Source organism: Nocardia sp. NPDC058519 (assembly GCF_042719755.1).
Lineage (GTDB): Bacteria > Actinomycetota > Actinomycetes > Mycobacteriales > Mycobacteriaceae > Nocardia.
In genome coordinates this window covers 107,624-154,721 of the sequence record NZ_JBHXNK010000017.1, presented here as the reverse complement: position 1 = coordinate 154,721, position 47,098 = coordinate 107,624, and the positions used below count along the sequence as shown (strand labels likewise).

At 65.9% G+C, this 47,098-nt stretch carries 41 protein-coding genes and 3 pseudogenes; 22 read left to right on the top strand and 22 right to left on the bottom strand.

What is annotated here, in order from left to right:
* Together ACFWPK_RS20090 and ACFWPK_RS20085 are read left to right on the top strand one after the other, a co-directional pair.
* A pseudogene (locus ACFWPK_RS20090) lies at nucleotides 1–300 on the top strand (IS5/IS1182 family transposase); the annotation flags it as partial.
* Nucleotides 270–2,702, top strand: a complete 2,433-nt coding sequence (locus ACFWPK_RS20085) for a hypothetical protein (protein WP_378917852.1) — start codon at nucleotides 270–272, stop codon at nucleotides 2,700–2,702. The pseudogene ACFWPK_RS20090 and the gene ACFWPK_RS20085, both read left to right, overlap by 31 nt.
* Before the next feature lie 102 nt (nucleotides 2,703–2,804).
* On the opposite strand, the gene ACFWPK_RS20080 is transcribed toward ACFWPK_RS20085, so the two are convergent.
* The 3 genes and pseudogenes from ACFWPK_RS20080 to ACFWPK_RS20070 all read right to left on the bottom strand — a co-directional run bounded on the left by ACFWPK_RS20080 (nucleotide 2,805) and on the right by ACFWPK_RS20070 (nucleotide 5,535).
* The gene (locus ACFWPK_RS20080; protein WP_378917850.1) at nucleotides 2,805–3,818 is read right to left on the bottom strand and encodes a restriction endonuclease; all 1,014 of its coding nucleotides are present in this window, start codon (nucleotides 3,816–3,818) and stop codon (nucleotides 2,805–2,807) included.
* Nucleotides 3,819–4,027: 209 nt separating this feature from the next.
* A pseudogene (locus ACFWPK_RS20075) lies at nucleotides 4,028–5,011 on the bottom strand (Wadjet anti-phage system protein JetD domain-containing protein).
* 308 nt (nucleotides 5,012–5,319) lie between these two features.
* Nucleotides 5,320–5,535, bottom strand: coding sequence for a hypothetical protein (locus ACFWPK_RS20070; protein WP_378917848.1), 216 nt, complete (start codon nucleotides 5,533–5,535; stop codon nucleotides 5,320–5,322).
* A gap of 204 nt (nucleotides 5,536–5,739) precedes the next feature.
* Here ACFWPK_RS20070 and ACFWPK_RS20065 point away from each other — a divergent pair, with 204 nt between their 5' ends.
* The 5 genes from ACFWPK_RS20065 to ACFWPK_RS20045 all read left to right on the top strand — a co-directional run bounded on the left by ACFWPK_RS20065 (nucleotide 5,740) and on the right by ACFWPK_RS20045 (nucleotide 11,274).
* A complete protein-coding gene (locus ACFWPK_RS20065) occupies nucleotides 5,740–6,771 on the top strand; it encodes a tetratricopeptide repeat protein (RefSeq protein ID WP_378917846.1) in 1,032 nt (343 codons plus the stop codon).
* 70 nt (nucleotides 6,772–6,841) lie between these two features.
* The gene (locus ACFWPK_RS20060) at nucleotides 6,842–7,372 is read left to right on the top strand and encodes a GNAT family N-acetyltransferase (RefSeq protein WP_378917844.1); all 531 of its coding nucleotides are present in this window, start codon (nucleotides 6,842–6,844) and stop codon (nucleotides 7,370–7,372) included.
* A 330-nt stretch (nucleotides 7,373–7,702) separates the two neighbouring features.
* Entirely contained in the window at nucleotides 7,703–8,770 is a 1,068-nt protein-coding gene (locus ACFWPK_RS20055) for a TIGR03857 family LLM class F420-dependent oxidoreductase (protein ID WP_378917842.1), read from the top strand.
* Nucleotides 8,767–9,858 (top strand): phosphotransferase family protein, encoded by a 1,092-nt coding sequence (locus ACFWPK_RS20050; RefSeq protein ID WP_378917840.1) that lies wholly within the window; start codon nucleotides 8,767–8,769, stop codon nucleotides 9,856–9,858. Before ACFWPK_RS20055 ends, ACFWPK_RS20050 begins: the two co-directional genes overlap by 4 nt.
* A 195-nt stretch (nucleotides 9,859–10,053) precedes the next feature.
* Entirely contained in the window at nucleotides 10,054–11,274 is a 1,221-nt protein-coding gene (locus ACFWPK_RS20045; RefSeq protein WP_378917838.1) for an amidohydrolase family protein, read from the top strand.
* A 96-nt stretch (nucleotides 11,275–11,370) separates the two neighbouring features.
* On the opposite strand, the gene ACFWPK_RS20040 is transcribed toward ACFWPK_RS20045, so the two are convergent.
* Nucleotides 11,371–11,763, bottom strand: a complete 393-nt coding sequence (locus ACFWPK_RS20040) for a pyridoxamine 5'-phosphate oxidase family protein (protein ID WP_378917835.1) — start codon at nucleotides 11,761–11,763, stop codon at nucleotides 11,371–11,373.
* Between the two features lie 172 nt (nucleotides 11,764–11,935).
* Nucleotides 11,936–12,850 carry a TIGR03619 family F420-dependent LLM class oxidoreductase gene (locus tag ACFWPK_RS20035; protein ID WP_378917833.1) on the bottom strand — a complete coding sequence of 305 codons (915 nt, stop codon included), beginning with the start codon at nucleotides 12,848–12,850 and terminating at the stop codon, nucleotides 11,936–11,938.
* A 258-nt stretch (nucleotides 12,851–13,108) separates the two neighbouring features.
* Between ACFWPK_RS20035 and ACFWPK_RS20030 the strand changes: the two genes are divergently transcribed.
* From ACFWPK_RS20030 to ACFWPK_RS20000, 7 genes and pseudogenes are all read left to right on the top strand, one after another.
* Nucleotides 13,109–14,305: a CaiB/BaiF CoA transferase family protein gene (locus tag ACFWPK_RS20030; RefSeq protein WP_378917876.1), complete on the top strand. Its 1,197-nt coding sequence runs from the start codon at nucleotides 13,109–13,111 to the stop codon at nucleotides 14,303–14,305.
* A 4-nt stretch (nucleotides 14,306–14,309) separates the two neighbouring features.
* Nucleotides 14,310–15,113 carry an enoyl-CoA hydratase/isomerase family protein gene (locus tag ACFWPK_RS20025; RefSeq protein WP_378917831.1) on the top strand — a complete coding sequence of 268 codons (804 nt, stop codon included), beginning with the start codon at nucleotides 14,310–14,312 and terminating at the stop codon, nucleotides 15,111–15,113.
* Nucleotides 15,110–15,823, top strand: coding sequence for a TetR/AcrR family transcriptional regulator (locus tag ACFWPK_RS20020; RefSeq protein ID WP_378917829.1), 714 nt, complete (start codon nucleotides 15,110–15,112; stop codon nucleotides 15,821–15,823). Before ACFWPK_RS20025 ends, ACFWPK_RS20020 begins: the two co-directional genes overlap by 4 nt.
* A gap of 40 nt (nucleotides 15,824–15,863) precedes the next feature.
* Nucleotides 15,864–16,790 (top strand): alpha/beta hydrolase, encoded by a 927-nt coding sequence (locus ACFWPK_RS20015; protein WP_378917826.1) that lies wholly within the window; start codon nucleotides 15,864–15,866, stop codon nucleotides 16,788–16,790.
* Nucleotides 16,791–16,829: 39 nt separating this feature from the next.
* Nucleotides 16,830–17,945 (top strand): annotated as a pseudogene (locus tag ACFWPK_RS20010) (AMP-binding protein); the annotation flags it as partial.
* Between the two features lie 156 nt (nucleotides 17,946–18,101).
* Nucleotides 18,102–19,649, top strand: coding sequence for an AMP-binding protein (locus tag ACFWPK_RS20005; RefSeq protein WP_378917874.1), 1,548 nt, complete (start codon nucleotides 18,102–18,104; stop codon nucleotides 19,647–19,649).
* Nucleotides 19,646–20,875, top strand: a complete 1,230-nt coding sequence (locus ACFWPK_RS20000; protein ID WP_378917824.1) for a CoA transferase — start codon at nucleotides 19,646–19,648, stop codon at nucleotides 20,873–20,875. Before ACFWPK_RS20005 ends, ACFWPK_RS20000 begins: the two co-directional genes overlap by 4 nt.
* A gap of 63 nt (nucleotides 20,876–20,938) precedes the next feature.
* Here ACFWPK_RS20000 and ACFWPK_RS19995 read toward each other — a convergent pair whose 3' ends face one another.
* A complete protein-coding gene (locus tag ACFWPK_RS19995) occupies nucleotides 20,939–21,835 on the bottom strand; it encodes an HpcH/HpaI aldolase/citrate lyase family protein (protein WP_378917822.1) in 897 nt (298 codons plus the stop codon).
* 235 nt (nucleotides 21,836–22,070) lie between these two features.
* Between ACFWPK_RS19995 and ACFWPK_RS19990 the strand changes: the two genes are divergently transcribed.
* Nucleotides 22,071–22,934: a TetR/AcrR family transcriptional regulator gene (locus ACFWPK_RS19990; RefSeq protein WP_378917872.1), complete on the top strand. Its 864-nt coding sequence runs from the start codon at nucleotides 22,071–22,073 to the stop codon at nucleotides 22,932–22,934.
* Nucleotides 22,935–22,942: 8 nt separating this feature from the next.
* Here the strand turns inward: ACFWPK_RS19990 and ACFWPK_RS19985 are convergent, their stop codons facing one another.
* Both ACFWPK_RS19985 and ACFWPK_RS19980 read right to left on the bottom strand, forming a co-directional pair.
* Entirely contained in the window at nucleotides 22,943–23,749 is an 807-nt protein-coding gene (locus ACFWPK_RS19985; RefSeq protein WP_378917820.1) for an enoyl-CoA hydratase/isomerase family protein, read from the bottom strand.
* A gap of 18 nt (nucleotides 23,750–23,767) precedes the next feature.
* Entirely contained in the window at nucleotides 23,768–24,616 is an 849-nt protein-coding gene (locus tag ACFWPK_RS19980) for an SDR family oxidoreductase (protein ID WP_378917818.1), read from the bottom strand.
* A 175-nt stretch (nucleotides 24,617–24,791) separates the two neighbouring features.
* On the opposite strand from ACFWPK_RS19980, the gene ACFWPK_RS19975 reads away from it, so the two are divergent.
* Nucleotides 24,792–26,477 (top strand): FAD-dependent oxidoreductase, encoded by a 1,686-nt coding sequence (locus tag ACFWPK_RS19975; protein WP_378917816.1) that lies wholly within the window; start codon nucleotides 24,792–24,794, stop codon nucleotides 26,475–26,477.
* A 60-nt stretch (nucleotides 26,478–26,537) separates the two neighbouring features.
* Here the strand turns inward: ACFWPK_RS19975 and ACFWPK_RS19970 are convergent, their stop codons facing one another.
* From ACFWPK_RS19970 to ACFWPK_RS19955, 4 genes are read right to left on the bottom strand one after another with little or no spacing between them, the layout of a single operon-like run.
* Complete coding sequence (locus ACFWPK_RS19970; RefSeq protein ID WP_378917870.1) at nucleotides 26,538–27,806, bottom strand: NAD(P)/FAD-dependent oxidoreductase; 1,269 nt, start codon at nucleotides 27,804–27,806, stop codon at nucleotides 26,538–26,540.
* A gap of 2 nt (nucleotides 27,807–27,808) precedes the next feature.
* Nucleotides 27,809–28,000, bottom strand: coding sequence for a rubredoxin (locus ACFWPK_RS19965; RefSeq protein WP_378917814.1), 192 nt, complete (start codon nucleotides 27,998–28,000; stop codon nucleotides 27,809–27,811).
* Between the two features lie 3 nt (nucleotides 28,001–28,003).
* Complete coding sequence (locus ACFWPK_RS19960; RefSeq protein WP_378917813.1) at nucleotides 28,004–28,852, bottom strand: mycofactocin-coupled SDR family oxidoreductase; 849 nt, start codon at nucleotides 28,850–28,852, stop codon at nucleotides 28,004–28,006.
* A 53-nt stretch (nucleotides 28,853–28,905) separates the two neighbouring features.
* On the bottom strand, nucleotides 28,906–30,447 hold the full coding sequence (locus tag ACFWPK_RS19955) for an aldehyde dehydrogenase family protein (RefSeq protein ID WP_378917811.1): 1,542 nt from the start codon (nucleotides 30,445–30,447) through the stop codon (nucleotides 28,906–28,908).
* A 91-nt stretch (nucleotides 30,448–30,538) separates the two neighbouring features.
* Between ACFWPK_RS19955 and ACFWPK_RS19950 the strand changes: the two genes are divergently transcribed.
* The 5 genes from ACFWPK_RS19950 (at nucleotide 30,539) to ACFWPK_RS19930 (ending at nucleotide 35,182) form a co-directional block, all read left to right on the top strand.
* Nucleotides 30,539–31,759: a CaiB/BaiF CoA transferase family protein gene (locus ACFWPK_RS19950; RefSeq protein ID WP_378917809.1), complete on the top strand. Its 1,221-nt coding sequence runs from the start codon at nucleotides 30,539–30,541 to the stop codon at nucleotides 31,757–31,759.
* Between the two features lie 25 nt (nucleotides 31,760–31,784).
* Nucleotides 31,785–31,931, top strand: coding sequence for a DUF1059 domain-containing protein (locus tag ACFWPK_RS19945; protein WP_378917807.1), 147 nt, complete (start codon nucleotides 31,785–31,787; stop codon nucleotides 31,929–31,931).
* 54 nt (nucleotides 31,932–31,985) lie between these two features.
* On the top strand, nucleotides 31,986–33,284 hold the full coding sequence (locus tag ACFWPK_RS19940; protein WP_378917805.1) for an amidohydrolase family protein: 1,299 nt from the start codon (nucleotides 31,986–31,988) through the stop codon (nucleotides 33,282–33,284).
* A gap of 78 nt (nucleotides 33,285–33,362) precedes the next feature.
* Entirely contained in the window at nucleotides 33,363–34,883 is a 1,521-nt protein-coding gene (locus ACFWPK_RS19935) for a class I adenylate-forming enzyme family protein (RefSeq protein WP_378917803.1), read from the top strand.
* Complete coding sequence (locus tag ACFWPK_RS19930; RefSeq protein WP_378917801.1) at nucleotides 34,880–35,182, top strand: hypothetical protein; 303 nt, start codon at nucleotides 34,880–34,882, stop codon at nucleotides 35,180–35,182. The genes ACFWPK_RS19935 and ACFWPK_RS19930 overlap by 4 nt, the downstream gene beginning before the upstream one ends.
* A gap of 83 nt (nucleotides 35,183–35,265) precedes the next feature.
* Here ACFWPK_RS19930 and ACFWPK_RS19925 read toward each other — a convergent pair whose 3' ends face one another.
* The 10 genes from ACFWPK_RS19925 to ACFWPK_RS19880 form a co-directional block, all read right to left on the bottom strand.
* The gene (locus ACFWPK_RS19925) at nucleotides 35,266–35,883 is read right to left on the bottom strand and encodes a cysteine hydrolase (protein WP_378917799.1); all 618 of its coding nucleotides are present in this window, start codon (nucleotides 35,881–35,883) and stop codon (nucleotides 35,266–35,268) included.
* A gap of 37 nt (nucleotides 35,884–35,920) precedes the next feature.
* Nucleotides 35,921–36,934, bottom strand: a complete 1,014-nt coding sequence (locus ACFWPK_RS19920; RefSeq protein ID WP_378917797.1) for an aromatic ring-hydroxylating dioxygenase subunit alpha — start codon at nucleotides 36,932–36,934, stop codon at nucleotides 35,921–35,923.
* A gap of 63 nt (nucleotides 36,935–36,997) precedes the next feature.
* Nucleotides 36,998–38,146 (bottom strand): thiolase family protein, encoded by a 1,149-nt coding sequence (locus ACFWPK_RS19915; RefSeq protein ID WP_378917795.1) that lies wholly within the window; start codon nucleotides 38,144–38,146, stop codon nucleotides 36,998–37,000.
* Nucleotides 38,147–38,163: 17 nt separating this feature from the next.
* Nucleotides 38,164–38,580 carry a Zn-ribbon domain-containing OB-fold protein gene (locus tag ACFWPK_RS19910; RefSeq protein ID WP_378917793.1) on the bottom strand — a complete coding sequence of 139 codons (417 nt, stop codon included), beginning with the start codon at nucleotides 38,578–38,580 and terminating at the stop codon, nucleotides 38,164–38,166.
* A 9-nt stretch (nucleotides 38,581–38,589) separates the two neighbouring features.
* Nucleotides 38,590–39,510, bottom strand: coding sequence for an alpha/beta hydrolase (locus ACFWPK_RS19905; RefSeq protein ID WP_378917791.1), 921 nt, complete (start codon nucleotides 39,508–39,510; stop codon nucleotides 38,590–38,592).
* On the bottom strand, nucleotides 39,507–41,165 hold the full coding sequence (locus ACFWPK_RS19900; protein ID WP_378917789.1) for an OB-fold domain-containing protein: 1,659 nt from the start codon (nucleotides 41,163–41,165) through the stop codon (nucleotides 39,507–39,509). Before ACFWPK_RS19900 ends, ACFWPK_RS19905 begins: the two co-directional genes overlap by 4 nt.
* 20 nt (nucleotides 41,166–41,185) lie before the next feature.
* Nucleotides 41,186–42,388 carry an acyl-CoA dehydrogenase family protein gene (locus ACFWPK_RS19895; RefSeq protein ID WP_378917787.1) on the bottom strand — a complete coding sequence of 401 codons (1,203 nt, stop codon included), beginning with the start codon at nucleotides 42,386–42,388 and terminating at the stop codon, nucleotides 41,186–41,188.
* A 13-nt stretch (nucleotides 42,389–42,401) separates the two neighbouring features.
* The gene (locus ACFWPK_RS19890; RefSeq protein ID WP_378917868.1) at nucleotides 42,402–43,454 is read right to left on the bottom strand and encodes an acyl-CoA dehydrogenase family protein; all 1,053 of its coding nucleotides are present in this window, start codon (nucleotides 43,452–43,454) and stop codon (nucleotides 42,402–42,404) included.
* A gap of 27 nt (nucleotides 43,455–43,481) precedes the next feature.
* Nucleotides 43,482–44,321, bottom strand: coding sequence for an amidohydrolase family protein (locus ACFWPK_RS19885; RefSeq protein ID WP_378917785.1), 840 nt, complete (start codon nucleotides 44,319–44,321; stop codon nucleotides 43,482–43,484).
* Complete coding sequence (locus ACFWPK_RS19880) at nucleotides 44,318–45,973, bottom strand: AMP-binding protein (protein ID WP_378917783.1); 1,656 nt, start codon at nucleotides 45,971–45,973, stop codon at nucleotides 44,318–44,320. Before ACFWPK_RS19880 ends, ACFWPK_RS19885 begins: the two co-directional genes overlap by 4 nt.
* 302 nt (nucleotides 45,974–46,275) lie before the next feature.
* On the opposite strand from ACFWPK_RS19880, the gene ACFWPK_RS19875 reads away from it, so the two are divergent.
* Entirely contained in the window at nucleotides 46,276–47,094 is an 819-nt protein-coding gene (locus ACFWPK_RS19875; RefSeq protein ID WP_378917781.1) for an enoyl-CoA hydratase/isomerase family protein, read from the top strand.
* Nucleotides 47,095–47,098: the final 4 nt, after the last annotated feature.

The window sequence follows — 47,098 nt, the reverse complement described above, 5'->3', positions numbered from 1 at the left end:
AAGGCATATTCCTCGGCTGCGAATCGGAAACTGTTGCGGAGCAAGAGGACCGTGGCGGTGATCCCGCAACGGTCTGATCAGGTTGCCAACCGGAAACGCCGAGGTCGTGCTGGTGGACGTCCGCCCCGGTTCGACTCGGAGGCTTACAAGGGTCGAAATGTGGTCGAGCGGGCGTTCAACAAGGTCAAACACTGGCGTGGTGTTGCAACTCGCTATGACAAGCTGGCCTGCACTTACCGGGCCGGGTTCGTCATGGCCCTCACGGTCGAATGGCTGAAGCTATTGGGAGACATGACCTAGACGAATGCGGCTCTCGTGCACCATGGATCGCCCAGCAACTCTCCGACCTCCTCGAGGCGCTTCCCTCGACCACAGGCTTCGTTCTAGCGACCCGTGCCAATGCAGAGCGTGCTGCTGCCCGCCTGGAACTGCCACGCGCCGAACTCGCTCCCCCGGACGATCTCAGTGCGACAGTAGATGCGGTCCTCGGTGCCTGCGCCGAAGCGCGGGCACCGGAAACCAACAGAAGGACGTGGCTGGCGGCCCGTCGTGGCTGGATCAAGGGCGCGAGTGAACAACACGATCATCTGCTCCAGGTACCGCTCCTGGCTATACTCCTCGCGCTGATCTGCGCCGACACACCGGATGCAGAGTTGCCGAGAGGTCGGGCAAAGCTGTTGCACCGAGCGGTCGAGCAATCGGTCGAACGCTGGGAACAGAGTCGGCACGCACCCGACCGACTCCGGCCGTGGGCTCATGAACTGAGCTCACAGATGCTGCTCGACGGCTTCGTCGAACTCGGGAGAATGCTGGACGGTGGGCTGAGTGTCCCCCGGTCGGACGCAACCGAAGCGCTGACTTCGCTGCTGCGAGATCCGGACCGATGGGCGCTCGCGCCAGCCAGGGCGCGCGAAGTAGCCGAGCACGTACTGCGCTTCTGGGACGAGCACGTCGCCGTGTTCGTCATCGACGCCACCGACCAGCTCACCACGCGCAGCAAAGTCTTCGTCGAGATCGCCACCGCTATGTGGGCCAAGGACTCTGATGAAGTAGCGCTCACGACATGGCTCAACGACGCGCTGACCTACACCGACTCCGACGGTGCCATCGGACTGGCAGCCGACCTGGACAACCGCACCGTCACTGCACTGCTCGACCTCGGTGACTGCGACAAGCCGCACATCTCCCTGCTCGTCGCGGAACTGGCTGACCGCGGCATCGTTACGCTCACCCGGGAGGAGCAAGATCGCACACTGGCTCAGCTCGCAACCGGCATCACCGCCATAGGCGAAGGCGAGCCTCCGGTCGTGCGTGCTCGCCGAACTCTCCCAGAATCGCACAGCTCGGGAACCGATACAGCTGACGCCGACCCCTGGGCTTTCGTCGAAGCAGCGTGTCTGCTCGCCCTCTCCGCAGATGCACGTGCCCAGCGTGCAGAATTGATTGCCCGTGCTGAGCTCGATGAACGTGCCTCGTTGATCGCTGCAGCACTATGTGTTCTTACCGACACCAGCACCGACGAACAACGGCTCGGCTCAACGGCGGCCGAGACCGTCATGACCGCGCTCAATATCGCCATGCCAACCCGACCGGACGTGGTGGAGACGCACCGTCGCCGGTTCACAATCGTGTCCGGTGAGCCTCTGGCACCGGGACTGGACCGCGTCGCCCTCGCTGCAGCACACCGCCTCGACGAATTGCCAGAACACGGTGGCAAGCGATCCGCCCTCATCGCTAATCACAGTGCAGCAGAAATAGCGATTCGAATTGCCACCGTTCTCGAACACGCAGGCGTCGACACGGACATCGGCGAAAGCCTCTCGGGAATCAGAGAAACGGCAAGGAACTGGCTCGACACCTACCGAAGGAATCGAACTGCCCTTCTCGACGATCTGAGCGCGTTCGCACCTCCCCCGAAACAACCACCACCCTGTGACGGGTCGTGGCCTCTGGCCGACCTCGGATCTTTCCTCCAAGTGACCGATTATGACGACCACCGTGGCAGTTCGGGTGGATGGACCGACTCCGCGGCCATACGGCACGACACGCTGGCTGCTCTCGCCGACGCCTATGATCTGGACAAGTTCGCGATCGCGCAGCAAGCGAAGCATATCCGGGAAGTTGGCGCAGCGGACGGCGAGCGCGCAGAAATGGGCGAATGGTTCGTAGCTGGGACCAGCGCACTCGATGAGCCCGCACTCTCCGAGGATCTGAATGCGGCGCTGACCTCCGATCAGTTGCTCCTATTAGCTTCATGCTTAGACTCCGGGCCTGACTGGATTGCGTGGGCCGCCGCAGAGGTGCTCGGTAATGTCAAGAACCCCCCGTGGAACAGTGAGGACATGCTCAAGAGAGACATGTCGAGTCGGCCACGTGACCGGGCGATTTTGCTCTACCTTGTAGCAATCGCAACTGCCGCTGAGAAAAGCCAAGACCTACTCGATTGGGCGGCCGCAGCCGAATCTGCAGATTACCGGATTGCTGCACGTATCGCGGCACAGGCGGAAGGCCTGGACCCTGACGGCTCGATAGCCGATTCGCTGCGCCATGACCCAGACTTGTCGGTCCACCCACCCGAGACGAGGCACGACACAGCGTCGGCGACGCACTGGTCATGCGACAGGTGCCGAGCGATAAATGACTTGGATGCCGAAGACTGTACAAGTTGCGCAAGCGGTTCACGCCCAGAGTGCCTGAGCTGACGACTACGGGCCCCCGACGAACGCTAACGCAGGCTGATCGATCTGGCCGCCGAGGGCACCATTCCACAAGCAAAGATCAGGGCCACATACATGACCTAGCGCCTAAATGCTTAACGTTCGAAAGAAGTCGGTGAGTTGGCTTTCAATGATGATAAAGGGATCTGCTTTTTCGTCCACGATTTGTGCCATGGAGATCAGATCATCATCACTCAGGAAGACAATAACCTTGTCATGTTCAAGCCACGCCCGCCGTCGTGCTCGCAATGCCGGATCACCTGGAGTCTGCCGCGATACGAGCAGCCCGAGCATGCGAAATGCTTTTGGTAGCAAGTACTGGGCTATCGATTCAACCTCGCACTGACCGACGGGATGGGTGTAGTTTTTAAACTCGGCAACAACGAATCGTGTCCGGAACTCATTGCGCAAAGCCGACCAGGGCGAACCGGAATATGGTATAGGAAATATCGCGTCCATAATATCCAGCGTGTCGTCGGTACGGTTTTGCATGTCCGGTGGCTCAAGCTGATGGATGAAAATCTCTGCGAGCACCTGAGTCGCGGTCGACTCGAAGGCTCTCCACCCTTCTTTCCCTTTTCGTACCCGAGCAAGTTGATCGACGACCCGATCGGTGACACTCTTCATTTGAGGAGCAACATCGTCGACCAAGAGCGGACTCAAGTCACGATTTATGGAAGCCTTCTCGATTAGGAAACTTATGTCAGAATTTTCAGCCAAATATTGCCCAATCTCAGCGCGGTCCCAGATATCTATCCCGTTCCCGCGGAAGCGATCCGCCAAAGAGGCCGACATTTTCCCAGAGTAGACGAACAGGAATGCCGAGTGGGGAAACAATTTCTGGAGCCTGATCGCCCGGTCGACCACCTGCCTCATCATAGAAGGGTTCGGGCGAACACGCGGATTACGAGTGTGCTTTACCTCAACAAAGGTAAGCTGGCCGCTGGGGCCGAGCGCAGTAAAATCGACCTCCACGCCACCTGCATTTTTCGCCCGAGTCCCCGGTGGGGCAGGATGGGTTGTGATTCCGTAATTCGCGCGGCGGAGAAGTAGCGCAACGAGCGCCTCGAAAGTTTCATAATCGAGGCTTTCCAGCTCCACGTGTATACCCTCTCCGTTGTCTCATCGCCCGGGTCCAACGATATCAGCACTGCTGGTGGCGTCCGCAGTCAATCATCAAGGCGGGCAACGATGGTTGCCGATCCAACTTCAGGCAGTGATGCCGATCGCTTGCACGGAGTCGGAGACGAAGAGGGGGCGACAACTCCGCAAACCCTAGGGGAGGCTCTGGGATCCACTAACGGCCGTACTCACAGTCGGTGCGCCGTACCCGAAGGCCGCGAGCGACCAGGGGACAGCGACGAAACCGTCAGCGCGTTGATCAATGACTTGAGGCGTTCCGCAGCATGGGCGAGCGGAATGGCTTCCTGCTCGATTCGCCGGAATGGGGCGGGACCGGCTGTGGCGACCGCGTCGTAGGCCGTCGCTTCGGCGTGGGTTAGGCGGGTGAGCGTCATCGCCGAGTGCTTGATCGGGCGTCCGTCCTTGTCGTGGTTCACGCCGTGGTCGGCGTAATAGTTTAGATCAGTCGAGTCCATGAGGATGGTGTGGACGGTTTTGGCTGGCAGTCCGTCGGGCGTGGCCTTGACCATTGCGGCGCGGAGTCAATCGAGGATCGCGTAGCCGTCGGCGTCGATATCGCCCCAGTAGACGACGTATTCACACACACGAATCCACGCGATGTCGGCCAAAAGAGCCGCGGCGGCTTTGCCGCTTCCTTCGACGACAATGGTGTCAGCGGCGGGTGGGAACCAGAGGCGGCAGTCACGGTTTTCGACTATGAGGACAACGCGCGGTACATAGGCGAGGTCGTGTGTGTCGCCTGTGGTCCAGGCATCGTGACTTCGTCCGCCCGAGGCTATGTAGTCAGGGTCGACGTCGGTCAGGTGAACCACTGCGAGCCGTGGCCGGACTTCAGCGCGCACATCGCGGCCGGCGACCGCTTGCAGTAGGGCACCATAGATTTCCAGCCATTTGGAGTGCATGCCGGGCACCGGGAGTTGTCGTGCGGTCCAGGTGCTCACGTCGGGATGATTGCGTTGCCAGGCCACGGCCTCGAACAAGACCGCCGTGTCAGGATCAGCCAACCGATAGGTCGCCTTCAACGTGGCCCGGGTAAGCAGGGCGCCGGCAGCGTCGAGTGACACAGCAATTGAACGAGCGCGATCGATATCGACGGCCAGCGGTTCGATCTGGACCCGGGAGACGAGTTCGACTGCGGCAGTGAGGTTCATTGCCATCAGTGCGGCCGGGAAGTCATCGGCCACACCACGAATGACCACCGATCTACGGATGATCTCCGTGCCTGGGACGCTGCCAACCTATTGCGCGTCGAACGTGCGCCACGTCATATGCCATGTATGCCAGGAGCCATACCCGATCTCCTCGACTGCTCTCCCGCTAGACACTCCGGGACGAAGCGGAACCGAAAAGACCACAGCGTCACCAACACCGTGGTCCGCGCAGATCGCGTCAGCCCACTTCTGACCGATCTTGCGTCGGATCGTCTCGACTGCATCGGTCGGCGTAACGAGCCTGGAAGTCACTTGTCCTCTTGGGGCATGCCGAGGATGGGTTTGGCCCACGAGCGATTCTGGGCATTCTTGAGCACCAAATATTCGGCTTCGACGTGTGGCTCGATGGTGCTGTTTTTGTCGTTGGGGGGACCCTGGCGCGCAAGCTTGTTGAATACGCCGCTCTGCACGGGCGACGCGAGCACGTTCACGAGAAGACGCCCTACAAATGGCTGGCCGGTCACCGCCCCCGGGCTCCATGGCCACAGCTGATCGCGGCTCTGCTCAGCGCCGAACTCGCCCGCCCAATCAGCCCGGCAACGTTGGGCTGGGCCCCGAACGGCAAGACCGATCAGCAGCCGTTGCTGCCCGCGTACAGCGGACTGGCGCTACCGTGGACCGTCGAAGGGGCCATGCATGCAATGCGGGCAGTGACGGAGGCTGATCCTATGGACCGGCGAGTATTTCTCACCACGATGGGCGCCGCGATGAGCGCGCCTGCCCACGAACGGCTGCTGGCCGAGCCGGTCGCACACCTCACCCGCACAGGCAAGTCTCGCCGCGTGAATGTCAGCACCGTCGACGAGCTCGACCTCATGAACGCCAGCTTGCGCCGCCTCGATGACGGCGGTGGGGGTGACGCGCTGCTGCTGATGGTTCGCGCGCACCTGCGCCAGGTCGTGGCACTGATCGGTAAAGGCAGCTACAACGACCTTGTCGGACGACGTCTTTTCAGCAACGCCGGTGAATTGTCGCGTCTGGCAGGATGGCTGGCGTTCGACGCCGGACAACATGCCCGCGCACAACGTTTTTGGCTGGCCGCGCTTCGCGCCGCACACACCGCGGGTGATCGCGCTCTGGCCGCCAACACCCTCGGCTTCATGAGCTGCCAGGCAAAAGACATCCGGCAGCCACATGAAGCCGTCACCCTCGCCGAAACCGCCCGCCGTGGCTACCTCGGTGCCAGCCCGCGCGTGTCAGCGATTCTGGCGCTGCGCGCCGCGGAAGCACACGCCACCAACGGATCGACGACCCAATGCCGTCGCGCTATCGACGACGCCTTCGCCCATCTGGACTCCCCGACCACGACCGCGCCGGACTGGAGCTACTGGCTCAACCCCGGCCACGCCCACGGCCAAGCCGGCTTCTGTTATCTGAAACTCGGCGACCACTCCGCCGCCCGCCGACACTTCCGTCAAGCGCTACGACTGCAGGACCCCAACGCCTCACGCGAAGGCGCTCTCCGCCACACATTGCTGGCCACGACCTACGTTCGGCAGGCCGACCCCGACCTCGACCAAGCACTTGCACTGGCCGGTCAAGCCGTCGAGGTCCTCGCCGACGACGTCAGCTCGAACCGGTGTATCGGGCACCTCGACACGCTCCTGCGCGACCTCACCCCCCACAATCGCCGGCCAGCGGTCCGCCACCTCGCCGACCAAGTCCAATCACTTCGGGCGACGCCCTCGACTGTGGGATAAAAACATCGATATGACGTCGCACCCGAGCCCGATACCCGGGGCCTCGCCTCGGAATTCCTCCGCTGCACCCGTGAAGCACGCTCGGCAAGTCACCGAGGCCTCCAGAACTACTACGCTCATCCCACATCGGTTCGACCACCCGGTCTCCGTCCAGCTGATGGCGGAGTACGCCAAGGAGCGTCGGTCGATGGTCGGCTTCGACGATCCCCCGAATCTCGATCGACCAGCGCAGTACGAACCCCATCAAGGGCTGTTCATCGTCGCGTACACCGCAGGCGAGCCGGTCGCCTGCGGTGGACTCCGCACGTCATCGCTTACCGAGCGGACAGCCGAGATCCGGAAGATGTTCGTGGTGCCGAACCATCGCAAACGCGGGGTGGCCCGGCTCGTCCTCTCGGGGCTCGAGCGATTCGCGTTCGAGCACGGCGTAGCCCGGATCATCCTGGAGACCGGCTCGTACAACCAGGCCGCTATGCGCCTCTACGCCTCGGCCGGGTACACACCGATCCCGCCCTATGTGCCAGGTCGGCCTGATTTCAACCGAGCCTTCGCTAAGCCGTTGAAATCAGAGCCTGTCCCCGCACCGACAGGAACATGCTGAACGTATGGCTGCGGAACGCTGATTGCCCGCGACACGACGCTGACCGAACTACCCGACCACTGGTTCGCCGAGAAGGCAACCGGACCACAGGACACACCATGCGGCCGCTCGAGAACTCAGCGAGTCATCGACGCATGGTTCGGACTACTGTTCATCAAACTGACAACAATACCGTTGCCCTATTGGTAGCGTCTCCGAGAGGCTTACTCGAACCCTCGTCGCGCTCGATAATGCGCCGAACCTCCGCCGAGCCGAGCTTCGCCCACGGCTGAGGCTCCCGCCAGGCGTGGGATCCCCTGTTGCATTCACGCTTCCAGATCGAGGTAGACCATGGCCACCGAACAGCGGCAACTAGATGAGTTGGGTTACTACCTATTGGCAGGCTCAGGCGGGGGCGGTCCGGTCCACCTCACCGACGACGCCCGCAAGGGCGAGGTACTCGGACTCGGCACAGCGTTCATCTCCGAACGCTGGAACGTCAAAGAGGCCGCGTCGCTCACCGGCGCTGCCTGCGCGGTGACAGAGCGAACCCGGGTCGCTACCGCCGCGACCAACCCCAACACGCGGCACCCCCTGATCACGGCGTCCTGGGCCACGACCATGCACAGACTGTCCGGGGGACGATTCACTCTCGGTATCGGGCGCGGCGTCGCGGCAATGTATTCCGCGTTCGGCATCCCCGCGGTGACAACCGCACAGCTCGAGGATTGGGCCGATGTCATGCGACGGCTGTGGCGCGGAGAATTGATCATCGGCCACGACGGCCCCTTGGGCTCCTACCCCGTGCTCGTTCTCGACCAGAGCTTCGATGAGGACATCCCACTCGCATTGGTCGCGTTCGGCCCCAACACCTTGTCGCTCGGAGGCCGGGTCTTCGACGACGTCATATTGCACACGTACTTCTCACCGGAAACTCTGCAACGGTGCGTCCAGACGGTCAAGCTCGCTGCCGAGAAGGCCGGTCGCGATCCCGACTCGGTGCGGGTCTGGTCATGCTTGGCCACCGTGGGAGACCATCTCCCGGAACAACTTCGGTTGAAGAAGACCGCCGCTCGGCTCGCGACATATCTGCAGGGCTACGGAGACCTGCTGGTGCGCACGAACGACTGGGACCCCGGCGCCCTCCAGAGGTTCCGCGCAGATCCGATTGTGACCTCGATAGCCGGTCCGATCGACGGTGTCGCCACCGCCGACCAGATCGAGCACATCGCCACATTGCTGCCACAGGAGTGGCTGGTATCCGCGGCCACCGGGACACCCCGGCAATGCGCCGACCGCATCCGCGCGGAATTCAGCTACGGCGCCGACCGCGTGATCATGCATGGCTCGACCCCCGACGAACTCGCCCCCATCGTCGCCGCGTACCGCGACACGGAGCAGAAGAGGCCGGTGAGATGAGCGCAACCGTACCGATTCCGCGCGGCGCCGCGGACGTCACCCGCCGGTGGCTGCAGGCCGTGCTCGGATCGGATGACGCCACGGTCGTGGTCGAGGATGTCGAGATCTCCCGGATCGGCACCGGTCAGACAGGTGCGACGTTCCGAATCACGCCACGTTATGCCAGCGGAGAGCACGGGTTCCCATCGACTTTCGTCATCAAACTGCCCGCCGACGATGATGGCGTGCGCGCAGGTGTCACGCTCGGCTATCTCAGCGAAATCACCTTCTACAGACGGGCTGCCGAGCAGACCAGCGTGCCCACACCGCGCTGCTTCTACAGCGATATCACGGCGGACGGCACAGATTTCGCCCTGCTCCTCGCTGACCTGGCCCCTGCGATTCCTGGCGACCAGATCGCGGGCTGCGATACCGATGCGGCGCGTCAGGCCGTCACCGCATTGGCCGGCTTACATGGGCCGAGTTGGTGCGATCCGCGCTGGCTTGACCTCGCTGTAGCAATGCCCAAACCGGGTGATGTAGCAGCGGCGGGCGGCCTCGGCGAGGTGGCACGGATGGCCGCCGACATCACGCTCGACAAGGTCGGCGCGCGCATGGATCGTCGTGACCGTGAAACTTTCTCGGAGGCGCTCGGCCTGGTGACGCCCTGGCTGCACGCCGGCGCCGAAACCGGCCGCTTCGCCTTGATGCACGGAGACTACCGACTCGACAACCTCATGTTCGACAGCACGACCAACCGCGTCAGCGTGGTCGACTGGCAAACACTCGGCATCGGACTACCTGCCCGCGACCTCGCCTATTTCACCGGCACCAGTCTGGACCCCGACACACGAGCGGCGTGCGAGGAAAGCCTCGTAGAGGTGTACCACCGGGCACTACTCGACTACGGCGTCACCGGATACACACCCGAAACATGCTGGCAGGATTACAGATTCGGGATGGTGCAGGCCCCGTTGATCATCGCTCTCGGTGCCGCCTTCGCAACACCGACAGCACGTGGCGAAGAGATCTTCCTCGTCATGTTGGAGCGTAGCTGCCGGGCGATTCGGGATCTAGGGACACTCGCATTGATCGGCGCGACGGACTGACGCGGGACGAAGACCGCAGGCCGTTGAAGTCAGACTTGCGCAGGGTCGTACCGTAAGGGGTACAGTAAGTCAAACGTTTACGCCCGCGATGGTCTCCCCGGAGGTCTCGACGGCGTCGTCCGTGTTGGATGCCGATCGCCCGGTTTCGACGACGGAACGGCTTCGACGACACCACCGGATGCGAAAGGACACAGAATGACAAAGTTGGACTATCAGGCAGTTGATGTCGACAACCACTACTACGAACCACTGGACGCGTTCACTCGCCATCTGCCCAAAGAGTTCAAGCAGCGCGGGGTGCAGATGCTCAATGACGGCAAGCGGACGCTGGCGGTGATGGGCGGAAAGGTCAATCAATTCGTTCCCAACCCGACGTTCGACCCGATCATCGAGCCGGGTTGCCTCGACCTGCTGTTTCGCGGTGAGATTCCCGAAGGTGTCGATCCGGCCTCGTTGATGAAGGTGGACCGCCTGTCAGAGCATCCCGAATACCAGAACCGCGACGCACGCGTCACCGTCCTGGATCGGCAGAACCTCGAGACCGTCTTCATGCTGCCGACCTTCGCCTGCGGGGTCGAGGAAGCTCTCAAGCACGACATTCCCGCGACGATCGCCTCGGTGCACGCTTTCAACCTGTGGCTCGATGAGGACTGGGGATTCGATCGTCCCGACCACCGCATCATCTCGGCGCCGATCATCTCGCTCGCCGACCCGGTGGCGGCGGTCGAAGAGGTCGAGTACGCGCTGAGCCGTGGTGCCAAGATGGTGCTCGTCCGCCCCGCGCCCGTACCCGGGGTAACTCGCCCACGATCCCTCGGAGACCCCCTCCACGACCCGGTGTGGGCCCGCCTGGCCGAAGCCGGCGTTCCGGTCGGCTTTCATCTGTCCGACAGCGGATATCTCGCCATCAACGCGCTGTGGGGCGGCAAGGCGACATTCGAAGGGTTCGGGAAGAAGGATCCGCTCGACCAGATCCTCCTCGACGACCGTGCGATCCACGACACGATCGCCTCGATGATCGTGCACCAGGTGTTCACCCGTCACCCGAAGCTCAAGGTGGTCAGTATCGAGAACGGCTCGTACTTCGTCTACCGGTTGATCAAGCGTTTGAAGAAGGCCGCGAATACCGCGCCGTACCACTTCACCGAGGATCCGGTGGAGCAGCTGAAGAACAATGTCTGGATCGCGCCCTACTACGAAGACGACGTCAAACTCCTGGCCGAGACCATCGGCGTGGACAAGGTCTTGTTCGGCTCCGATTGGCCGCACGGCGAGGGGCTCGCCGATCCGACGACCTTTACCGCGGACATTCCGCAGTTTCCGGAGTTCTCTTACGAGGACACACGAAAAGTGATGCGCGACAACGCACTCGACCTGATCGGCTCGAATATCGGCCTGGAATCACCCAGCCGCTGATCAGAGGGATGACCGAGAGAAAGCGTGCGGCTCCCCCGTCACCGACGGGGGAGCCGCATCGCGCTTCGGGGGTACTGCGGAGTGATCGGACAGCAGTCACTTCGCCGTGAACTTGGTGACGTCGAGAATCAGCACGACGCGATCGTAGACATCGTCGGGCAGCCCGGCCTCGGTGTCACCGTACAAGTCGTTCAGCTCACGATAGAAGTCCCCCTCGGCATCTCCCAAGACCGTGACCAGCCATCCCTGTGTCTGCAGCGATCTGCCAGGGATCTCCGGATCGGTGATCAGGAAGGAGTAATTCGGGTTGGCCTGCAAACTGGTGAATTTGCGCCGTGGGATCGTGTGGCTCATCCGCAGATGCGCGCCATCCCATTTGAATCGCATCGGCGACAGGTCGGGGGAACCGTGCGGGGTCACAGTTCCGAGCACACCGACGATCGGGCGCTGAAGTAGGTCTTCGTACTCCGCAGGCACTCTCGAGTTCATGAGGGACTCCACTATCGATTCGCAGTGAGATATACGGTTCCGCACCAGCGTGCTGCTCTTCGCCGCAGCGAGAATCGGTATATCGTCCTAGTTACAGTATGCACTACTGTATATCATCACCGAAGCGCGCTCGCCTGAAGTTCCCTACTCGGCCCACCAGGCGCGTCGCAGGTCAACCTCCTGCGATGACCCGCTCCCCGAAGCACTTCACGAATTGCGCGGCGGCGGTCGGACTCGAGCCGTCGACGTGCACAACAGCCCAGGTGGCGCCACGCTTTTCCAGGTCGGCCAGATACACCGACGCCGCCCGCACGGTATCGGCATCGCCGAAGTCCAGGTGCGGACACACGACCTGGATGTCAACCGTGTCGGCAGCTCGGCCCGCTGCCGCCAGGCCATGGCGGAGGTCGGCTACGGCGGCACCGAACGCCTCGGCGTTCTCGATAGCGGTCGTTCGCATGGCGGCGGCCATACCCGCATCGGCGATGATCGGCATCCACCCGTTCCCATGGCGGACGACTCGACGCCGAGCCGCCTTGCCGTTGCCCCCGATCCAGAGCGGCGGGTGCGGGCGCTGCGCCGGAGGTTGCAACCACAGAGGTCCCGGTGCACCGAAATCCATTCCGGCAACAGGCGTTTCCGGGTCGGTCCAAATTTGACGGAGGGCGCCGAGCGCCTGGTCGAGTAGTTCACCGCGCCGCTCATGGTCGACACCCACCGCGGCGAACTCGGCACGCAGGTATCCAGCTCCGACACCGGCGATCAAGCGACCGCCCGACACGATGTCCAGACTGCCCAGAGCTTTCGCGGCGAGGTACGGGTTACGAAACGGCAGCACATACAGATTGGTGAGCAATCGAATACGTGCGGTGAATCCGGCCATGTAGCTCAGGGCCGCGATCGGGTCGAGAGTGTTGTGACCGCCGTTGCGCCGCCACTTCAACGAAGGCGCCGGGTGCTCGCTGAGCGCCACCGCGGCAAATCCGGATTCCTCGGCCTGGCTGACGACATCACGGATAACCGCGGGCTCCAAGAATTCGTCGGATGCCGTCGGCAGCTCAGCGGGATACTCGAGAACGTACTTCATTGCGCGAATTCCTTTGTCCAGATCACCGCGCACGCCGTTGTGCACGACAGCGTGCCACTGGCCGACGAACCACATCGAGTGCAACAGTGGCCAACTCGGTCTCTCTTACTGTATACGTTACAGTACAATGTCCATGCCAGAGCGGCACGGTGACGAGCGATGATGAGGTGAGCTGTGCACATCCCTGTTCAGGACGAGTCGGGAGGTCCGCTCGCCGGGATCACCGTCGTCGCACTCGAGCAAGCGGTGTCGGCACCGATGTGCACCCGCGCCTTGGCCGACCTGGGTGCCCGGGTGATCAAGATCGAGAACCCACGCGGCGGCGACTTCGCCCGACACTACGACGACGTGGTGCACGGGCTCGCCGCGCACTTCGTCTGGGCCAACCGTGGCAAAGAGTCCATCGCTGTCGACCTCAAGCATCCGGACGGGATGGCGGTATTGCACCGGCTCCTCGCGACCGCGGATGTTTTCGTCGCCAACCTCGCACCCGGGGCGACGGCGGCACTGGGGATCTCACCGACCGAACTCGCGCAGCGCCACCCTGACCTGGTGGTGATGGAGATCGACGGATACGGCGCGGGGGGACCACTGTCGCACAAGCGCGCCTACGACCTGCTGATCCAAGCCGAGTCCGGAGTCTGCGCGGTCACCGGTTCGCCGGGGGCCCCAGCCAAGCCGGGCCCGCCCATCGCGGATGTGGGCTCAGGTCTGTACGCCGCGCTGACGATCCTGGCGATGATCTGCGGCAAACGCTCATCCGCCGGGCGCACCGGCGATGCCACCGAACCCGCCCCGTTCACCCGCGCATCGGTGAGCCTGTTCGATACCGCCGCGGAGTTGATGGGCTACCAACTCACCTACACCCGGCATACCGGTGTAGATCAGCAACCACTCGGGATGAGCTCCCCCGCGGTCGCACCCTACGGCGCCTACCGCACCGCGGACTGCGAGACCGTGGTCCTCGGGACCACCAACGACCGCGAATGGCAGCGCCTCGCCCGGGATCTGCTCGACCGGCCCGACCTCGCCGAGGACCCACGCTACGCGGGCAACCTGGAGCGGGTCCGGCTACGGGCCGAACTCGACACCGAGATCGCCCAATGGTGTGCGCGCTACGACGCGGACACCATCCAGGCGCGGGCCGACGCGGCAGGCATCGGGAATTCTCGTTTCAGAACGCCGAGCGAGGTGGTCGCGCACCCCCATCTGGCGGCGCGCCGCCGATGGCGGGAGATCAGCACTCCGGAGGGTCCGGTGACCGCACTGTTGCCGCCTCCGGTCATCGCGGGTTTCGCACCGCCGATGGGTGCGGTTCCCGGACTCGGCGAGCACACCGAAACAGTCTTGGCAGCAGCAGGATTCGCGCCTTCCGACATCGCGGCGCTTCGTGATCGCGGTGCGATCGGCACCACCACTTCCCGCCCGTCCGGCGTGACGGCGACGAAAGGATGATCCAGTGACAGACGAACCTGTTTTGCTCATCGACCACACCGCCGGCGTGCGCACGCTGACACTCAACCGCCCGCGTCGTAAGAACGCGATCAGCACCCCGATGTGGCACGCGCTGCGGGCGGCACTGCGTGACATCGCCAACGACCCCACGGTGCGTGCCGTTGTCCTCACCGGAGCAGGCGGATCATTCTGTGCGGGAGCCGATATCGCCGCGACCGAGGGAATGGACGAGTTCCCTGATCCGGCTCGCGAATTGCACACCATCAACGAGACCGTGCGGCTGTTGCACGAGCTACCGGTGCCGACGGTGGCAAAGGTGCGCGGCGTCGCGGTCGGAGCGGGATGGAACCTCGCACTGGCCTGCGATCTTGTCGTCGCGACCCCCGAGGCACGGTTCTGCCAGATCTTCGCCCGCCGCGCGCTGTCGGTGGACTGCGGTGGCTCATGGCTGCTGCCCAGGCTCATCGGCTTACAACAGGCCAAGCGCCTGACCTTGCTGACCGAGATGATCACCGGCGAGCAGGCCGACGAGCTCGGGCTTGTCACCTGGCTGCAGCCCGTCGAGACGATCGACGAGTTCGTCGACGACATAGCAGGCAAGCTGGCGGCGGGACCGCCCCTCGCGCTGCGACAGACCAAAGACCTGCTCAATGCCGGAACCGAACGAACCTTGTCCGAGGCGCTGGATGCCGAAGCGCGGGCCGCGGGTATCAACCTCACCGGTGCCGACGTGATCGAAGCCTTCGCCGCCTTCGCCGAAAAGCGTGCCCCGGTGTACGCCGCCGCCGACCAGCAAGTCGCGCCATGACCGGTCGACAACTCGGGCAGCCACGTCGCCGCCGCGAACGAGGATCGCTCAATCCCGCTGACATCATCGACGGCGCGTTCGAACTCGCCGAACAAGTCTCGGTCGACGGGCTCAGCATGCCGCTGCTCGGCAAACACCTCGATGTCGGCGTCACGAGCATCTACTGGTATTTCCGCAAGAAGGACGACCTGCTCAACGCCATGACCGATCGCGCGCTGCGCCAGTTCATCTACGCGGCGCCCTACCCTTCCGTCGAAGCACACGACTGGCGGGAGTCGCTGATGCGCCACGCGCGCACCATGCGCCGCGCCTTCCTGAGCAATCCGATCCTGTGCGACCTGGTCCTGATCCGTTCGGCGCTCAGTCAGCACGCGGCGAGGCTGGGCGCTGAACAGGTGGAGCGCACGGTCGCGAGCCTCGTCAAGGCCGGGCTCTCCGTCGACGAAGCCTTCACCGTCTACTCCGCGGTCAACCTGCACGTCCAGGGCTCGGTAGTGCTCCAACGACTCCACGACAAGAACCAGGAGCTCGGCAGCGACGCGACCGCCTACTACGACGTCATCCACGTCGACCCCGAGACGACTCCGCTGCTCGCGGCCGCCATGGCCAAAGGCAGGCGGACAGGAGCGCCGGACGACCGGAACTTCGAGTGGGGGCTGCAATGCATCCTGGATCACGCGAAGCGCACGATCGAGGGGCAAGATCGATGAGGCAGCCGAAGACTACGACGAGATGGTGGCCTGAGCATCCGTGGACGAACCTACCGACTTTCATCGCGACCTACGTTTGGCCCGATACCTGCCACAGACCGTCGTGGGAGCGCGGTCGGTAGGGCTCATCAGGAAACTGCTCGCTCGCAGCGGCAAACAACCACCGTCGAAAGGCGTGCTCGCGCAGGTCGACGAGAATGTCACCGTCCGGCTGTTCCTGCCCCGCCGCGCACGGCCGAAAGCACCGGCGGTTCTGTTCGTCCACGGCGGCGGATATCTCATCGGCAATGCGGCGATGGGCGACGGATTCTGCCGGCAGGTCGCCGACGAACTCGGCGCGGTCGCGGCCTCGGTCGAGTACCGGCTGGCACCCGAACACCCGTTCCCCACCCCGCTCGAGGACTGTTACGCGGCGCTGCGCTGGCTGGCAGCTCGACCGGATGTCGATGCCCGGCGGATCGCGATCGTCGGCGAAAGCGCCGGCGGCGGGTTGGCCGCCGCATTGGCCCACCTCAGCACCTGGGGCACTGAGGTTCGCCCCGTTCTCCAGGTGCTGTCCTATCCGATGCTCGACGACCGGACCACCGCGCGCGCCTACCCCGCCCCTGGCCGGTTGCGGATGTGGAACGAACAGAGCAACCGGCTCGGCTGGCGTTCCTACCTCGGCCCTGCCGGCGACGATATATCGCCGCTGGCCGCGCCTGCCCGCTGCGACGACCTGACCGCGCTCGCGCCCGCCTGGATCGGCGTAGGAACCAACGACCTGTTCTACGACGAGAACCTCGCCTATGCCGAACGCCTTCGGCAGGCAGGCATCCCCTGCACTCTGCGGGTGGTGCCCGGCGCCTACCACGGCTTCGACCTGGTCGAGAGGTGGACGCCGGTCGCGCGCGCCTTTCAGCGTGCCCGACTCGAGGTACTCGACGAGGCGCTAAACGGCGATGCGGGCCCCGCGCACGCCGAGTGAAGTCCGAGCCCGGTCCCGCTGCGCTTTCCCCGGCAGCCGATGCTTGCTACCTTGTTCAGTACAGTCCACGGTAATGCATACCGTATAGCAGACAGTATTGAGCGGAAAACGGAGTGCGAGGCCCCGATGAACGATATCGACTACCACGAGCCTCTTACGCCCGACTCCCCCACGATCGTCGAGGTGCTGCACCGCACCGCGCGCGCACATCCCGACAAGCCGCTGCTGCTCTGCGCCGACGAAGAACTGACCTACCGTGCGGCCGAGCGCCGTTCGGCACACCTTGCCCGCGGCTTGATCGCACTCGGCGCCGGGAAGGGAACCCATGTCGGACTGATGTATCCGCGGGGAGCGCAGTTCGTCGTCGGCCTGCTCGCCGCGGCTCGCATCGGCGCGATATCGGTGCCCCTCGCCACCTCCTCCACGTCGGAATTGCGAGAGCGCTTGGCGCACAGCGATGCTCACATCGTGCTTCGGGCCGCTGATGCATCACACGACGACATCCGCCGACTTTCCGAAGCGCTCACCGGCGCGGAGTTCGACGAGTCGGGCCGGTGGTACTGCACGGCCGCGCCACAACTGCGCCACGTCGTCGTAGACGCCTCGCCCACACCGTCGAGGTTCCTGCACAACATCGGCGAGCAGGCGAAGGCGATCAGCGAAGAGCTTCTCCACGCGCTCGAAGACGATGTCCACGGATCGGACCCGCTCGCCATCGTCTACACCGCCGCAGCGGGGAACGCACCGGAGGGCGTCGTCCACACCCACGCCGGGTTGCTGGGAAACCTGCGCGAGCTTCACGGCTCGTCCGAACACGATGTTCTGACCTGCGACGAACCGTTCTCCTCGATCGGCGGGCTGGCGCTCGGACTGCTGGCCGCCCTGGTCGCCGGATCGACCCTGCGGTGCTCCGACAGCAACCACGCTGCCGCAGGTGCCGATCGATGCGAGGTCGACACCGTCACCTCGCAGCGATCGGCGGTTCCGTTCCTGAGCAACAACATCGGCGGTGTCATCGAAGCAGGCGGGGTCGTGCTGCTCGAACACGGAACTCCGGCACCCGGTCTCGACATCAAGATCGTCGACCAGCGCACGGGTGTGACCGTCGGTCCCGGCGTCGTGGGCGAACTCTGCTTCCGTGGACGTCACGTCATGCGGGGCTACCACCGCCGCAACCGCGAAGAGTGCTTCGACCGCGACGGCTGGTTCCACACCGGCAATCTCGCGCGCAGCGACAGTGCCGGACTGATCTCCGTCACTGTCGTCGGCAGCGCCGGAATCGCGGCTGCCGAGGCCTCGACCGATGCCACCATGGACCAAGTGATTCGCCACACCGCCGCGCGGATCCCGGACCGGCAAGCGGTGGTCGAACCGACTTCGCAGCTCACCTACGCCGAGCTCGACTCGACCACTCGGGACCTGGCCGCCGTCTTCGTCGACGCGGGCGTCGGCAAGGGCACCCGGGTCGGAGTGCTGCTGCCCAACGGCACCGCGTGGATCACGATCGCGGTGGCGCTGACCAGGATCGGTGCGATACTTGTCCCGCTGAGCACCTTGTTGCGGCCGCCTGAGCTCCGCGCCCAGTTGCGGGTTGCCTCGGTCCGAATTCTGGTGACAGTGGAGGAGTTTCGCGGCCGCCGATATCTGGACGACCTTCCCACCGCGGCGAGCGAGGACGACACCCTCCGCGATGCGGCGCTGCCCGCGCTGCGCCGCATCTGGACCGTTGATCGTCTCCTCACCGCGCAGCCGAGCGCACCCGCCGCTCGGATCGTCGACGCCCTCGCCGATAACGTCGCGACCGGCGATCCCTTGGTCATCCTGTTCACCTCTGGCAGTAGGGGCATGCCCAAAGGGGTCCTGCACTCCCACGGCAGTGCGTTCGGCGCGGTCCGGGCGGGGCTCACCGCACGGTGCGTCGACTCCACAACGCGGTTGTACCTGCCGATGCCGTTCTTCTGGGTCGGTGGCCTCGGCGGCGGTGTCCTTTCCGCGCTCTTGGCGGGCGCCACCCTGGTCACCGAGGAAATCCCGCGACCCGAGGCCACCCTCGAGCTGATCCGGCGCGAGCGGGTGACCCTGTTCCGTGGCTGGCCCGATCAGGCGCAAGCACTGGCACGGCGAGCCGAGGAGCTCGCCGTCACCGTGCCGACACTACGTTCGGGCAGCCTCGAGGCCTTGTTGCCGCCGTCGTTGCGGGCACAGCCCGGAGCGCGCGCCAATCTGTTCGGGATGACGGAGTCGTTCGGCCCCTACTGCGGCTATCCCGCTGACACCGATATGCCGATTTCCGCGTGGGGCAGTTGCGGTAGACCGTTTCCCGGCATGGAGGTTCGCATCAGCGATCCCGGTGACGGTCGCCCGGTCCCGACCGGGGCCGTGGGCGTCATCGAGCTCCGCGGCCCGCACATCTTGCGTGGCATCTGCCGGCGTGACGACGTCCTCACACCCGACGGCTTCTATGTCACCGGCGATCTGGGCCATCTCGACGCCCAAGGGTTCCTCTTCTATCACGGGCGGGCGGACGACATGTTCAAGGTCAGCGGAGCGACGGTGTATCCCAGCGAGGTGGAACAGGCACTGCGTGCCGTCGACGGAGTGACCGAGGCCTTCGTCACCGATGTGCCGGGCGTCCAGGGGGCCAGGGTCGGCGCGCTCGTGGTGTGTGCGAGTACCGAGATGACACCCGAATCGATCCGGGGTCAGGTCCGGGAATCATTGAGCGCGTTCAAGGTTCCGACAGTGTGGGCATTGCTGGACTCCCCCGATCGCGTACCCCGCGGAACGACCGGCAAGGTCGACGTCGTCGGCCTGCGGGAAATCCTCGCCGCCGCCCAGCTCGCGAGCACCCTCCGATGAACGAGACCGGGAGATCGGCGGCGCGGCCGTTGGCCGGGGTTCGGGTGGTGGAGATCTCCAGTTTCGTCGCCGCACCACTTGCGGGGATGACGCTGAGCCAACTCGGTGCCGACGTGATCCGGGTCGACCCCATCGGCGGGGCGGCCGACTACCATCGCTGGCCGCTCACCGACGACGGTGCAAGCATCTACTGGACCGGCCTCAACAAGGGCAAGCGATCGGTAGCGGCCGACCTGCGCTCCGGCGCTGGGCAACAACTGATCTCGCGCCTGATCACCGGCAGCGGACCGGCCGGCGGAATCTTGCTCACCAACACCGTGGGGCGCGACTGGCTCGACTACGACACGCTCGCCGCGCAGCGTCCCGATCTGATCCGGCTCGAAATCCTCGGACGTGCCGACGGATCGACGGCCGTGGACTACACCGTCAACGCAGCGGTCGGTTTTCCGATGGTCACCGGACCCGCCGAGCACGCGGGGCCGATCAATCAGGTTCTGCCCGCGTGGGATCTGCTCTGCGGAATGTACGCCGCACTGGCGATCACCGGGGCCGTGCGGCACCGCGAGGCGACCGGGGAGGGCAGCCGGATCACGCTGCCGCTGGAGGATGTCGCGCTGGCGACGGCGGGAAATCTCGGTTTCCTCACCGAGGCGATGCTGTGCGAGACGCCGCGGCCACGCCTGAGCAACGCCATCTACGGCCAGTACGGTCAGCATTTCACCGGGGCCGACGGTGCCACGTTCATGATCGTCGCCCTCACTTCCCGGCACTTTCACGCACTCACCGAACTCACCGGAACCCGCGCCGCCGTCGACGCGCTCGCCACAGCTCTGGACGCCGACTTCTCCGACGAGGGCGCCCGCTACCACCACCGTGATGTCCTCACCGGCCTGTTCACGCCGTGGTTTCGCGCCCGCACGGGCGTCGAGATCACTGCCGCGCTGGAACGGACCTCGATCCTGTGGGAGCGCTACCGGACATTTCACGAGGTCGCCGGTGATCCACGAGTCACGGCGAATCCCTTGTTCGCGCCGATGCTTCAACCGGGCATCGGCACCTACCTCGCACCCAGCGCCCCCGCTTCGGTGAACGGCTCCCACACCGCGCCGCAGCCTGCGCCACGGCTCGGCGAACACTCCGAAGCCGTGCTGCGCGAGCAACTCGACCTGTCACCGACCGCCATCGCGGAATTGCGCGACGCGGCCGTCATCGCGACCGAGAGTTGATCTCGCGGCGAGGGCACGGAATTCGCCGCGTCCTCGCCGACTTCGCATCGCGGCGGCCGAGGATCAGGCGTGCCGCCGGGTGGCGAGTAGCGCCTGCGCCCTGGCCAGATGGGGTCGATCGAGCAGAGCTCCCCGATAGCCGATCGCTCCGGCCTCGGGATCGGCGGCGAACAGATCCACGATCTCCTTGGCAGCGGCCAATTCCTGATCGCTCGGCGCGAAGGCCGCGTTGATGACCTCCACCTGGTCCGGGTGAATGGCCAACATCCCCCGGAAGCCCTCGCGGCGGGCCTTTTCGGCACGCGCACGCGCACCGTCCAGATCGCGGTAGTCGCCGTAGATGGTGTCGACGGCGGCCACCCCGGCCGTCGCCGCGCCGACCAGACACAGACTCCGCGCCAGTTCGTAGGTGAAGCCGTAGCCTCCGTCGGGACCGAGGTTCGTACTGGCGCCCAGCGACTCCGCCAGGTCTTCCACACCCCAGGTGAGCGCGGTCAATCTCGGTGCGCCCCGATAGGTTCCGGTGGTGAAGACGGCTTCGGCGGATTCCGGTGCCAACACGATCACCTCGATGTCGCCGGGTTCGGCACCGGAGGCGACCTCCAACGCGGACAGATAGTGGTCCAGCGTCCGCACGTCGTGGCCACCACGCGATTTGGGCAGCATGATCCCACCCGGTCGCGCGGGCACGATCGCGGCCAGATCCGCCAGCGTGTGCGGCCCGTCGAGCGGATTGACCCGAACCCACAGTCGTCGGCGGTCCGAGTCCGAGTGTGCCGCGAGGAAATCCGCGGTTCGTTTCCGGGCGGCGGGCTTCTCGGCGACCGCGACGGCGTCCTCGAGATCGATGAGCACGATGTCGGCCGGGCCGGCGGCCGCCTTCTCCATTTTTCGGGCACTGTCACCGGGAGCGAACAACCAAGACCTGGCATCGAACCCGCTGAGTCCACTATCGGTCATGATCGACCCCTTCTTGATCGAAACCATTACTGTATTACCTACAGTAATTGATCTATCGAATGTTTTCGACGCGCTGCCGACACTGGTTCGCCCCCTCCCCGTGATCGGCTCGACGAGCCGATAGAATGCCCCCCGGTAGTATTTACTGTGGCGCGTACCACCGGTATCGGCGGCACAGCGTCGACAACAGGTGACGTCGGCAACCCATGGACTTCACAAAGGTGGTTACGGCATGGTGAAACAGCAAGCGGCTACGGAGAAACGGCAGCGGCGCGAGCGGGGCTCACTCAACCCCGAGGACATCATCGACGGCGCATTCGAACTCGCCGAAGATGTTTCCCTCGACAATTTGAGCATGCCGATGCTCGGCAAGCATCTCGATGTCGGAGTGACCAGCATCTATTGGTACTTCCGCAAAAAGGACGATCTCCTCAACGCCATGACCGATCGCGCACTGCAGCAGTATGCGAGTGAGGCCCCGTTCATCGAGGCCAGTGACTGGCGCGAAACCATGCGCAACCATGCCAGGACCATGCGGGAGACGTTCCTCGGCAACCCCATTCTCTGCGATCTGATCCTCATCCGATCGGCACTCAGCCCACGAAGCGCGCAAATCGGCGCCCAAATGACCGAGCAGGTGATCGCCGGCCTCATGGAAGCCGGTCTGCCGCTCGACGACGCCGTCGACACCTACTCGGCGATCCAGTTGCACACCCGCGGATCCATTGTCCTGCAGCGGCTCTACGACAAGAACAAGGAATCCGGCAACGAGCGCGGCGCGTACTACGAGCACCTCACCATTTCCCCGGAAGCCACTCCGCTGCTGACCGAGGCGGGGGCGCGCGGCCACCGCAGCGGCGCTCCCGACGACCACAATTTCGAGTACGGCCTCGAGGCAATTCTCGAGCGGGCGAGCCGGTTGATCGACGCGGGACCGCCGTCGGCGCCGCGTAAGAAGGCCACTCCCGCCAAGAAGGCGGCCGCCGGACCGGCGAAAAAGGCCGTGGCCGCGAAGAAGACAGTGGCGGCCAAGAAGGCAGTGACAGCGAAAAAGGTCGCTGCCCCGCGACGCAGCAGGGCCGCCGCCAAGGCCGAATAACGAGCGGGCTATCGGTCGCCGTCGGGTCGGCGGACGTTCCACGCCCCGGTGAAGGCCGCTTCTCGCTTCTGCGCGAACGCCGCATACGCTTCGGGGACATCGGCTGTCGCGAAGTTGACTGCTTGCGCACGCGATTCACTGGCCAGCGCCTCGTGCATCGTCCGGTCGACGCCCTCGTTGAGCAGCGCCTTGGTCTGTGCGACCGCGATCGGCGGGGCGGCCGCCAGCCGGTCGGCGATCCGGTCGACGAAGTCGTCGATCTCGGCCTCGGGAGTGACCCAGGTGAGCAGACCGAGCTCGAGCGCCGCGGCGGCATCGATCGTCTCGGCCAGCAGGGCCAGCCGCTTGGCCTGCTGCACTCCGACGAGCTTGGGCAGCAGCCACGATCCGCCGCAGTCCAGCGAGAGCCCGCGGCGGGCGAAGACCTGGGAGAACGTCGCATCCGGTGTCGCGACGACGAGGTCGCACCCCAACGCCAGATTCCAGCCGGCGCCGACGGCGACACCGCGCACTTTGGCGATGGTCGGTATCGGCAGGTCGTGCAGCCGCTGGGCGACCTCCGAGATCGCCTGCAGTTTGGTGAACGGCGCGGCGTAGGGATCGCTGTCGACGACGTCGGCGCCGGAGCAGAACGATCCACCCGCCCCGGTGAGGACGACCGCCCGCACGGTGGGGTCGTGTGCGATCGTGTCCAGCGCCTCGCGCAGGGCGATCCACAGATCGATGTTGATCGCGTTCTTGCGGTGCGGGCGATGCAGTGTCAACGTGCACACTCCGCCGCGCTGCAGCTGGTGCAGCACAAGCTCTTCCGTCATCTGCTCGGGCTCCCTACGCTAGAGGAAAAGATCGACGGTCAGCGGAGCGTCCCCTGGCACCGCCCGATACCTGTCCAGGTCGGTGATCCCGTACTCGGCCAGCACCTCCTCGTCGATCAGGAAGTTGCCCGTCGTGTGTTCGGCGGACGAGGTGAGCACCAGATAGGCGGCGTCGGCACAGATGGCAGGGGTGCGTGAGGTGGTGATTCGCTGCTCGCCGCCTGGCCGGTTCCGGATCGCTGCCGTGGCGATCGTGGTGCGCGGCCACAGCGAGTTCACGCCGATACCGTCGGCGCGCAGTTCTTCGGCCAATCCCAGCGTCGTCAGCGACATACCGTATTTGGCGATGGTGTAGCCGAGATGGGCTCCGGCCCAGCGTGGATCGAGATTCAGCGGTGGCGACAGGGTCAGGATGTGCGGGTTGCGTCCGGCCAGCGCCGACTTCTTCAGTGCCGCGATGGCGAGCTTGGACAGCAGGAAGCTGCCTCGACAGTTGATGTCGAGCATCAGGTCGTAGGCCTTCATCGACAGGGCCTCGGTGGTGGACAGGTCGATCGCCGAGGCGTTGTTGACCACGATGTCGATCCCGCCGAAACGTTCGACCGTCCGATCGATCGCCGCCGCGACCACCGCGTCGTCGCGCACATCACCGATGACTTTCAGAACGGTCCCACCGGCCTGTTCGAGTTCCGCCGCCGCGGTGTGCACGGTGCCCGGCAACTTGGGGTGGGGCTGATCGGTCTTGGCGACAAGGGTGATGTTCGCCCCGTCCGCGGCCACCCGCTTGGCGATCTCGAGGCCGATGCCGCGGCTGCCGCCCGACATGATCAGGGTCTTGCCCGCGAGTGGCTTTTCACTGTCCGGCATCACCGGCTCCCATCTGTTCGACCTTCCGGGCCGCACGTCGTCGCCGAGGAATGACTACGAATGCCTTCCAGTTGCTATTACAGTAATACCACCAGTCAACGTCGCGCGCCAGCAGCCGGCGACTCGATCGGCGCCGACTGACTCGGCATTTCACCCTCCTGAAGGAGCAGCACACATGGCCTATGTCATCACCCAGCGTTGTTGCAACGACGCCACCTGCGTCGCCGAGTGCCCGGTCGATTGCATTCGCCCCCGGCCGGACCATCCCGAATTCGCGACGGCCGAGATGCTCTACATCGACCCCGACACCTGCATCGATTGCGGTGCGTGCGCGGATGCGTGCCCGGTCGAGGCCATCTTCCCCGAAGACAGCCTGACCGCATCGCTGGCACGGTTCCGCGATATCAACGCCACCTATTTCCAGCATCATCCGCTCGGCCCGACCTTCGATTCGATCGTGCCGGCAATGCGCCCACCGAAGGATCTGGGCACGCTTCGGGTCGCGATCGTCGGCGCCGGACCCGCCGCGTGCTACGCCGCCGATGAGCTACGGCGCCGCTGCGGAGCCGAGGTCGAGATCTTCGACAAGCTGCCGACACCGTGGGGCCTGGTGCGCGCCGGAGTCGCCCCCGATCATCCGGGCACCAAGACCGTGACACGGTTGTTCGAGTCCGCGTTCCGTGGCGACGCGGTGGGCTTTCACCTGAATGTGGAAGTGGGCAAGCACATCTCACACGAGGAACTCATGGTCCACCATCACGCGGTGCTCTATGCCGTCGGCGCGTCGAGCGACCGCCGGATGGGTGTACCCGGCGAGGATCTGCCGGGTTCGCATTCGGCCACCGAATTCGTCGCCTGGTACAACGGCCACCCCGACTACGCCGACCGCGTATTCGACCTCTCCGGGCCACGCGCGGTGATCGTCGGCAACGGCAACGTCGCCCTCGACGTTGCGCGCGTGCTGACCGTTTCGCCGGACGCGCTGGCCGGGACCGATATCGCCGACCACGCCCTCGCGGCGCTGCGCGACAGCAACATCCGCGAAGTCGTACTGCTCGGGCGGCGCGGCCCGTTGCAGGCCGCCTACACCGGTCCGGAGTTCATGGCGCTGCGCCATCTCGACGGTGTCGACGTCATCATCGACGAGGCCGATCTCGCGCTGGACCCGCTCGACCGTGCGGTCCTCGACAACCCGGACGCCGGGCCGTCCCTGCGATTGAAGTACGCCCTGGCCGAGGAATACGCGGGCGATCGAGCCGACCCCGGGAACAAGCGGATCGTGTTCCGCTACTTGACTTCTCCGACCGGGATTCACGGCAGCGATCGGGTCGAATCCATCGAGTTCGCCCACAACGAACTGGTCGACCGGGACGGACAGCGGATGGCGCGGGCCACCGATCGCGTCGAGCGTCTGGAGACCGGTCTCGTGCTGCGTTCGATCGGGTATCGCGGAGCCGCTGTGGCCGATCTGCCCTTCGACGAGGCCCGAGGTGTGGTGCCCAACGAGCGCGGTCGCGTCATCGGCGCGGACGGGTTCCCGATCGTCGGCGTCTATGTCAGCGGCTGGATCAAGCGCGGGCCGCGCGGTGTGATCGGATCCAACCGCGTCGACTCGGCGGAGACCGTCGAGCACCTCGTCGCCGACTTCGTCGCGGGCAGACTCACCGCGCCCACCGGTGATCGGGTCGCACTCACGGCTCTCGTCGACGAGCGGCAGCCCGATGTCGTCGACCGCGCGGGATGGAAGGCCATCGATCTGGCCGAGCAGGCCGCGGGCACACCGGACGGCAGGCCACGGGTCAAACTCACCGACCACGACGACCTGCTCGACGCGGCACGGACAGCGAAGGTGCCGTCCTGAACGAACCGACCGCCGCTTCGATCGGCGAAGCGGCGGTCGGTCGAGTACTCCGGGCGAGCGCTACTCCCGCGCTGTCGCGGCGAAATGCTGTGGCGCCGAGGCCAACTCGACCAGGTCGATATCATCGGCCGCCAGCGCGGCCCTCGGCAGATACGGGCCGTTCTTGATCAACGTCTGGGCCGCCCGGACGTCCCGGGGCCTGCCGACCCCGAGCACGCCGACCAGGCGATCCTCGGAGAGCGTCAGCGTGAGGAACGGACCGGCATCGATGTCGCCGTAGACGATCGATTCCGTGCCGTGCGCCGGCCAACCCGCGATCTGGAGGTTGCGGCCGAACTGGTTCGTCCAGCACCACGGAACCTCCTCGTAGGGCACCCTCGCCCCCAACACGGTGCGCGCCACAGCAGCGCCGTGGGCTTGCGCGTGGTTCCAGTGCTCGATCCGGTCGGTCCCACCGAGAATCCGATTCGGCACACGCGCGACATCACCGACCGCGTACACCCCGGCCGCCGAGGTCGCGCCGAACTCGTCGACGACGATGCCGTCGTCGACCATGAGGCCCGCGCCCACCGCCAGTTCGGTGGCGGGCGTCATGCCGACCGCCACGATCACCACGTCGGCGACCCATTCCCGGCCGTCCTCGGCGAACACGCGTGTCCGGCCGTTCTCCTGGTGCGCTGACGCGAGCCGTGTTCCGGTGTGCACCGAGACCCCTCGATCCCGGTGCAACCGCTCATAACTCGCCGAGATCTCCGCGGGAACCACCCGTCCGAGCACCCGGTCCGCCGTCTCCAGCACCACGACGTCGGCGCCGAGAGTCCGCACCGTGGCGGCCGCCTCCAAACCGACCAGTCCCCCGCCGACGACGAGGACCCTCGGCACGGTGCCGGTGGCACCGACGCGATCGAGAATCTGCCGCAATCGGGCCGCGTCGTGCAGGTGTCGCAACGTATCGGCGTCGGGCAGCAGCGAATCCAGGCGCCGGGGCCTGCCTCCGGTCGCCAGGATGAGCGCGTCGTAGGCGAGCTGGGCGCCGTCGTCGAGCTCGACGCAGGCCGAGGCGGTGTCGACCGCACGCGCGGTCACGCCCGTGCGCAACTCGATAGTCGCGTCCGCCCAGAACATCTCGGGCTTGAGCCGCGCCTTCTCCACGCCGACCGCGCCCGACAACAATTCCTTGGACACCATCGGTCGCCGATAGGGCGCCGCAGGATCGTCGCCGACCAGCACGATCGATCCGGCGAACCCGCCCTTGCGCAGCGTCTCGGCCGCGGTGGCGCCGCCGATACCGGTGCCGACGATCACCACCTGGCCGCCGTTGCGCGACATCGTCACCGATCGACCTCGACCATGTCGAACTCGGCCTTCTCGGCGCCGCAGTCCGGGCAGGTCCAGTCCTCGGGGATGTCGTCCCAGCGGGTGCCCGGTTCGATCCCGTCGTCCGGCCAGCCCAGTTCCTCGTCGTACTCCCATCCGCAGATGACACAGCGGTAGAGCTTGTACACCGTCGTAGTGTCGGTCATCGCTCACTTCCCCCAGGGCACGGCCTTGACGAAACCACCCGCATCCACCCGCAACTGGCTGCCGGTGATGTATCGAGCGTCTTCGGAGGCGAGGAAGACCACGAGGTTCGAGACGTCCTGTGGCTGGATGTAGGGGACGGGCATGGCCTGCATCGCGGGAAAGGCCGCCTCGGCGTCGGCGCGAGTGGGAGCCTCGAGATCCGGGCGGAAGATCTTGTACATGCCGTCGTTGTGCAGCATGTCGGTGTCGACGTTGGTGGGATGCACCGCGTTGACGCGAATCGACTTCTTCGCGAGCTGGATCGCCAGATCGTTGACGTAGTGCGCGACAACCTGTTTCGCGAGACTGTACGCGGAACCGCCCGGCCCCTGCTTGGTCGAACTGCCCAGCTGCGCGGCGAGGGAGCCCGTGGCGATGATCGACGATCCGGGGCCCAGATGAGCAAGGCTCGCCTGCACCACGTTGAACACACCGACGAGGTCGGTGTCGATGGTGTCCGACCAGGACTGGATGGTCTGGCCGCGCCCCAGCGGGGCGATACCCGCGTTGGCGACCACGATGTCGAGCCGTCCCAGCGCTTCGACCCCCTGGGCGATCGCCTGCCAGACGGCGCCGCGCTCTCGCACGTCGACGATCACCGGATGGAAACGCACACCTTCCTTCTCGACCAGCCTGCCCGTCTCCTCCAGGTCCTCGGGCCGCGAGAGCGGGTAGGTATTGCCTTCGAGGTCGGCGCAGATGTCCAAGGCGATGATGCTCGCGCCCTCAGCGGCGAGGTTCTCCGCGTGTGAGCGTCCCTGCCCTCGCGCCGCGCCCGAGATGACCGCGACCTTGCCGTCCAATTTTCCCACTGGTGACAACCTTTCAGTATTTCGATGGTGAATTGTTCTGCCCGACAAGCAATTCAGGGCTGTCGTGGCAACCGGGAGCCGATGGTCTTGGTCTCCAGGTACTGCTGGAATCCCTCGGTGCCGCACTGGCGACCGACGCCGCTGTTCTTGTAGCCGCCGAACGGTGCGTCGGCGCCGTAGAACATGCCGCCGTTGACGCCGACCGCACCGGTCCTGAGTCGACGGGCGATCCCCATGCTGCGTTCGTCGGACTGTGACAGCACCGCGCCGGCCAGCCCGAAAGCGCTGTTGTTGGCGATCCGCACTGCCTCTTCGTCGTCGGAGAACGGGATCATCACCAGGACCGGACCGAAGATCTCGTCCTGGGCGATGGCCGATTCCGGGTTCTGGGTGACGAACACCGTCGGCTCGACGAAATGGCCGTCCGCCAGATGAGCGGGCAGATCGGCGGGCAGACCACCGCCGGTGACCAGCTGCGCGCCGTCGCGGATCGCCTGCGCGCACGCGTCGAGTACCCGGGCTCGCTGGGCCGCGTTGATGACCGGGCCGACCAGCGTGTGCGGCAGCACCGGATCGCCTACCGGGACCGCCGCGAACGCCGCCCCGACCGCCGCGACCATGTCGTCGAACATCGAGCGGTGCACCAGCATCCGGCTCGTCGCCGCGCAGGCTTGGCCCGCGTGCACGCACACACCGATGGCGCTGCGCACCGCATGCTCCGGTTTCGCGTCGTCGAGCACGATGAGCGCGGACTTTCCACCGAGCTCGAGGAAGGTCCGCTTCATGGTGCCCGCACCCTGGCGAAGCAGAGTGCGGCCCACCGCGGTCGAGCCGGTGAAGGAGATGAGGTCGACCCTGGGATCGGTGGCCAGCAGACCGGCCACCTCGTTGGAGGGGGTGGTCACGACATTCACCACGCCGGGCGGGAAGTCGGTGTGCTCGGCGATCAGGCGGCCGAGTCGGGTGGCGTTCCACGGCGTGTTCGGGTCCGGCTTGAGCACGACGGTGTTCCCGGCCGCCAGCGCCGGACCCAGCTTGTTGAGGATGACCTCGATCGGAAAGTTCGACGGGCAGATCGCGGCGACCACGCCCACCGGTTCCTGAACCACGGTGCGCCTGTTGCGATCACCGAACAGCCCACCGCCTTCGAGCACGCGCTCCCACTCGAAGTCATCGATCAGACCCGCCGGGTACCGCAACGCCTCGGCCAGCGGCCATTCCAGTTGCGCGTTCTGCGTGGTCATCACCGGGCAGCCGACCTCGGCGACGAGTTCGGTGCGTAACAGCTCGATCTCCGATTCCAGCGCGCGCTGGAGTTGTTCGAGACACCGGCGACGCAGGTCGCCGTCGGTCGACCACGTGGTCTCGTCGAAAGCACGCCGAGCGGCGGCGATCGCGCGCAGCATGTCCTGCTCCTCGGCCGCCGCGGTGGTGCCGAGCAGCAGCCCGGTGGCCGGACTGCGGTTGTCGAACGAGCCACCCGACGCCGCTGCCGTCAACTCACCATCGATGAGCATGCGGAACTCGGCCCCGGCAGCTGCCCGGTGACCCCACTCCGGGCTCAGGGCTGTCCGCTCTTCGACGACGTCGCTCACATTGCCTCCCGATGGCCATCCTGGATGAGTAACTGTAATGATTACCGTATAGTACTTCACGACACGTATCAATCGCGGGAGAGGAGCGCCGATGTCCGGTTTGCTCAATGGCGTCACAGTGATCGAATTGGCATCGTGGACCTACGTGCCGAGTGCGGGAGCCGCACTGGCCGACTGGGGCGCGAATGTGATCAAGATCGAGGACACCAGCGGCGGCGATCCGTGCCGCAACCTGACCATCGGCGGTCTCGACGGAACCGGCACCGCGGTGCGCGCCAACTTCATGATGGAGCTCGGCAATCACGGCAAACGCAGCATCGGCGTCGATATCAAGTCCGAACAGGGCAGGCAGATCCTCGGCCGGTTGATCGCCGATGCCGATGTGTTCCTGACCAATTGGCTGCCCGGCCCGCTCGAGCGAGCCGGATTGACCGTCGAGCAGATCCGCGAGTTCAACCCGAACGTGATCATCGCCAGGGGCAGCGGCGCCGGCAGCCGGGGTCCGGAGAAGAACCGCGGCGGGTTCGACGCCGCGAGCTATCTGGCGCGCGGCGGCGTCGCCTACGCACTGACGCCGGCGAACGCCGAATTCCCGATGATCCAGGGGCCTGCCTTCGGCGATCTCCAGGGCGGCATCACCCTGGCCGGCGGCGTCACCGCGGCGCTGTTCCATCGCGAACGCACCGGACACGCTCCGCTGGTCGACAGTTCGCTGCTGGCGCAGGGAATGTGGGCTGTCGCACCGGATATCGCGGCCGCGGACTACTACGACATCGACCGCATTCCGATCGGCGTGGCAGGCACCGCCCCGAACCCCGCGGTGAACCGGTACCGAACCAGGGACAATCGCTGGGTCCAGCTCGTCCTGCTCCAAGCCGACCGCTACTGGCGTGGATTCTGCGAGCGCATCGGCAGACCGGATCTCGGTGTCGATGAGCGATTCGTGCCGCTGGCGAACCTGGTCGTCAACCAGGAGGCCGCGACAGCCGAACTGAGCAAGACCTTCGCCGAGCGCGATCTCGCCGACTGGCAGAAGGCCCTCGCCGACGAGCCGGGTGTGTGGGCGGCGATCGCGAGCCCGCGCGAGGTCCTCGACGATCCGCAGGTCGTGGCCAACGGCTATCTCATGACGGTGACCGACAGCGCGGGCAACGACTACCGAACCGTCGCCGCCCCGGTGCAATTCGACGAACTGCCCGCACCGGCGAGCCGGGCCCCCGAGTACGGCGAGCACACCGAGACGATCCTGCTCGAGCTCGGCCTGGAATGGGACGACATCATCGCCGCCAAGGAGAGCGGGGCGATCCTGTGATCGCCGCCATGGGCCGGGCCGAGCGATGAAGCGCTACCTGAGCTGCCCGTGCGGTGAATTCCTGAGCGGCGCCGACGAAGACGATCTGGTCGCTGTGGCTCGACGACATCTCGCCGAACAGCACCCTGACCACGAATACAGCCGCGAGCAAATCCTGTTCATGGCCTACTGAGGCGACCATGAGCTATATTGTAAGCCTTACTGTAATCATATAAGGAGTGTGATCGTGGATAAGAACGACATGATCCTGATCAGCGTCGATGACCACATCATCGAGCCGCCGGACATGTTCAAGAACCACCTGCCCGCGAAGTACGCCGCCGAGGCGCCGCAATTGGTGCGTACCGACAACGGCGCCGACGTCTGGAAGTTTCGCGACACCGTCATCCCCAATGTGGCGCTCAATGCCGTGGCGGGGCGTCCGAAGGAGGAGTACGGGCTCGAGCCCGACGGCCTCGACGAGATCCGCCCCGGGTGTTTCGACGTCCACGAGCGCATCAAGGACATGAACGCGGGCGGGGTGCTGGCGTCGATGAACTTCCCGTCGTTCCCCGGTTTCGCGGGACGGCTGTTCGCGACCGAGGACTCGAACTTCTCCCTCGCCCTGGTGCAGGCCTACAACGACTGGCACATCGATGAATGGTGCGGCGCCTACCCCGGCCGGTTCATCCCGATGGCGCTGCCGGTGATCTGGGACGCCGAGTTGTGCGCCGCCGAGGTCCGCCGGGTCGCGGACAAGGGCGTGCACTCGCTGACCTTCAGCGAGAATCCCGCCGCACTGGGATACCCGAGCTTCCACGATCCGTTCTGGAATCCGCTGTGGAAAGCCCTCGTCGACACCGACACCGTCCTCAACGTCCACATCGGCTCCTCGGGACGGCTGTCGATCCCCGCGGTCGACTCGCCGCCGGATGTGATGATCACCTTGCAGCCGATGAACATCGTGCAGGCCGCGGCGGACCTGCTCTGGTCGCGCCCGGTCAAGGACTACCCGGATCTCAAGATCGCGTTGTCCGAGGGTGGCACCGGCTGGATTCCGTATTTCCTCGAGCGCGTGGATCGCACCTTCGAGATGCACTCCACCTGGACGATGCAGGACTTCGGTGGAAAGGTGCCCTCGGAGGTGTTCCGCGACCACTTCATGACCTGCTTCATCAGCGATCCGATCGGGGTGCGGCTGCGCCACGAGATCGGCATCGACAACATCATGTGGGAAATGGACTACCCGCACAGCGATTCCATGTGGCCCGACGCGCCCGAGGTGCTCGAGCAGGTGCTCGGGCGCGAGCAGGTGCCCGACGACGAGATCGACAAGATGACCCATCTCAACGCGATGCGCTGGTACTCCTTCGACCCGTTCCAGCACATTCCGCGCGAGCAGGCCACCGTCGGTGCGCTGCGGGCGGCCGCGGCCGACCACGACGTGAGCATCCAGGCCCGCAAGCACAAGAACTCCAGCTCCGAGGACAAGCTCCAGGCGTTCCAGGCCCAGATCAAAGCGGCGACCGCCCAGAACGCGGGCTGACCGCACGACGACGCGGCCACCCTCGGCATCCACGCCAGGGGTGGCCGCCTCCTTCTCCGAAACCGATGAGGTGATGTATTGAGCATTTCGGTGATGCTCGAGATGGTCGCGGCCAGTGAACCGGAGCGGGTCGCGGTCGTCTCCGACGGCACGCGAACGAACGCGGCGGAATTGAGCGAGCTGGCCGACCGGGCGGCCGGGCTGATCGGCTCCTCCGGCGCCGAGCATGTCGCGTATGTGGGAACGGGCGGCATCATGCTGCCGCTGTTGCTGTTCGGATCCGCGCGCGCCGCGGTGGCGTTCACGCCGCTCAACTACCGCCTCAGCGCGGCGGCGCTACGCGAACTGATCGACCGGCTGCCCACACCGCTGATCGTTGTCGACGCCGAATACCTCGACATGGTGGCGGGTTGCGGCAAACAGGTCATCGACTCCGCGTTGTTCTTCGCCGCTCTCCGGACCGCGAGCGGGGACCACGAAGTCCAGGACGCCTCGCCCGATGACGTTGCCGTGCTGTTGTTCACCTCCGGCACGACTTCGCGGCCCAAGGCCGTCGAACTCACGCATGCCAACCTCACCGGCTATGTGATGGGGACCGTCGAGTTCGCCTCCGCCGAACCCGACGACGCGGCGCTGGTGTGCGTGCCGCCTTATCACGTCGCCGGGGTCGGCGCGGCGCTGTCGAATCTGTACGCCGGCCGACGGACGGTGTACCTGCGGCAGTTCGACCCCGCCCGCTGGATCGACCTCGTCCGCGAGGAAGGGATCACCAACGCTACGGTCGTGCCCACCATGCTCGACCGCATCGTCACCGTGCTCCGCGCGCGGCCCGGCATCGAACTGCCGACGCTGCGCACCCTCGCCTACGGCGGATCCAAGGCACCGCTGCCGCTGGTCCGCGCGGCCATCGAGCTGCTGCCCGAAGTCGGCCTGGTCAACGCCTACGGTCTCACCGAGACCAGCTCGACCATCGCCGTGTCGACTCCCGAGGATCACCGGATCGCCCACGGCTCCGGCGATCCCGTCGTCGCCAGGCGGCTCGGCTCGGTCGGCCGAGCCGTGCCCGGTGTCGAGTTGCAGATCCGCGACGCGATCGGCACCGTCCTCGGGCCGGGCGAAGTCGGCGAACTGTTCGTCCGGGGACCGCAGGTGTCGGGCGTGTACGCCGAGATCGGTTCGGTCCTCGATCCCGACGGCTGGTTCCCCACCAAGGATCTCGCCGAACTCGACACCAACGGCTTCCTGTTCATCGGTGGACGTTCCGACGACACCATCATTCGCGGTGGCGAGAACATCGCGCCCGCCGAACTCGAAGACGTTCTCGTCGAACATCCGCAGGTGCGCGAGGTCGCCGTGATCGGTGTACCCGACGAGCAGTGGGGACAGATCATCGTCGCTGTCGTCGTGCCCTCTCCCGGCACCACGCCGGACCCGGAACGGCTGCGCGCGTATGTGCGCGAGAATCTGCGCGGCTCGCGTACACCGGACCGTGTCGTCTTCCGCGACCAGCTGCCCACCACGCCGACCGGAAAGATCCTGCGGCGCACTCTCGTTCAGGAATTCTCGGCCGTCGCATCTACCGCCAAGGAGGCATCGTGATCAAGAGCGGCACCCGGCTGGCGAGCCAGGTCTGTCAGACACAGGTCATCGTCATCAAATCCACCGAGGCCATCGACGGCCTGCGCTGCGGCGGCGTCGCGATGGTGCCGCTCGGCGCGGTGTCCGACACCGGCGCGGTTCTCGATCCCGCGTTTGCAGGCGGTACCGCGGTCGGTAAGCGCTATGTCCACGAAACGGGCGCCGAAATCCTCGTCACGCAGGCAGGCAGCGGCACCCTCGACGTGGACGCGGTGCCGCTCGATCTCAAGGAGGCCAAACAACTTCCGTCCAGTGACTGATCTCGACGTGCGCAAAGGGCGCTCCCGCCTCGATGAGGCCGGAGCGCCCTTTGTCGTCGGGAAGTACGGTGGCCGGCTGGTATTCAGCGCCAGGCGGCCAGCAACTCCTCGGTGGTGGTGACGGTGGCGATCAACGACAACGTGTTGTCGATGATCGCCTCGCCGTATTCGCGCGGAATGCCCGCCACCGCATCGCGTGGCAGCACCACGTCGTAGGCGGCGTTGACAGCGTCCATCACCAGGTTCGGTATCGCGACGTTCAGCGAAACCCCGACCGCCACAATGGTCTTGATGCCGAGATTGCGCAGCACCGCATCGAGGTCGGTGCCGCCCATCGGCCCGAGCCCGTGCTGGCGGCCGAGCACCAGATCGGCAGGCTCCGGCCCGAATTCGGGCAGCAGCCTCGCGCCCTCGCTGCCCGGGGTCACCGCGACGCCGCGGCGGCCGAGGGCGAACAGTTTCGCATTGTGATTGGAGCCGAGGCCGTCGGCGCGTCGCCACACCAGACAGTGCACGACCTGTACCCCGGCAGTACGGGCCGCCGGGAGCAGTGCTCCGATGTTGGGCAGCGCCGTGCGGCCTGCCTCCTGGGCGAGCGCGGGCAGTCCGGCGGCGGCACCGACCACCGCACCCTGGCATTCCTGGGTGATCACGGCAGTGTGCGCGGGGGCCACGAGCTCGGCCAGCGGCCGGGCACTCACCCGGGCACCGCGTGGGCCGCGCCGTCTACGGCGCGCTTCACGACGACACCGTGGCGGCGTCCACCGGCGGAACATCGTAGAACTGGGTGGCCCACTTACGCAGTGACAGATAGGGTTTGGCATCCTTCGGCGAGAGCGGTGGCCGCTCGACGTACTTCTGATAGCGCCAGATGCTCAGATCCTCCCAGACCGTCACCAGGAACTGTTTCTCCACCCGCGCACGAACTTCCGGCGGCGGTACGTCGGAATCGTCGCCCGGATTCTTCGGCCACCAGATCGAGTAGAACAGGTCCGAGCACTCGTCGTCGACCGGTGTGGTGGCGAAGATCAGTCGATGTTTCGACGATCCATCGAACGCGCTGATCGAACCGCCGAGCCCGAACATCTGCGCGTGGATCTTCAACGCCATCTTGTCCGGATCATCGCTGCGCGCGTCGGGCCACCCGGTCAGGAAGTTCCAGGTGTGATCGACCGCGCTGTAGTCCAGCATCCGCGGGGTGACCGTCGCGCCGTGAACGTATTCGAAGTGCAGGCTGTCTGGGCCGTTCTCGAGCACGACCTGCGGGTGCACCGGCTCGCGTTCGGTCTTGCTCGAGAACTCGGGATAGGGCCGGTAGTACTGCGTGGGATCGGAACCCAGCTCGGGAAACATCGTGAGGATGTCGGGCATCTCCCACTGCGGCGCTTTCCCCTCCGGGTGATGCCACATGAACACACACCCGTTCTGCTCGTTGACGGGATATACCTGCAGTTTCAGGCCACGGTTGACCCGGTTCTCGCCGGGGATGTTGCGATTGGTGCCGTCTGGTCCCCACCGCCAGCCGTGGAACGGGCATTCCACACAGTCGCCGACGACCTTGCCGCCGTGGCCGATATGGGCGCCGAGATGCCGGCAATGCCCGGTGAGAATGTGTACCTCGCCCGCCTCGTCACGATAGGCGACCAGGTCCTCGCCGAAGTAGCGCAGTGGCCGGGCCTCGCCGAGCGGGAACTCGGCCGACCAGCCGACCATGAACCAGCCGGTGACCTTCCAGGTGAACGGAACTTTCACAACGCACCTCCAGTGCGGGACGTTTCTTCGAGGCTTCGGCACCGGGTAGCGGACCCGACCGGTTCATGTGGTGACGATCGTCGCGCCCGCGGTCCCGGGGGCGCCGTAGAGCAAGGCGAACCCCGCCTTGGGGGCACCGGCGACTTGACGCTCACCGGCGGTCCCGCGCAGTTGCAGGACCAGCTCGTGGAGTTGACGCATGCCCGAGGCGCCGATCGGTTCACCGTTCGCGATGAGACCGCCGTCGGTGTTCACCGGCAGGGAACCGGAGATCTCGGTCGCGCCCTCGGCGATCAGCCGCTCCTGGTCGCCGTCGGCGCAGAATCCGGCTTCGGCCATATGGATGATCTCCGCGCCGGCATCGGTGTCCTGCAACTGGACCACGTCGATGTCCTCGGGCGCGATGCCCGCGGACTCGAAGGCGCTGCGGGACGCGTAGACCGAGGGCGACACATCCTCCTGCACCGGCGCGTAGGTCGTATTGACCTCGTAGGCACCGTAGGAGCGGGTCCGCACCTCGACGGCTCGCACATAGACGGGCTTGCTCGTGTACCGGTGCGCGATATCGGCACGGCACATGATCACCGCGGCGGCACCTTCGTCCGGCGCGCAGAACATGTAGTGGGTCAGGGGGTAGTTGAACATCGGCGAATCGAGGATGTCCTGCTCGGCGATCGGCTTGCGCCGGAACGCATTCGGATTCAACCCGCCGTTGCGGTAGTTCTTGGCCGCCACCTTGGCCAGCGTCTCCTGGGAGATCCCGTGATCGTGGAGATAGCGATTGGCCTTCATTCCGAAGAACTTCGTGGTCAGGTACTGGCCGTTCTCGCCGTACCACTTGGGCATCCCGACGAGCGTGGGGTCTACAGTGAATGCCCCGCGCGGATGCTTGTCCATGCCGATCGCAATGCCGATGTCATACTTGCCGAGCCGGATCGCGTCGGCACACGCCTCGGTTGCGCTGGCGGAGGTCGCGCACGCGTTGAAGACATTCGTGAACGGAATACCGGTCAGTCCCATCATCCCCACGATCGCGTCGGGATTGGCGACCTCCCAGCTGCCGCCGACGGCGAACTGGACATCTCGCCATTGCAACCCGGCGTCGGCGAGCGCGGCCCGAATCGCGTCGGTACCCATCTGCATGGCGGTCTTGCCGTCGAATCGGCCGAAGGGGTGCATTCCCACGCCGATGATCGCTACCTCGTTGGTCATGTCAGAACTCCTGTCCCTCAGACGGGTTGGAAGGCGAAGGTGATGACCTCGGCGCCTTCGGGGTCGGTGCCGAGCGACACGGTCGTGAGCTCGACGTCCATGCCGAACTCGAGCTTGGCCGGGTCGTTCTCGGTGAGCCTGGCTTCGACCCGGATCACGTCACCGAGCTGCACGAGTCCGACTCCGAACGGAACGAAGGTCTTCGGTGTCTCGTCTCCGAGATAGGGAGCGCCCGGCAGGAATCCCTGCGTCGTCCAAGCCACCAGCGTTCCGGTGCGCGGCAGCGTGATCTGCTCGATCGATGGCAGGCTGCACCGCGGGCACAGGTCCTGGATCGGGAACACCGAGGCGCCGCAGTCGGCGCACGAGCCACCGACGAGCCGGAAGTCCTCGGCCGGCCAGTTGGAAATCTCCGGGGCGATCATTCGTTGCATCTGTGGTTCCTAAACGTCGAATTGGTTGCGAGAGGGGGCAGACCGCAGGCCGCATTCCTCCACGAACGACAGCAGGCCGAGGTGATACGCCGCGGCGCCGAAGCCGACGCTCACGTTGTGCCCGGATCCGGCCTGCTGGTTGTGCGCGAAATGTGTTGTCGCGGTGAAGAATCCTTCGATCTCGGCGCGTGCCGCGGGGTCGGTCCGCCACACCTGCTCGTGTTCGGCGTCGGTCAGCCGTACCGGCACCCGCACCTGCGCGGCGAGCACCGGGAAGTCGGTCGGCCAGTCGTGCACGACGGCTACTTCGTAGCCCGGTGTCCCCACGGTGAGCGAACGCCCGCCCACCACCTCGGGCGGATAGCTTTCCGCCGGACTCCACAGCAGTTCCCGAATCCCGCCCGCTTTGCGGGTTTTGCGGATCTGTTCGATGACCCGGATCGCCTCGGGGCGTTTGTGGACGCCGGTGCCCGCCAGTTCCAGGCCGAGCAGTTCGTCGCCACGATCGTCGGCGGCCATCCGTGCGGCCAGATCGCAGCCGGCCGAATGTCCCGCGAGGAACACCCCCGCGCCGCGCCCGCTCGAGCCGAGGAGCGCGTCGATCGCGGCGTAGCTCGCGTCGACGCGGCGCTGCGGCACGTCGAAGGTCGCGTCCCATGGCTCGGAAGCGCCGTATCCCGGCCGGTCGAGGGCGAGCACGGTGAAGCCGAGTCGTGCGCCGAGCCGCAGCAGCGACAGCCACGGTCGGCCAGGAACATCGAAGGAGCGCGCCGAGGTCGCGCCACCGTGTACCGCGACGAGCACCGCGCGCGGATCGGCGACCTCGGCGCACAGGGCCGACATCCGGATCCCCGCCACGTGGACTTCCCTGGCCACAACGGCATCCACAGCCGTCGGCTCGCGCAGCAGACCGGTGCCCTCGGCGCTCATGCGTCCGCCCGCAGGAGCATGACACCGCTGGGGGTGAGTCCCCCACTGCTGACGACGGCGACCCGCGCATCCGGAATCTGGCGCTGCTCGGCTCGACCACGCAATTGTGTGATCGCCTCGTGGATCAGCCCCATGCCGTGGGTGCGCCCGTGGGAGAGTTGCCCGCCATGGGTGTTCAGCGGTAGCGATCCGTCGCGGGCGATGTTCTTGCCGCCCTGGAGGAAGTCCTTGGCCTCGCCGATTCCGCAGAAGCCCAACGCCTCGATCCAGGACAGGCAGTTGAAGGTGAAGCCGTCGTAGAGCTCGGCGACATCGACGTCATCGGGGCGCAGTGTGGTGCGAGACCACAGGTGCGCCGCCTGACCGAGGACCTGTGGTTCGTGGGTGAGTGTGCTCTGATCCCATTCGAGCCGTTCGATGATCTGGGTGCCGACCGCCTCCACGAACACCGGCGGTTGGGCCAGGTCGGCCGCGGTCTCGCGCGCCGAGACGATCACGGCGACCGCACCGTCGCACGGCACATCACAGTCGTAGAGACCGAAGGGCGTAGTGACCGGTCGGGCGGACAGATAGTCGTCCATGGTCAGTGGCTCCCGGTAGATCGCGGACGGATCGAGCGCCGCGTTGGCGCGCTGATTCAGCGCGATCCAGCCCAGCGTTTCCCGATCGGTGCCGTAGCGACGGAAATGGCGTTGCGCGGTCTGCGCGAGCAGGTGTGCTGCCGAGATGGCGCCGAACGGGGCGAGCCACGGGTCGGTGATGCCGCCGGACGGCGAAATCGTCCCGGCGCGAACGTGTTCGGCGTAGCTCGACTCCCACACCGTGCGGAAGCACAGCACGTGGCGAGCCAGCCCGCTCGCCACCGCCAGCATCGCCGCGATCACCGAGCCACCGGGCCCGAAGGTCTCCGCGCCGCCGTTGTACCAGGTCGGGCGGATTCCCAGTGCCGATTCCACCGCCGTGACCCCTCCTTCGGAGAAGGGCCCGAAATCTCCCGAGCCCGGATAGGTGGACAGGCCGTCGATGTCGTCGAGGCCGAGTCCGGCGTCGGCGACCGCGTTGCGGCAGGCCGTCAGGGTCAAGGTCAGTGGGTCGGTCATGAGCCGTCGCCCGATCCGTGACCTGCCGATACCGGTGAGCGCGACCTTGTCCTCGAACTTCTCCCGCGACGCCATCGGCCGGACGTGCTCGCGAACGGCCGCTGGTTCGATCGGATCCACCGGCAGCGGGACCGGCGGCGACTGCGGGTCCGTGGGCCGGAACAGCGGTAGCCAGGCGGTGCCCGTCTGCTCGAACACCACCTCCATCCGCTGCCCGAGTACGAGATCGGCGGGGTCGCAGCCGATCACATTGGTGGTCAACCGGACCCGCGAGTCCTCCTCGAGCGCGACCTGCGCCACGACGTAGGGCGCGGGCAGCCCCGGAACGGCTAATCGGTGGTTGACGGTGAAGCCGATCAGTGTGGCGAATCCGGAGACCGCGCCGACCTCGAGGTCCTCGCTACGGCAGTATCGGCATACGGGTTGCGGCGGGTGGATCAGCGCCGCACAGGACCGGCACTGCGTGATCCGCAGGCGACCGTCGGCGCCGGAGGCCCAGTAGAACTGGGTCTCCGGCGTGATCGTCGGCGGCGGCCGTCGAGTGGACTCGGCCACGGTGCTCCTTCCGAGCTGAGTCAGCTCGCCGTTGCCTTCGGCTTGGCAGGCAGCGAGTAGTTGGGCCGCCCGAGCCCGAGGATGTGCTGGGCGATCATGTTGCGGAACACCTCGAGCGTGCCGCCGTAGATGCCGCACAGCGGGGCCCAGCGGTAGATGTATTCCATGGCGCCGTTGTCCACGGCGCCTTCGGTGTCCACCGGCAGCGCGGCGGCGGGGCCGAGGATGTCCATCAGGTCCGGCGAGATGTCGCGCATGGTCTGGGCGATGGCGACGCGGCCGAACATGTGCGGAGCCGACAGCGCTGCCTCCATCCGCGCGATGCTGCGGCCGAGGCGATGGGCGACCGCGCGGTCGTCGAGCAGACGGCGACCGTCGGGTCCGGTGCGCGCCGCGATCGAGACCACCTCGTCGACCGAGGTCGCCATCATGGTGCCCTGATGGACGAGGATCGAGACATCCTGCAGGCCGTCGTCGTCGGCACCGACCACACCGTGTTCCTCGTTGAGCGGGCCCATCAGCACCGCCCAGCCGCCGTTCACCTCGCCGAGGCGGTACTTGTCGTCCACGCGGACATCGCTGTAGTAGACGATGTTGGTGCGGTCGCCGTCCACGGTGCGGATGCCCTGGATCTCGATGCCGGGGCTGTCCAGCGGAACCAGGAACATGGTGAGGCTCTTGTGTTTCGACCCTTCGGGGTCGGTGTTGGTGATCAGGAAGACGTACTGGCAGTTGTGCGCGCCGGTGGTGAACATCTTCGAGCCGTTGATCACCCATTGGTCGCCGTCGCGCACCGCGCGCGTCTTGCACATCGCGACATCGGACCCGCCGTCGGGTTCGGTGTATCCCAGGCACAACCGGACCTCACCGCGCTCCAGTGCGGGCAGGACCTCCTTCTGGAGTTCGGCGGACCCGTGTTTGCGGACGGACTTGGAGACGATCGCCGTCGTTCCCCAGGTGACCCAGGGAGTGTGGACCCGGCGCCGCTCGAGGTCCCACAACCGGCGCCGCAGGCGATTGAGCCCGCCTTCCTCCTCGGGGTTCAGTTCCGCGCTCAGCCAGCCGGCCTCGCCGAGAGCCAGGTGCACTCCCTCGTCGAAGTTGTCGCCGGTCTCGCGGTCGCGACGACGGACCTCGTCGGTGACGTGGGTGGCGAGGAAAGCCCGTGCCCCGTCCAGGAATTCCTGGTCATCGGCAGAGAGTTCGACTCGTGAGAAATCCATGTTCTACTCCGTCCTAGGCCGACGCTGCGGCGAAGAGTTCAGCGACCTGCACTGCGCTGGCGCCCAGATCGCCCGCGGCCAGCGGCCAGCCCCTGGCGCGCACCAGATACGCGGACGCGGCCGCTTCCGTCGCGACACCGAGTCCGCCCTGCACCTGCACCGCGGTGGTCGCCGCGCGTGGCGCCTCCTCGGCGATGAAGACGAACGCCGCAGCCGACAGACCGGGCTGCACGTCGGGCTCGTGTTCGAGGAACCACGCGGCGCGGCGGGTCAGATTGCGGGCGGCGTTGACCGTGATCGCGATATTGGCCAGTGGATGGGAAATGCCCTGCAGGGTCGAGATCGGGACACCCATCGTGTAGCGGGTGGTGGCGAATTCCGCTGCTATCCGGAGGGTCTCGTCGATCAGCCCGACCAGTGCCGCGGCAGTCAGCACGCGCCATTCGTCGAGCGCCCGGTCGTATTCGGCGAGCGCCTCGGCACCACTGGCCAGCACGGTCCGGCGGTCGGCGGCGGCCGGGTCGACCCAGGCCATCGGCAGACGACCGATGTTGTCGACCTTGGTGGGCCGGGTGTCGAATCCCAACCGCACGATGTCATCGCCGTCCCGCACGACGATGTCGTCGGCGACCGAGCCCGCGGGGATGAGCCGAATGCCGGTCGCGGAGTCGACGCGGGTGTCAAGCGCGATCAGGCGCTTGCCCTCGACCACGTCGGCACTGTCGCGATCACCCACGCTCAACGCACCGAGGCGAGCCAGCAGCCGCGCCGCGCACAGATGATCGATCCACGGCAGCGGCGCGATCACCCGTCCGAGTTCCTCGGCGACCAGCGACAATTCGACCAGCGTGGCACCGTCGCCGCCGACCGATTCCGGCAGCGCCATCGAGGTCGCGCCGGTCGCGCACAACTGCTCCCACAGATCCTTGTCGAATCCGGTCTCCTCGGCCGCGCGGACGGTGTCGAGTGAACACCGCGAGCGGAAGAACTTCGCGTAGACGGCTTGGAGTTCGGTTTGGTCCGCCGACAGGCTGTAGTCCTGCCGGCGCAATTCAAAACGGTCCATCATCGTATTTCTCCTGATTCCGGCGCGTCAGTCGCCGACGGATCGGTCGCCGAAGAAGAACTCCTGCGCGTTGTTGTAGAGGTAGTTGTCCAGCACATCGGAGGGCAGATCCAGGGCTTCGGCTTCGGGCACGACCCTGCGCATGGCCAGCACCGGCCAGTCCGAACCGAAGATCACCTTGTTCTTGCCCCGCGTGCGCATGAAGTGAACGAGACTGTCCGGCAGCCGTTTAGGCGACCACGCCGAGGTCATCAGGCGCAGATTCTCGTATTTGATGAGCAGCCTGATCGCGGTGTCCCACCATGGATCGGCGCCGTGGATCATGCACAGCCGCAGTTCGGGAAACTGGTAGCACACCCGGTCCAGATAGATCGGATTCTGCACCTCACCGGGAATGGGCGGGCCCGGGATTCCGGTGTTCATGCACAGCGGCAAGCCGATTTCGGCGCACTTGTAATAGAGCGGGTAGTAGACCGCGTCGGTCGGCGGATAGCGCCCGTCGCCCCAGAAGCTCGGGCCGGTCGTGGTGTAGGTGACGGGGAGATCGCGCACCAGCGAGGTGAGTTCGCGCAGCGAGGCGACCGGGCGCAGGAGATCGACGCCGTTGACCGCCAGCGAGAACCGATCCGGTCGTGCCTCGACGAACGCGAGCGCGGTCTTGGACGGTTTCACCATCGAATACATCAGGACGGCCTTCTCCACGCCCTGTGCGTCCATCTCGTCGAGCAAGGCAGTGAGTTCGACCTGGGCGTACATCGAATCGGCGCCCTTGAAATAGTCGTCACGGACTTTGAGCATCCAGGTGGGTTGCTCGAGCTCACCGAAGTGAACATTGACCAGGCAGTCGTTGACCTTGCGCATCGTCATGCTCCGATTCCTTCGGCGGCGGCCTCGCCGGCTTCTTCGACGGCCCGCCGCATCGCCCAGCGGTAGTCCGGCTTGCCGTTGCCGAGCCGACGGATCTCCTCGACATAGATCACGGCCTTTGGCACCTTGAAGCCGGCCAACCGAGATCTGCACAACTGCCGCAACGCCGTCGGGCCCACCCGGTCCGCCGCGTCGATGAGGTCGCCGGAGTCGACGCAGACCAGCGCGACCACCTCGTTGCCCCATTTCGCACTCGGTCTGCCGACCACGAGCGCGTCACCGACAAGGGGATCCGAACGCAGCACCTCCTCGACCTCTTCGACGAACACCTTCTCGCCGCCCGTGTTCACCACAAGGGCGTCGCGCCCGAGCAGTCGCAACGATCCGTCGGCGTCGACGGTCGCCCGGTCACCGGGGATCGCCATCCGTACGTCGTCGATGATGGGGAAGGTGCGCTCGGTGGCCTCGCGGTCGTCGAGGTAGCCCAGGGGGACGCGCCCGGTACGGGCCGCCCAGCCGACCTCGGCCTCGCCCGGTGTCAGGAATCGGGTGCGGTCGTCGGAAACGGCTGTCCCGCCCGGCATCGGGGCGAAGCTGTCGACTTCGTTTCCCTTGGTACTGCGACCGAATCCCATGCCGCCGGTTTCGGATGACCCGTAGCCCTCCACGACGAACGCGTGCGGAAGCAGGTCGAGCAGGTCACGTCGGTGCACGGGGTTGGTCGCCGCGCCGCCGGTGCCGATCGCCATCAGCGCGGACAGGTCGTAGTTCCCTTCGCGCAGCGCGCGCACCAGTGGTCCGGCGTAGGCGTCGCCGACGATCGTCATGAGCGCGGCCCGTTCCTGTTCGGCCACTCGGAGTGCGCTGTGCGCGTCGAACTTGCGCTGGTCGTCGTAGAGCACGACCGTCTGCCCGGCGAGCAGTCCGGAGAACGAGGTCCAGATCCCGGCCGCGTGCGACAGCGGCGACACCGCGAACCAGACGTGACCGGTCATCAGGGCCAGCTGGCGCAGACCTTCGCCCGACTCGTGGTCGGCACCGTTCATCGACGAGACGTACATGTCGCTCTGGCGCCAGAGCACACCCTTGGGCCTGCCCGTGGTGCCGCCGGTGCACAGCATGACCAGATCGTCGGGCGAGGTCTCGATGACCGGTTCGTCGGCGCCGAGCGCCACCGCGTCCTCGTACCCGATCGCCCCCGCCAGCTCGGCGACGTCGCTGCCGTCGTCGACCGACACCAGCAGTTCGACTCCCGCGGGCGCGGCTTGCTCGACCACTGAGCCGAAGGACCGGTGATAGACGATGCCACGTGGCTTGATGTAGGCCAGCAGGTCCCGGATCTCGTGCGCGGTGTAGTGGTGGTTGATATTGACCGGCACGACGCGCGCCTTCATCCCGGCGAGCATCACATCGAGGTACTGGTCGTTGCGCATCACCAGCGCGATCCGGTCCTGACCGCATTCCCAGCGGTCGAGTTCCGCGCGCGGGGTGTGCGCACCGAATCCGCGCTCGGCGAGGAAGTTCGCGAACTTCCGCGTCCGCAGCGCCGTCTCACCGAAGGTACGGCGGCGTTCGCCACACACCGTCACGGTCCGATCCGGCACCGCCGCCGCGACCTCGTCGAACACGGCACTGATCGTCCATTCGGTCAACAGAGCGCTCCGATGTCAGCGCGGGGATTCGATTGTTCTGTCTGCATGGTTCGGTCCTCGATGTCCTAACGGGAGGTGGCGGGAAAGCTTGCCGCAAACCGAATAGATATGACTACTGTATACGTAACAGTAGCGACCTGCGCAAGGCATTGGGCCAGGATTTCCCCGCACCGCCGGATGCGGAACGCGGGCGCCGACCCACCGAATCGGCCGTCGACTTCGAACCTTGACTGTACTCTTTACTGTATATCTAACGGTATGAATCACCGATACCGATCGACCTGGAAGAATCGGGGACGACAGTGACCACCGAGAACACGTCCGTCGACAGCGCCGGGACCGTGGGCGTCGAACACGACGGACCGATTCTGCGTCTCACCATCGACCGTGCGAGCCGACGCAACGCACTGTCCCCCAGCATGATCGACACCCTCGTCGCCACGCTCACCGCCGCCGCGACCGACGCCGAGCTGCGCGTCGTGCACATCACCGGCGCCGGCGCGGATTTCTGCTCCGGTGTCGACTGGGTCGCGACCAACAGTGCGGGCGAGCGCCCACCGACCGGCGATCTGGTCCGGCGCATCCCGCACACGGCCCACCGCGTCATCGAACTGGTGCACACCCTGCATCTGCCGGTGGTGTGCACCGTCCGAGGCTGGGCCGCCGGGCTCGGGTGCAATCTCGCGATCGCCGCCGATTTCACCCTCGCCGACACCGACGCGGTGTTCTGGGAGCCGTTCCTGCCGCGCGGATTCAGTCCCGACTCCGGCTCCACCTGGCTGCTCCCCCGCTTGATCGGGTCGGCAAGGGCCAAGCGGATGCTGCTGCTCGGCGAGAAGGTCGGGGCGACCGACGCCGCCGACTGGGGGCTGATCCACGAAACCACCGCACCCACCGATCTCGACCGGGCCACCGAGGAACTGCTCGCCCGCTTGGCCACCGCGCCGACCGTCGCCTTCGGCCTGGCCAAACAGGCCATCCACCGCAATCTCGTCACGGGGCTCACCGAGGCGATGGACAACGAGCTCTACGCACTCGAACTCGCCTGCCGTACCACTGATTTCAAGGAGGGGCTGGCCGCGTTCCGACAACGCCGTGCTCCCGAGTTCCACGGCCGGTGACACC

Coding starts and splice junctions, on each gene's coding strand:
- ACFWPK_RS19945 (WP_378917807.1), top strand. CDS start 31,785: ATGAAGCGCTACCTGAGCTGCCCGTGCGGTGAATTCCTGAGCGGCGCC.
- ACFWPK_RS20055 (WP_378917842.1), top strand. CDS start 7,703: ATGGCCACCGAACAGCGGCAACTAGATGAGTTGGGTTACTACCTATTG.
- ACFWPK_RS19910 (WP_378917793.1), bottom strand. CDS start 38,580: ATGCAACGAATGATCGCCCCGGAGATTTCCAACTGGCCGGCCGAGGAC.
- ACFWPK_RS20005 (WP_378917874.1), top strand. CDS start 18,102: ATGGACCAAGTGATTCGCCACACCGCCGCGCGGATCCCGGACCGGCAA.
- ACFWPK_RS19895 (WP_378917787.1), bottom strand. CDS start 42,388: ATGGATTTCTCACGAGTCGAACTCTCTGCCGATGACCAGGAATTCCTG.
- ACFWPK_RS20050 (WP_378917840.1), top strand. CDS start 8,767: ATGAGCGCAACCGTACCGATTCCGCGCGGCGCCGCGGACGTCACCCGC.
- ACFWPK_RS19905 (WP_378917791.1), bottom strand. CDS start 39,510: ATGAGCGCCGAGGGCACCGGTCTGCTGCGCGAGCCGACGGCTGTGGAT.
- ACFWPK_RS19915 (WP_378917795.1), bottom strand. CDS start 38,146: ATGACCAACGAGGTAGCGATCATCGGCGTGGGAATGCACCCCTTCGGC.
- ACFWPK_RS20000 (WP_378917824.1), top strand. CDS start 19,646: ATGAACGAGACCGGGAGATCGGCGGCGCGGCCGTTGGCCGGGGTTCGG.
- ACFWPK_RS19950 (WP_378917809.1), top strand. CDS start 30,539: ATGTCCGGTTTGCTCAATGGCGTCACAGTGATCGAATTGGCATCGTGG.
- ACFWPK_RS19965 (WP_378917814.1), bottom strand. CDS start 28,000: ATGACCGACACTACGACGGTGTACAAGCTCTACCGCTGTGTCATCTGC.
- ACFWPK_RS20030 (WP_378917876.1), top strand. CDS start 13,109: ATGTGCACCCGCGCCTTGGCCGACCTGGGTGCCCGGGTGATCAAGATC.
- ACFWPK_RS20020 (WP_378917829.1), top strand. CDS start 15,110: ATGACCGGTCGACAACTCGGGCAGCCACGTCGCCGCCGCGAACGAGGA.
- ACFWPK_RS19985 (WP_378917820.1), bottom strand. CDS start 23,749: ATGACGGAAGAGCTTGTGCTGCACCAGCTGCAGCGCGGCGGAGTGTGC.
- ACFWPK_RS19995 (WP_378917822.1), bottom strand. CDS start 21,835: ATGACCGATAGTGGACTCAGCGGGTTCGATGCCAGGTCTTGGTTGTTC.
- ACFWPK_RS19980 (WP_378917818.1), bottom strand. CDS start 24,616: ATGCCGGACAGTGAAAAGCCACTCGCGGGCAAGACCCTGATCATGTCG.
- ACFWPK_RS20085 (WP_378917852.1), top strand. CDS start 270: ATGGCTGAAGCTATTGGGAGACATGACCTAGACGAATGCGGCTCTCGT.
- ACFWPK_RS19970 (WP_378917870.1), bottom strand. CDS start 27,806: ATGTCGCGCAACGGCGGCCAGGTGGTGATCGTCGGCACCGGTATCGGC.
- ACFWPK_RS19890 (WP_378917868.1), bottom strand. CDS start 43,454: ATGGACCGTTTTGAATTGCGCCGGCAGGACTACAGCCTGTCGGCGGAC.
- ACFWPK_RS20035 (WP_378917833.1), bottom strand. CDS start 12,850: ATGAAGTACGTTCTCGAGTATCCCGCTGAGCTGCCGACGGCATCCGAC.
- ACFWPK_RS20065 (WP_378917846.1), top strand. CDS start 5,740: ATGGACCGGCGAGTATTTCTCACCACGATGGGCGCCGCGATGAGCGCG.
- ACFWPK_RS20045 (WP_378917838.1), top strand. CDS start 10,054: ATGACAAAGTTGGACTATCAGGCAGTTGATGTCGACAACCACTACTAC.
- ACFWPK_RS19975 (WP_378917816.1), top strand. CDS start 24,792: ATGGCCTATGTCATCACCCAGCGTTGTTGCAACGACGCCACCTGCGTC.
- ACFWPK_RS20040 (WP_378917835.1), bottom strand. CDS start 11,763: ATGAACTCGAGAGTGCCTGCGGAGTACGAAGACCTACTTCAGCGCCCG.
- ACFWPK_RS19885 (WP_378917785.1), bottom strand. CDS start 44,321: ATGACGATGCGCAAGGTCAACGACTGCCTGGTCAATGTTCACTTCGGT.